The organism is Streptomyces sp. NPDC037421, assembly GCF_055602105.1.
The window spans coordinates 1-47,245 of record NZ_JBVJWV010000018.1; the positions used below are offsets into that span (position 1 = coordinate 1).

Here is a 47,245-nt window from a genome sequence, read left to right on the forward strand (position 1 = left end):
CCCCCCCCCCCCCCCCCCCCCCCCCCCCCCCCCCCCCCCCCCCCCCCCCCCCCCCCCCCCCCCCCCCCCCCCCCCCCCCCCCCCCCCCCCCCCCCGCGGCCGTTACCGGGGCGAAGTCTCACCGGGGGCTCCGGGGGTGACTCCGCGCGGTAGCCGGGGGAGGAGCCCCGTCCCGGCGCAGGAAGGCGGCCGTGGCCGCGTAGAGCAGGGCCACGCTGATGAGCAGGGTGACGGACCGGCCGTCGGTGGGGAGCATGAGGGACGCCACGGCGGCCGCCCCGACGAAGGCGATGTTGAAGAGCACGTCGTAGACGGAGAAGACCCGTCCCCTGAACTCGTCGTCCACCCGGGACTGCAGGACCGTGTCGGTGGAGATCTTGGCGCCCTGGGTGGTGAGGCCGAGGACGAACGCGGCGACGAGCATGGGCCCGGGCGCGAAGAAGAGCCCGAGCGCGGGCACCAGCACGGCCGAGGCCGCCGAGCAGACGACGATCCAGCCCAGCGGTCCGAGACGGTTCACCAGCCAGGGGGTGACGAGGGCGGCCGCGAAGAATCCGGCCCCGGACACCCCGACGGCGATCCCCAGCAGGGCCAGCCCGTCGGACTCGTCGTCCGACCAGGAGTAGCGGCAGAGCATCAGCAGCATCACGGTCAGGGCGCCGTAGCAGAACCGCATCAGGGTCATCGCGGCCAGCGCCCGCGCGGCCTCCCGGCGGCCGGCGAGGTGCCTGAGGCCCTCGGCCATGCCCCGGACCGTGAGGGCGATCCCTTCGAGGAACGAGGGATGGTCGGGCCCGCCCCGGTGATCGGGCCCCAGGAGCCCGATGGCCAGGCGGAGCGAGACCAGGGCCGCGCACAGGTAGAGGGCGGCACCGAGCAGGACGACGAGGGCGTTGGACCCCGAGGCCAGCAGCCGGACGAGGAAGGCCAGCCCTCCTCCGGCGACCGCCGCGAGGGTGCCGGCGGTGGGCGAGAGGGCGTTCGCGGTGACCAGCTGGTCGGCACGGACGACATGGGGCAGGGACGCGGCGAGCCCGGCCAGGACGAAGCGGTTGACCGCCGTCACGGACAGGGCCGAGGCGTAGAAGAGCCAGTCGGGGACGTGGACGACGATCAGCACGCCGGTCACACAGGCGAGCAGGGCCCGAAGCAGGTTGCCGTAGAGGAAGACCTGGCGCCGGCGCCACCGGTCCAGCAGCACCCCGGCGAAGGGCCCGATCGCCGAGTAGGGCAGCAGCAGTACCGCCATGGCCGAGGCGATGGCCGCCGGCGAGGTCTGCTTCTCGGGGGAGAAGACCACGTAGGTGGCGAGCGCGACCTGGTAGACGCCGTCGGCTGCCTGGGAGAACAGCCGTACGGCGAGCAGGTTGCGGAAGTCCCTCAGGCGCAGGAGTACGCGCAGATCACCTACGACTGGCATGAGGGCAAGGGTCACACACACCGAGGGTCCCCGGACACATCGTCCGGGGACCCTCGGTGGAAGAACGGTCGAAGACCAGGTGTCCGGAGGACCCTTGGGCCGACTAGCGCTCGACCTCGCCCTTGATGAACTTCTCGACGTTGGCGTAGGCCTCGTCGTCGAAGTACTGGACCGGCGGGGACTTCATGAAGTAGCTGGAGGCCGACAGGATCGGGCCGCCGATGCCGCGGTCCTTGGCGATCTTCGCAGCGCGCACGGCGTCGATGATGACACCGGCGGAGTTCGGGGAGTCCCACACCTCGAGCTTGTACTCGAGGTTCAGCGGGACGTCGCCGAACGCGCGGCCCTCGAGGCGGACGTAGGCCCACTTGCGGTCGTCGAGCCACGCGACGTAGTCGGACGGGCCGATGTGGACGTTCTTGTCGCCGAGCTCACGGTCGGGGATCTGCGAGGTGACGGCCTGCGTCTTCGAGATCTTCTTCGACTCGAGGCGGTCGCGCTCCAGCATGTTCTTGAAGTCCATGTTGCCGCCGACGTTGAGCTGCATGGTGCGCTCGAGACGGACACCGCGGTCTTCGAACAGCTTCGCCATCACGCGGTGCGTGATGGTGGCGCCGACCTGGGACTTGATGTCGTCGCCGACGATCGGGACACCGGCCTCGGTGAACTTGTCGGCCCACTCCTTGGTGCCGGCGATGAAGACCGGGAGGGCGTTGACGAAGGCGACCTTGGCGTCGATGGCGCACTGGGCGTAGAACTTCGCGGCCTCTTCGGAACCGACCGGGAGGTAGCAGACGAGGACGTCGACCTGACGGTCCTTGAGGATCTGGACCACGTCGACCGGGGCCTCGGCGGACTCCTCGATGGTCTGGCGGTAGTACTTGCCCAGACCGTCCAGGGTGTGGCCGCGCTGAACGGTCACGCCCGAGTTCGGGACGTCGCAGATCTTGATGGTGTTGTTCTCGCTGGCGCCGATGGCGTCCGAAAGGTCGAGGCCGACCTTCTTCGCGTCGACGTCGAAAGCGGCGACGAACTCGACGTCACCCACGTGGTAGTCGCCGAACTGGACGTGCATCAGACCGGGGACCTTGGACGCCGGGTCGGCGTCCTTGTAGTACTCGACGCCCTGCACCAGCGAGGCGGCGCAGTTGCCCACGCCGACGATGGCTACGCGAACCGAACCCATTCCGGTTGCTCCCTGTTTGTTCTCGGAAACGAGGCCTGCGAGATACAGGCCTCACTTTGCAGTTTCGTCGGGCGGTCCGGATCGTCTCCGATCACGTCCCGCCCGCTCGCTCTCGATGAGCTCGTTGAGCCAGCGCACTTCACGCTCGACGGATTCCATTCCGTGCCGCTGCAGCTCGAGCGTGTAGTCGTCCAGGCGTTCCCGTGTACGGGCGAGCGAGGCGCGCATCTTCTCCAGGCGCTCCTCCAGCCGGCTGCGGCGGCCCTCCAGTACCCGCATCCGCACATCTCGCTCGGTCTGGCCGAAGAAGGCGAAGCGGGCGGCGAAGGACTCGTCCTCCCATGTGTCGGGGCCGGTGTGGGAGAGGAGCTCTTCGAAGTGCTCCTTACCTGCTGCCGTCAACCGGTAGACGATCTTGGCGCGGCGCCCTGCGAGTGAAGCGGCGAGAGCGTCTTCCGGGGCGTTCCCCGGTTCTTCGATCAACCAGCCGTTTGCGACCAGAGTCTTGAGGCAGGGGTAGAGAGTCCCGTAGCTGAACGCCCTGAACACCCCCAGCGAGGTGTTGAGCCGCTTGCGGAGCTCGTAACCGTGCATGGGGGATTCACGAAGCAGGCCGAGGACGGCGAACTCGAGGATGCCGGAGCGCCTGCTCATCCGCCTCCCTCTCTCTGCTTCGGAGTTTATGTCGAGCTGATGTATCGGCTCGATACATCCAGACGATAGAACGGGCTGCTCGAAGCGACAAGCGGTGACGTGGTGACCGGCGTCACATCACCGATTCGTACGACGCAAGTTGCCTGATTTGGGGTGAACTTCGGCACTGGTTGGGTTTTGGCCGTGCGTAGTCTGTGCGGCAGGACCACCGGGGGGGAACCGGAATCACCTGCCGCTTCCAGGCCACTCGCCTGCCCGAGGAGTAGTCGTTCGATGAGCGAGCACCGCCGTAAACCGCCGCAGCCCCAGGGCGGCGGCCGCGCCGCGTCCCGCAGGGCCGCCCCGCAGCACCCCGGCCGTGGTGCCGGACCCGGCCGTGACGTCCCCGCGGCGCCGCCCGGCGGACCGTATGCGGAACACGGGGCGCACGGGAGCCGCGCCGATGCCCGCCGGGCTGCCCAGCGGAGCCCAGCCGGCCGCGGACGCGCAGGTGGGAAGGGGGGCAGGGGCGGAAAGGGAGGCGGTCGGTTCATCGACTACCCCCGTGCCGGCAAGGTCGGCTGGAAGCGTTTCGTGCCGTCCTGGAAGCTGGTCGGCGGTACCTTCCTGGGCTTCTTCGCAGTGATCTTCGCGGGCGCCGGCATCGGCATCGCCAGCGTGGGCACCCCGGACGTGAACAAGGCCGCCAAGGCGCAGAACAACGTCTTCCAGTGGGCCGACGGAACCCAGATGGTCGCCACCGGCGGCACCACGAACAGGCAGATCGTCCCGATCGACCAGATTCCCCTGTCCATGCGGAATGCGGTGATCGCGGCCGAGAACGAGTCGTTCGAGACGGACAAGGGCGTCGACCCGATGGGCATCGCGCGGGCCGTGGTGAACATGGCCACCGGCGGTTCCACCCAGGGCGGCTCGACCATCACCCAGCAGTACGTCAAGAACAACTACCTCGACTCCGAGCAGACCCTCAAGCGCAAGGTCACCGAGCTCTTCATCGCGATCAAGCTGGGTGTCGGCGAGGAGAAGGACGTCGTCCTCGCCGGCTACCTGAACACCGCCTACTACGGCCGCGACGCCTACGGCATCCAGGCCGCCGCCCGCGCCTACTTCGGCAAGGACGCCAAGGACCTCAACCCGTCCGAGAGCGCCTTCCTCGCCGCCATGCTCAAGGGCCCGAACCTCTACAACCCGGACGGCGGCATCGGTACGGCCGCCACCCCGGAGGCCAACGAGAAGCGCGCCCGGCTCCGCTGGGCGTGGGTACTCGACCGCGAGGTCGCGGTGGGGCGCATGGCCAAGGCGGAGCGGGACAAGTACAGGGAGTTCCCCGCCCGGGTGGACTCCGAGCAGGCCCGCGGGATGTCCGGCCAGACCGGCTACCTCGTCGAGGTGGCCAAGCAGTACGTCATGAAGACCACCGGCATCACCGCCGAGAAGATGGCGCTCGGCGGCTACACGATCACCACCACCTTCGAGAAGCCCAGGGTGGACGCCCTGGTCAAGGCGGTGGAGGACACCCGCAACGACTTCCTCGACGAGAAGAAGCGGCCCCAGTACGACACCTTCGTGCAGTTCGGCGCCGCCTCCGTGGACGTGAAGTCCGGGGCGATCGTGGCCCTGTACGGCGGGCCCGGCTGGGACCACAAGTACTTCGCCAACAACGCCAACACCTCCGGCGTCCCCGTCGGCTCGACCTGGAAGCCGTACGTCCTCGCGGCCGCCATGCAGTACGGCACGCAGAACTCCAAGGGCTCGGGCATCTCGGTCGACAGCAAGTACAACGCCGACGACCTCACCGTGATCAACAACCGTGAGGGCAAGCCGCTGCTCGCCAACGACGGGACGCCGTTCCGGCAGAAGAACGAGAGCGAGTACCCCTACGGCTACGTGACCCTCAACGAGGCGATGGAGAAGTCCATCAACGTCCCGTTCGCCCAGCTCGTCTTCGACGTCGGCCACAGCAAGGTCCGCGAGGTCGCGAAATCGACCGGGATCCTGGAGGAGTCGATGGACAAGAACAACAACGCCTCCTTCGCCCTCGGCACCTCGACGCCCAGCGCCATCCGCATGGCCGACTCCTACGCCACCTTCGCCGCCTCCGGCACCCACCGGGAGCCCTTCTCCGTGAAGAAGGTCGTCAAGGACGGCAAGGAGGTGCCCGGCTTCGCCCCGCCCAAGGAGTCCCGCGCCATGGACGACTCCATCGCGGACAACGTCACCAAGGTCCTGCGCAACGTCGTCGAGAACGGCACCGGAACCAAGGCGAAGAAGCTGGGCCGGCCCGCGGCCGGCAAGACCGGCACCACCGACCAGAACAAGTCGGCCTGGTTCGTCGGCTACACCCCGGAGCTGTCCACCTCGGTCACCCTCTTCCGCAACGACCCGACCTCCAAGAACAAGGAGCTCATGTCCATGAACCACGTGGGCGGGGTCGACTCCATCCACGGTGGTGACATCCCGGCGGCCATCTGGACCGAGTACATGCGCGAGGCGCTCAAGGGCACCCCGGTCAAGCAGTTCCCGGAGGCCGAGGACATCGGCGTCATCGCGGACGCGGCCGGCGCCCCCCAGCCCACCCCCTCGGCCGTACCGTCGCCCTCCGTCCCGGTATCGCCCTCGCCCAGCACCTCGCCCTCGGTGTCCCCGTCGCCGTCCGGCAACGGCAAGCCGACCTGCAAGCCCAGGCCCTGGAACCTGAACTGCGACCCGACGGTCACCGGCGGCGCGAACGCGGGAGCCGACGGCGGCACCGGCTCCGGCGGCTCCCCCGACGGCGGCACCACCACGATGCCCTCCCCGACCACGCGCCCCGGCCGCCCGGGCGGATCGAGCAACTGGGGCAGCATCATGGGCGCCTCCGGCTGACCCGGACCCCGTACCGCGCCTGAGAGGGCCGTCGCACACCGTGCGGCGGTCCTCCCCCGTACACGGCGCGGTACGGCAGGATGGGCGCCATGACCAAGGTGCACGAGGACCGCCCCGTACCGCCCACCCAGCACGACGAGGTCGCCGCCGCCGGCAGCGAGTTCATCGGGGGACCGGTCGGACGCCACGCCCGGCTGGGAGGCCACTGGCTGAGCCCGGTCCGTGTCGTGGTCCTCGTGGCCCTCGGCATGTTCGCCCTGGGCATGGTGCAGAAGCTGCCCTGCTACGACTGGGCCTGGTTCCGGGGAGCGGGCTCGCAGTACACCCACGCCTGCTACTCCGACATCCCGCACCTGTACTCCGCCCGCGGCTTCGCCGACGGCCTCGTGCCCTACCGCGACGAGTTCCCCGACGTCGCGACCGACCCGAAGTACGGCGGCATGCAGTACCTCGAGTACCCGGTGCTCACCGGGGCCTTCATGCAGGTCGCCTCCTGGATGACGCCCACCGCCGGCTCCATCCAGCACCGCGAGCAGATGTACTGGATGGTCAACGCGGGCATGCTGATGGCCTGCGCCGCCGTCATCGCCGTCTGCGTCGCCCGCACCCACCGCCGCAGGCCCTGGGACGCCCTGCTCCTCGCCCTGGCACCGGCCTTCGCGCTCAACGCCACCATCAACTGGGACCTGCCGGCGGTGGCCCTCGCCGCCGTCGCGATGCTGATGTGGTCGCGCGGCCGGCCCCTGCTCGCCGGCGTCTTCATCGGCCTGGCGACCGCGGCCAAGCTCTACCCCGTCCTGCTGCTCGGAGTGCTCTTCGTGCTCTGCTGGCGGGCCGGGAAGTGGCGGGCGTTCGGCGCCGCCGCCCTCGGCGCGGCCGCCTCCTGGCTCCTGGTGAACGGCCCGGTCATGTACTTCGCCTGGGACGGCTGGAAGCGGTTCTACGAGTTCAGCCAGGAGCGGCCCATCGACTTCGGCTCCGTCTGGCTGCTGATCTCCCAGCGCACCGGCAACCCCCTCGAAGGGGCCAACACGTACGCGACCGGGCTCACCCTGCTGCTGTGCCTCGCCATCGGACTGCTCACCCTGACGGCCCCCAGGCGCCCGCGCTTCGCCCAGCTGGCCTTCCTGGTCGTCGCCGCGTTCATCCTGGCCAACAAGGTGTACTCGCCGCAGTACGTGCTGTGGCTCGTCCCGCTCGCCGTGCTGGCCCGCCCCCGCTGGCGGGACTTCCTGATCTGGCAGGCGGGCGAGATCGCGTACTACCTCGGGATCTGGTTCTACCTCGCCTACACCAGCAGCGGGGACAAGCACCAGGGCCTGCCCGTGGAGGGCTACCAGCTGGCCATCGCCGCCCACCTGCTGGCCACGCTGTACCTGTGCGCCGTCGTCGTACGCGACATCCTGCTGCCCGAGCGCGACGTCGTGCGGCGCGACGGCTCGGACGACCCCTCCGGCGGCGTGCTGGACGGGGCCGAGGACGTCTTCACCCTCTCGGAAAGGGCGAAGGCGCCGCGGTACGCGGCGCCTTCGGAGGGACAGCGGGTCGCCTGGGGCGTGGACCCCAGGGACTGACCGGGCCTGCTGGCCCGGGAACCGGGGGCCGGCTCAGGAGTCGAGCACCCGGTCGAACTGCGTCGTGGTGTGGCGCAGGTGGGCCACCAGCTCGTCGCCCACCTTCGGCTCGGTCGCGTCCGAGGGCACGAACAGGATCGACACCTGCATGTGCGGCGGCTCGGCGAACCAGCGCTGCTTGCCCGCCCAGACGAAGGGCGACAGGTTCCGGTTGACCGTGGCCAGACCGGCCCGGGCGACGCCCTTGGCGCGCGGCATCATCCCGTGGAGGGCCTTGGGGGCCTCCAGGCCCACGCCGTGGGAGGTGCCGCCCGCGACCACGACCAGCCAGCCGTCGGAGGCGGCCTTCTGCTGGCGGTAGCCGAAGCGGTCGCCCTTGGCGACCCGGGTGACGTCCAGGACCGAGCCCCGGTACTGGGTCGCGTCGTGGTCGCCCAGCCACAGGCGGGTGCCGATGCGGGCCCGGAAGCGGGTCTGCGGGAACTGCTGCTGGAGCCGCGCCAGCTCCTCGGCCCGCAGGTGGCTGACGAACATGGTGTGCAGCGGCAGCCGGGCCGCGCGCAGCCGGTCCATCCAGCCGATGACCTCCTCGACGGCGTCCGAGCCGTCGGGGCGGTCCAGCGGCAGGTGCAGGGCGAAGCCCTCCAGCCGCACGTCCTCGATCGCCGACTGGAGCAGGCCGAGGTCCTGCTCGGAGATGCCGTGGCGGCGCATCGAGCTCATGCACTCGATGACCACACGGGCTCCGACCAGGCCGCGGACCCCGTCCACCGAGGCCACCGAGCGGATCACCCGGTCGGGCAGCGGCACCGGGTCCTCACCCCGCCGGAAGGGGGTGAGGACGAGCAGGTCGCCGCCGAAGTGGTCCTTGATGCTCGCGGCTTCGTACGTGGTGCCGACGGCCAGGATGTCGGCGCCCATCCGGGTCGCCTCCTCGCACAGCCGCTCGTGGCCGAAGCCGTAGCCGTTGCCCTTGCAGACCGGGATCAGACCGGGGAACTGGTCCGTGATCTGCTTCTGGTGCGCACGCCAGCGCGCGGTGTCGACGTAGAGCGTGAGCGCCATGCCCGTCCGGAACCTCTCTCGAAAAACAGCTGGGTCAGCGGCGCGACATGTAGATGTCGAGCGCCTTGTGCAGCACCTTGTTGAGCGGGAAATCCCACTCGCCGACGTACTCGACGGCCTCGCCGCCCGTACCGACCTTGAACTGGATCAGGCCGAACAGGTGGTCGTTCTCGTCCAGCGTGTCAGAGATGCCGCGCAGGTCGTAGACGCTGGCACCCAGTGCGTACGAATCGCGCAGCATGCGCCACTGCATCGCGTTCGAGGGGCGGACCTCGCGCTTGTGGTTCGCGGATGCGCCGTACGAGTACCAGACGTGCTGGCCGACGGTGATCATCGTGGCGGCGGCCAGCGGCTCACCCTCGTGCTTCGCGATGTACAGGCGCATGCGGTTGGGGTCCTCGGAGTTGAGGGCCGTCCACTGACGCTGGAAGTAACTGAGCGGGCGCGGGCGGAACTTGTCGCGCTCGGCCGTGATCTCGTAGAGGTACTGCCAGGTCGGCAGGTCCTCGTAGCGGCCCTGGACGACCTCGACGCCGGCCTTCTCGGCCTTCTTGATGTTGCGGCGCCACAGCTGGTTGAAGCCCTTGAGGACGTCGTCCAGGGAGCGGTTGGCCAGCGGGACCTGGAACACGTAGCGGGGCTGGACGTCGCCGAAGCCGGCGCCGCCGTCCTCGCCCTGCTGCCAGCCCATGCGGCGCAGCTTGTCGGACACCTCGAAGGCGCGGGGCTCGATGTGCGAGGCCTCCACGTCACGCAGGCGCTTGACCTCGGGGTCCTGGATGCCGGCCTTGATGGCGGCCGAGTTCCAGCGGCGGATGACGACGGGCGGACCCATCTTCACGGTGAAGGCGCCCTGCTGCTTGAGGTGGGCCAGCATCGGCTGGAGCCACTCGTCCAGGTTCGGGGCGTACCAGTTGATGACCGGGCCCTCGGGGAGGTACGCGAGGTACCGCTTCACCTTGGGCAGCTGGCGGTACAACACGAGTGCGACGCCGACGAGTTCGCCGTTCTTGTCGAACCAGCCGAGGTTCTCCGACCGCCACTCGTTCTTGACGTCGGCCCATGCCGGGACCTGGCAGTGGCTAGCCGAAGGCAGGCTCTGGAGGTACGCCAGATGCTGCTCTCGGCTGATGGTGCTCAGGGACAGGCTCATGCGGGGTGTCTCCTCCGGCGGCTTCGCTGCTATGGCGCGAAGCCTACTGCGACGGTGGCGCCACCCATCTGGGGGACAGGCCGGTGCCTGGGCCGGAGGGAGGCCGGCGCCCCGTCGCGGAGGTCCCCCGGTCAGCCCAGCCAGCCGCCGAAGAGGCCGCCGTGCGCCATTCCGAGCATGAAGCCGATGGCAGACGCGCCAAGGCCGATGATCAGCGCGAAGCGCTCGCGGGTGGTGGCGGAGATGAACTGTCCGTACAGCCCGGTCCCGATCCCGATCAGCCCGGCCCAGGAACTGAGCAGGTGCAGATTGTGGAAGAACGCAGTGACGAACGCCACGGCGCCGAGGACCAGGGTGACCACCATCAGGGTGTCCTGGACCGGGTGGGGCTTGCCGTCGGTGGAGAGGAGCGAGATCGGCGGGCGCGAGGACTGGGGATGCATTGCCTGTGCCATCGGAAGGCACCTCCTGGCTGACGCAGAGCGGTGCGCGGCGCTGCCTCCGGCCTGGGGCGGGGGGCACGGCACCGGCACACCCGATGGATACAGATTGTGGCCCTCTCCTGCCGGATTTCAACCGGAAGGACGCGAGCAGGTAGTCTGTACAGCTGCGCGGTGTCTGCTCTCGGACGCCGTGCGCACGCATCACGACCCTCCTGCCACGGAACGACCGTGGCCGCTGAGTCCAAAGGAGGTGGGTTCCACATGCGTCACTACGAAGTGATGGTCATCCTCGACCCCGATCTGGAGGAGCGCGCTGTCGCCCCCCTGATCGAGAACTTCCTCTCCGTCGTCCGTGAGGGCAACGGAAAGGTCGAGAAGGTCGACACCTGGGGCCGTCGTCGTCTCGCTTACGAGATCAAGAAGAAGCCCGAGGGCATCTACTCGGTCCTCGACCTGCAGGCCGAGCCTGCGGTCGTCAAGGAGCTCGACCGCCAGATGAACCTGAACGAGTCGGTTCTCCGGACCAAGGTCCTCCGCCCCGAGACCCACTGAACTTCGGTTCAGCGGTAATCGGGACCGAGTAGCACAGCAGCCCAGCAGCAATCCCCGCCGAGAGGTTCATCCATGGCAGGCGAGACCGTCATCACGGTCGTCGGCAATCTCGTCGACGACCCCGAGCTGCGCTTCACCCCCTCGGGTGCGGCGGTCGCGAAGTTCCGTGTCGCGTCCACCCCCCGCACCTTCGACCGTCAGACCAACGAGTGGAAGGACGGCGAGAGCCTGTTCCTGACCTGCTCGGTGTGGCGGCAGGCGGCTGAGAACGTCGCCGAGTCCCTTCAGCGGGGCATGCGCGTCATCGTGCAGGGCCGGCTGCGGCAGCGGTCCTACGAGGACCGTGAGGGTGTCAAGCGCACGGTCTACGAGCTGGACGTCGAGGAAGTCGGCCCCAGCCTGAAGAACGCCACGGCCAAGGTCGCCAAGACCACCGGTCGCGGTGGCCAGGGTGGATACGGCGGCGGCGGTCAGCAGCAGCAGGGCGGTGGCGGCGGCTGGGGCGGAGCCCCCAGCAACGGGCCCCAGGGCGGCGGAGCTCCCTCCGACGACCCGTGGGCGTCCAGCGCGCCGGCCGGCGGCCAGCAGGGCGGCGGCGGGGGCGGCTGGGGCGGAAGCTCCGGCGGCTCCGGCGGTGGCTACTCGGACGAGCCGCCCTTCTAGGGCAGCTCCTTCCAAACTTCTTGATCACACAGGAGAGACACAATGGCGAAGCCGCCTGTGCGCAAGCCTAAGAAGAAGGTCTGCGCGTTCTGCAAGGACAAGACCGCGTACGTGGACTACAAGGACACGAACATGCTGCGGAAGTTCATTTCCGACCGCGGCAAGATCCGTGCCCGCCGCGTTACCGGCAACTGCACGCAGCACCAGCGTGACGTCGCCACGGCCGTGAAGAACAGCCGTGAGATGGCGCTGCTGCCCTACACGTCCACCGCGCGATAAGGAAAGGGTGACCGACTAATGAAGATCATCCTGACCCACGAGGTCTCTGGCCTCGGCACCGCCGGCGATGTCGTCGACGTCAAGGACGGTTACGCTCGCAACTACCTGGTCCCGCGTGGTTTCGCGATCCGCTGGACCAAGGGTGGCGAGAAGGACGTGGCGCAGATCCGCCGCGCCCGCAAGATCCACGAGATCGCGACCATCGAGCAGGCCAACGAGGTCAAGGCCAAGCTCGAGGGCGTGAAGGTCCGTCTGGCCACCCGCGCGGGTGACGCCGGTCGCCTCTTCGGTTCCGTCACCCCGGCCGACATCGCTTCTGCGGTCGAGGCTTCCGGTGGCCCGAAGGTCGACAAGCGTCGCGTGGAGCTGGGCTCCCCGATCAAGACCCTCGGTTCGTACCAGGTCTCCGTGCGTCTGCACGCCGAGGTCGTCGCGAACGTGGGCATCGAGGTCGTCGCCGCCTAAGGGCAGCGCGTGAAGGGCCGCACCCTCCGGGGTGCGGCCCTTCGTCGTTCCCGGCCCTTCGTCAGGGGCTGGGCGGTGTTCAGGGGGGATGTTTCACGTGAAACATCCCCCGGTCACCGGGTGGCTCCCGCGACCAGCCAGCGGCCGGAGCGGGCGCGGAGCTGGAGGGTGGCCATCCGGACCAGCATCATCAGCGTCATGGCCCACCAGAGCGCCGTCAGCCCGCCGCCCAGGGCGGGGACCAGGAGCGCGGCCGGGGCGAAGACGGCCAGGGTCAGCAGCATCGCCCACGCCAGGTAGCGCCCGTCGCCCGCCCCCATCAGCACTCCGTCCAGGACGAAGACGATCCCGCAGACCGGCTGGCTCAGGGCCACGACCAGCAGGGCGGGCAGCAACGCGTCCTCGACCACGGGGTCGCCGGTGAACAGCGGGATGAACACGGGACGTGCCAGGACGACCAGCAGGCCCAGGACGACGCCCGAGACCACACCCCACATCAGCATCCGCCGGCAGACCGTCCTGGCCTCCTCGGTGTCGCCGGCACCCAGGTAGCGGCCGATGATGGCCTGGCCGGCGATCGCGATCGCGTCCAGGGCGAAGGCGAGCAGGCTCCAGAGGGACAGCAGTATCTGGTGGGCCGCGATGTCCGCGTCCCCCAGCCGGGCCGCCACGGCGGTCGCGATCATCAGGATGGCGCGCAGGGACAGGGTGCGGACCAGCAGCGGCACACCGGCTTGGGCGCAGGCGCGGATGCCGGCCGCGTCGGGCCGCAGGGAGGCGCCGTGGCGCCGGGCGCCGCGGACGACCACGAAGAGGTACGCGCCGGCCATGGCGCACTGGGCGATGACCGTGCCCCAGGCCGATCCCGCGATGCCGAGGCCGGCGCCGTAGACCAGGGCCACGTTGAGGGCGCCGTTGAGGGCGAAGCCGCCGATGGCCACGTAGAGCGGCGTGCGGGTGTCCTGGAGGCCGCGGATGACACCGGTGGCCGCCAGGACCATGAGCATGGCGGGAATGCCGAGCGCGGAGATCCGCAGATACGTTTCTGCGTAAGGGGCGGCCGTCTCCGAGGCTCCGAAGAGGGAGACCAGGCCGGGCGCGGTGAGCAGGACGGCGACGAGGACCGCGGTGCCGAGCAGGAGGGCGAGCCAGATGCCGTCCATGCCCTGCCGGATGGCGGCCTGGAGGTCGCCGGCGCCGACGCGCCGGGCCACGGCCGCGGTGGTCGCGTAGGCGAGGAAGACGAAGACGCTCACGGCGGTGGTCAGGAGCGCCGCCGCTACGCCGAGGCCGGCCAGCTGGGGGGTGCCGAGGTGTCCCACGATGGCGCTGTCGGCCATCACGAAGAGCGGCTCGGCCACGAGGGCGCCGAAAGCCGGCACGGCGAGCGCGAGGATCTCGCGGTCGTGTCGTCTCGCAGTGGACTTCGCCGTGGTGGGGGCCTGTGTCATGTGCTCAATCTAATCTTCCACAGGTAATGGATACAAGGTTATTTGGGTCCTTACCAAGCCTCTGACTTGGGCGTTCTTTCCGGCCCGTTGGGGGCGATCTTGAGACAGTGGCCAAGAATTTTCTCCACCGCCGCTGATGGAGGAGAAAGTCGCAGGTCAGGCGGGGTGCCGGGAGGGGGTGGGTGATTTTGTCCACAGCGTCGTCCCCCGCTCTGTGCACAGCTTCGGGCGACTTACCCACAGCATTGGGTCCGTCGTCCACATCTCATCCACACAGCCTGTGGATAACAAGATTGGCTGACGTCGCTCGCGGCCCTACCGTTGTGCGTTGCCCGACGCGCCCAGAGCCGTTTCGGGTGTCCCAAATGTCAGAGCCGTGTCGTAGAAAGATTGCCACGGCGAGGTCCGCGTTGCGGACGGGAGGAGGTGGCCCGGTGAGCATGCCCGAGCCCATGGACGACCCCTGGGCCGACAGCGGTCCCAGTGACCGTCTGCCCGCCCGCTCGCGCCGGGGCGGCGAAGGCCGCGGCCGCGGGGACGACCAGCAGGACCGGGGCCGCGAGGGCGGCTCCTGGGACGGCGGAGGGGGCGGCTTCGAGCGCGTCCCGCCGCAGGACCTGGACGCCGAGCAGTCGGTGCTCGGCGGCATGCTGCTGTCCAAGGACGCGATCGCCGACGTGGTCGAGGTCCTCAAGGGCCACGACTTCTACCGGCCCTCGCACGAGACGATCTACCAGGCCATCCTCGACCTGTACGCGAAGGGAGAGCCCGCCGACCCCATCACGGTCGGCGCCGAGCTGACCCGCCGCGGTGAGATCGGCAAGGTCGGCGGCGCCTCGTACCTGCACACCCTGGTGCAGTCCGTGCCGACCGCGGCGAACGCCGAGTACTACGCGGAGATCGTCCACGAGCGGGCCGTCCTGCGCCGCCTCGTCGCGGCCGGTACGAAGATCACACAGATGGGCTACGCGGCGGACGGCGACGTCGACGAGATCGTCAACAGCGCCCAGGCCGAGATCTACGCCGTCACCGAGCAGCGGACCTCCGAGGACTACCTGCCGCTGGGCGACATCATGGAGGGCGCGCTCGACGAGATCGAGGCGATCGGCTCGCGCTCCGGCCAGATGTCCGGCGTGCCGACCGGCTTCACCGATCTCGACTCCCTGACCAACGGCCTGCACCCGGGCCAGATGATCGTCATCGCCGCCCGCCCCGCCATGGGCAAGTCGACGCTCGCGCTGGACTTCGCCCGCGCCTGCTCCATCAAGAGCAACCTGCCGAGCGTCATCTTCTCCCTCGAAATGGGCCGCAACGAGATCGCCATGCGCCTGCTCTCGGCGGAGGCCCGGGTGGCGCTGCACCACATGCGCTCGGGCACCATGACCGACGACGACTGGACCCGGCTCGCCCGCCGGATGCCGGACGTCTCGGCCGCCCCGCTGTACATCGACGACTCCCCCAACCTGTCGATGATGGAGATCCGGGCCAAGTGCCGCCGGCTCAAGCAGCGCAACGACCTCTCCCTCGTCGTCATCGACTACCTCCAGCTGATGCAGTCGGGCGGCTCGCGCCGGCCCGAGAGCCGCCAGCAGGAGGTCTCGGACATGTCCCGAAACCTCAAGCTGCTGGCCAAGGAGCTGGAGGTGCCGGTGATCGCGCTCTCCCAGCTGAACCGTGGCCCCGAGCAGCGCACCGACAAGAAGCCGATGGTCTCCGACCTGCGTGAATCCGGCTCGATCGAGCAGGACGCCGACATGGTGATCCTGCTGCACCGCGAGGACGCGTACGAGAAGGAGTCGCCCCGCGCGGGCGAGGCGGACCTGATCGTCGCCAAGCACCGAAACGGTCCGACGGCCACCATCACCGTGGCCTTCCAGGGCCATTATTCGCGGTTCGTGGACATGGCCAACACGTAGCATCCGATCATGGACGCGCTCTCTGAAGACCTGGAACTTCTCCCCGCCACCCGGCGTGCCCTGAGGCACCGGGTGGCCGTCGCCCAGCGCGAGGGCCGGTCCCCTTCGCTGGTGGCGGCCGTCGTACGCGGTGGCGAGGTGGTCTGGGAGGGCTCCCGGACCTCCGTGGAGGGCCATGGACCGGACGGGAACGTGCAGTACCGGATCGGCTCGATCACCAAGACCTTCACCGCCGTCCTTGTGATGCGGCTGCGCGACGAGGGCCTGCTGGACCTCTCGGACCCGCTGGGCAAGCACCTGCCCGGGAGCGGCGCGGACGAGGTGACCATCGCCCAGCTGCTGGCCCACACCTCGGGTCTCGCGGCGGAGACCCCGGGCGAGTGGTGGGAGCGCTCGTCGGCGGCGCTGCGGCCGGAGCTCGCCGACGTGCTCGGCGAGGAGCCGTTCAAGCACGTGCCGGGGACCCGGTTCCACTACTCCAACCCCGGATACACCCTGCTGGGTTCGCTCGTGGAGGCGCTCCGGGGCAAGCCGTGGGAGGAGGTGCTGCGCGCCGAGGTACTGGAGCCGCTGGGGCTCGGCCGTACGAGCGGTCTGCCGCAGGCTCCGCACGCGGGCGGCTGGGCGGTGCACCCGTGGGCGGACGTGATGATGCCGGAGCCGTCCGAGGACCTGGGGCTGATGGCGGCGGCCGGTCAGCTGTGGTCCACCACCGGAGACCTGGCCCGGTTCGCGCGGCTGCTGATGCGGGGTGACGACCGGGTGCTGAGTGCCGAGAGCGTACGGGAGATGCGTACTTCGGTGGCGCCCCCGGAGCCCGGCTCAGCCGACCTCGGGTACGGGCTGGGACTCCAGGTGGCGGACCAGGGCGGACGTCGGATCGCGGGGCACGGCGGTTCGCTGCCCGGGTTCGTCGCGGGCCTCTGGTTCAGCGAGGCGGACGACGTGGCGGCGGTCGTACTGGCGAATTGCACCTCGGGCCTGCCGGCCTCCACGGTGGCCGCCGACCTCGTCGCGATCGTCGCGGAGGCGGAGCCGCGCATCCCCGAGCCGTGGCGTCCGTTCAAGGAGGACGACCAGGTGCCGCTGGAGCTGTGCGGCCCCTGGTACTGGGGTACTTCGGCGCAGGTCCTGCGGCTGAACCAGGACGGCTCGCTGGAGCTGAGCCCGGTCGGCGCCACCGGCCGGACGGCCCGTTTCCGCGCCGGACCGGACGGCACCTGGACCGGCCTGACGGGCTACTACGCCGGCGAGACGCTGCGGGCGGTCAGGCGTGAGGACGGCTCCGTGAGCCACCTCGACCTCGCGTCGTTCGTCTTCACGCGCGAGCCGTACGACCCGGCGGCCCCGGTGCCCGGCGGGGTGGACCCGCAGGGCTGGCGCGGCATCGGCTGACGCCCGGCGGGCCCTGTGCCCGGCTCAGGCGATGAGCTCGCGCTCCAGCGGGGTGCGGAAGCGGGGCGTGATCCGGGCGTCGCCCACCCAGTCGGCGAGCCGGGCGGCCTCGGCGGCGACCGCCTCCTCGGCGGCCCGGCCGGGGCTGCCCAGCAGCCGCCAGACGATCCTCCCGTCGGAGCGCTGGGCCCAGCCGCCGACGATCTCGCCGTTCCACCACACGGTCGGCCCGATGTTGCCCGCGTAGTCGAACAGGGCGGGACGGTGGGCGGGGTCGAGGTGGAAGCCCCGGTCCGACCAGCCCATGGCACTGGGATCGAGGCCGGGCAGCAGCGCGGCCCAGGGTTCCGGGGCCGGCTCGGGCCCGGTGTCACCGGGGCAGACGAGCGCCGTGCCGCCGCCGTCGAGGCGGACCTCCTCGGGGCCCACGGCGGCCAGGGCCTTGCGTACGTCGGTGAGGCTCCAGCCGGTCCACCACTTGAGGTCGGCCTCGGTGGCCGGACCGTAGGCGTGGAGCCAGCGGCGGGCGAGTTCGGCACGGGCCTCGGCGGCGGGCACGGCGGACCAGGGCTGTGTGTGCACCCACCGGAACTGGCTGGACGTCCACGTCCCGCGCGGCCGGTCCCGCCGGATGCGGCCGTCGGCGGCCAGGAGACGGATGACGCGCGTGGCGACACCGGTCTCGGTCTCGTACTTCTTGCCCCGGCCGATGGTGATCTTCTGCCGCAGGGCGGGCACCGCCGCCGAGAGCTGGCTGCCCGTCGCGGCGCCCAGGGCGTCGAGCGCGTCGAGCGCGGCGGCCTCGGCGTGTTCCAGCCAGTCGGCGTCGAGCCCCTGGCCGTCCTCCGCGAGGTGCTTGAGGAGGGTCCGGCGTTCCTTCACCGCGATGCCCCGGGCGGTGGACGAGTCCACGTACGGGGCGAGTTCGGTGGAGACGGCGAAGAGGGTGTTGCGCATGCTGAGCATGCGGACGACGCTGACGTCCTCGTACAGGGCCTGCTCGACCGCGGCGGGCCCGCCGTCGGCCAGCCGGGCGCGGACGGAGAGGAAGACGGTCGCGGCGTCCGTGGCGTGCAGGGCGACCACGGCGTCCGCGGCCTGGCCGGTGGTGGCGGCGCGGACGGAGGGAGCCAGGCGGTGCCGCCGGCCCAGCCGGTGGCGACGCTCGGCGGTGGTGATGGCGGGGAGACTGGGGCTCATCCTCCCGATCGTAGGCCGGGCCGCCGACAGCGGCCCGGCCCGTGCCGGGACCGCTCAGAGCTGGAGCTTGAACCCCACGTGGGAGGCGGTGAAACCGAGCCGCTCGTAGAACCGGTGGGCGTCGGTGCGGGTCACGTCCGAGGTGAGCTGGACCAGCAGGCAGCCCTCCTGCCGGGACCGTTCGACGGCCCATTCGATGAACCGGGTCCCGAGACCGGTGCCGCGCTCGTCGGCGTGGACCCGGACGCCTTCGATGATGGAGCGGGTGGCGCCCTTGCGGGACAGGCCGGGAACGAACGTGAGCTGGAGGGTGCCCACGACGCGCTCGCCGCGGACCGCGACGACGACGTGCTGGTGGGGGTCGTCGGTCAGCCGCTTGAGTGCCGCGGTGTACGGGGCCAGGTCGTCCGGGGACTCGCGGGTCGCGCCGAGCGGATCGTCGGCGAGCATGGCGACGATGTCGGGCAGATCGGCCTCGGTGGCCGGGCGGATGGTCAGCTCGGGGGCTTCGGTCATGTGGGGTCTCCTCGTTTCAGCCGGCGGCGACGGTGAGCGGCGCCCAGCGGCGGGACCAGTCGCCGGGAAGGCCCGGGATGTCCCGGGTCATGACGGCGTTGAAGGCGACGGACTCCAGTCCGCGCTCCTTGAGCCACGCGAGGAGTTCCTCGTGGCGCACGTCGACGTCGGTGCGCAGGTCGCGTGCGGTGCCGGCGGCCAGCGAGGAAACCAGGGCCTTGGCGGTGGCGGTGTCGCGGGCGATCAGGGGGCCGACGACGTGGGTGTCCATGTTGGGCCAGATCGCGGCGTAGCCGATGAGGGCGCCGGAGCGGTCCTCGGCGACGAGCAGCCTGTCGGTGAAGGCCGGGAGCCGGGTGATGAGGTGGGTCCGGTCGGTGCCGAACACCTCGGTGTCCAGCCGGACGATCCCCTGGAGGTCCTCGGCGGAGGCCGGCCGCACGCGGACAGCGGCGGGGCCCGCGGCGGGGCCGTCCGGCTCGGGGCGGAAGGCGCCCCGGAGCATCTCGGCGCGGCCCGTGGTGTCGAAGCCGATCTCCTCGTAGAGCGGGCGGCCGTACGGGGTGGCGTGCAGGGTGAGCGGGACGCCGGCGAGCACGTCGTCGCACACGTGCCGCATGAGGCGCCGGCCCAGGCCCTTGCGGGCGTACCGGTCGGCGACGAGGACCATCCCGATGGCGGCGAGGTCGGGCTTCGCTGCGATGTCTCCGTACCGGGTGACGACGCAGGCGGCGGCGAGCCCCCGGCCGTCGGGTGCGTCGATGCCGTAGCCGTCGCCGGCGGCGAGGAGCAGCCCCCACTTGTGGTCCTCGCGCGGCCAGCCGCGGTCCTCGGACAGGTCGGCGCAGTGACGGAGGTCTTCCGTGGTCAGTGCGCGGATCGGCAGGTCGGTGAGCGGTGGTGGTGTCACCGGCCCAGAGTGGATCATCAGCTCATGGCGAGTCCAGGGAATTGAGGGATCCGGCCAGCGGATGTTTCACGTGAAACATCCGCTCCGTTCGACGGAGCGGATAGCCTCGGCAGCTATGACTTCGCTGCACCTGTTCGACCTCGACGGCACCCTGATGTACGGCTCGGCCGCGCCCGTGGAGATCTCCCGGCAGCTCGGCGTGGACACCGAGATCGCCGAGCTGGAGCGGGCCTTCAGCGCGCGGGAGATCGGCCCGCACGAGTTCTCGGTCGCGGCCCGCGAGCTGTGGGCGGACCTGACGCCCGCGCACGTCCGGGCGGCCTTCGACGGGTCGCCTTGGCTGGCGGGCATCCAGGAGGTCTGGACGGAGATCCGGGAGCGCGGTGACTACTGCGCGGTGATCTCGCTGTCCCCCTCGTTCTTCGTGGAGCTGCTGCTGGAGTGGGGGGCGCACGCCGCCCACGGCTCGGTCTTCCCGGCGGTGCCCTTCACCGGCCCCGTCGATGTGACCGGGATCCTGACGCCCGAGCGCAAGGTGGAGGTCGCGGACGCGCTGTGCGCGCAGTTCGGAGTGGGCCGGGCCGACTGTGTCGCGTACGGGGACTCCATGACCGACGCGGTGCTCTTCGAGGCGGTGCCGCGCTCGGTCGCGGTGAACGCGCGCCCCCATCTGGCGGAGCGGGCCACGTACGTCTACCAGGGCCGGGACCTCCGGGAGGCATACCAGCTCGTGGGTGCGGCGCGCCCGGGAGTCGAGGCATCTTAAGGGGAAAAGGGGGTTCGAAACCCCGTTTCTTCCATTCCTCCGCCGGGCTCTCGGTCGGCTGGCACGCTGTGAAACCCGGAACCACGGATTCGAGGCCGTGGCGTGTGAGACCCGACCGAGATGCTCGAAGCGAGGCACCGCATGGACGCTCCGCCCACCAGATCGGCCAGACCGACGGGCCGGATACCCACCGGGGGCGGTGCGATCGAGCCCTCCCCGGACGCCGTGCTCATCCGCCGGACCCTCGCGGAGATCGCACCCGTCGCGGACAAAGTGACCTCGTACTTCTACGCCCTGGTCTTCACGGGGCACCCCGAGGTCCGGGAGATGTTCCCAGCGGCCATGGACGTCCAGCGCGACCGGCTGCTGAAGGCCCTGCTGACCGCCGCCGAGCACATCGACGACCCGGCCGTGCTGACCCCGTACCTGCGCCGGCTCGGCGCCGGGCACCGCAAGTACGGCACCGTGTCCGCCCACTACCCGGCGGTCGGAGAGGCGCTGATCGGCGCGCTGGCCCGGTACGCGGAATTCACCTGGGGGCCGGAGACCGAGGCGGCGTGGGTGCGCGCGTACACCGCCATCTCGCAGACGATGATCGACGCGGCCGCGGAGGACGAGGCCAAGGCGCCGGCCTGGTGGCACGCCGAGGTGGTCTCGCACGACCTGCGCACCTCGGACATCGCCGTGCTGACGGTCCGCCCCGACCAGCCGTACCCGTTCCTCGCCGGCCAGTACACGAGTCTGGAGACCCCTTGGTGGCCGCGGGTCTGGCGGCACTACTCCTTCGCCTCGGCGCCCCGCGCGGACGGGCTGCTGTCCTTCCACGTCAAGGCCGTCCCGGCGGGCTGGGTCTCCAACGCCCTGGTACGGCACGCCCGGCCGGGCGACGTCCTGCGGCTGGGACCGCCGGCCGGTTCGATGGTGGTGGACCACAGCACCGACAACGGGATGCTGTGCCTGGGCGGCGGTACCGGCATCGCCCCGATCAAGGCGCTGATCGAGGACGTCGCCGAGCACGGTGAGCGGCGCCCGGTGGAGGTCTTCTTCGGGGCGCGCAGCGATCACGACCTCTACGACAAGGACACCCTGCTCGGGTTGCAGCGCTCCCATCCGTGGCTGTCGGTCCGCCCGGTGATCGGCGAGGGGCTGGCCGGGCAGCTGCCGCAGGCGGTCGGTGAGCACGGGCCCTGGAGCTCGTACGACGCCTTCATCTCGGGACCGCCCGCGATGGTCCGCAGCGGTGTGGACGCGCTCAAGCGGATCGGGATCCCCGGGGAGCGCATCCGCTACGACGCCCTGGAGGAGCTGGCGGGCGTGGCCGGCTGAGCACGGCTCGGCCCGCCGCTCTCCCGGCGTCGTCAGCCCAGGTCGGGGGCGTGCATGGCGCGCACCCCCTCGATGTTGCCGTCGAGGTAGTGGCGCAGTGAGAGCGGGACCAGGTGGACGGCGGCGATGCCCACCCGGCTGAAGGGCACGCGGACGATCTCGTATTCCCCCTGGGGCTCGTCGACTTCGGGGCCGTGGCGTAGGCCGGGGTCCATGGATTCGAGCCGGCAGACGAAGAAGTGCTGCACCTTCACCCCGGTCACTCCCCCGGAGTCGATGTGCTCGACGGTGTCGACGAAACAGGGCACCACATCGGTGACCTTGGCACCGAGCTCTTCGTGGAGCTCCCGGTGGAGGGCGTCGACGACAGTGCTGTCCGAGGCTTCCACACCGCCGCCGGGAGTGAGCCAGTACGGGTCGACGCCGGGCTTGGTGCGCTTGATGAGGATCAGGTCGCCACCGTCGAGCAGGATCGCGCGGGCGGTGCGTTTGACCACGGGACGTTCGGTCATGGGAGAAGAGTGGCCCACGCCCGCCCTTCCGAAACGCGCCATCGTCCGAAACCCGAGGGGCTCACCAGTGCACGGCGGCGCGCAGCAGGCGGTCGTGGGCCCGGGCGAGGTGGGCGAGCGCCAGGCTGCCCGCCCGTACGACGAGGAACCAGGTGCGCAGCGGGGGCACGGCGGGTTCCAGCAGGGAGACGACGTCACCGCGGTCGAGGGCGTCCTGGCACAGGTAGCGGGGCAGGACGGCGAGACCGGAGCCGGCCCTGACGCATTCCAGTACGGCCCGAAGGTCGGGCGCCACGACGGTGGCGGCGGAGTCGGGCACGGAGTCGAAGACGGCGGCCCAGTAGCGGGTGACCAGGGGCAGGCTCTCGTGGACCTCGACGACCGGGATCCCGTCGAGTGCCGCGGGGCCGGAAGCGCTCAGTGCGGAGGGGTCGGCCAGGGCGGCCCAGTAGGGAGCGGCGACCAGCACCTGTTCCTCGTCGCAGAGGACGGTCGTGGTGAAGGGGCCGCCGCGCGGCCGGGCGGTGGTGACGACCAGGTCGTGCTGCCCGGCGGCCAGACCGGCGAGGTTCTCCTCGGCGCCCGGCGCAAGAGCGGTCCGCAGGGTCTGGCCCTGGCCGACCAGGGGTGCGAGGGCGGGCAGGACGCGCAGGCAGAGGAACTCCGGGGGCCCGGCGAGGTGCAGGGTCCGCAGGGCTCCGGCGGCCTCCCGCTCGGTCTCGGCGATCCGGAGCAGCGCGTCGAGGTGCGGGGCGGCCTTGTGGGCCAGTTCGTCGCCGACGGCCGTGGGGGTGACGCCCCGGGCGCGCCGGTGGAACAGGGGCCGGCCGAGCTGTCGTTCCAGGGTGCGGATCTGCGAGGTGACGGCGGGCTGTGACAGCCCGAGGAGCGCGGCGGCCCGGGTGAACGAGCCGGCCCGGTGCACGGCGACGAAGGTGCGCAGCAGGGCCAGGTCCATGGCGGCCCCTCTCGGTGGGGGCCTTCAACTATAAATATGCCGATAGGCCCCTGTCGTTACCGTGATTGGACTCTGACGCTGAGTCAACTAGCCTTGTCGGCGTGGTTCTTCTCTCGGGGAACCCGGGGCGGTCCGAGCCACCAGGGGGGAGGCTCGGACCGCCCTGATGCTCCCTCGGCCGCTCAGGCCCCGGCGGCCGCGGAATCGAGGGCCCGGAGCACGTCGGCGACCAGGTCCTCGGGGTCCTCGGCCCCGGCGGAGAAGCGGATGAAGCCCTCCGGCACGTCGTCGCCGCCCCAGCGGCCGCGCCGCTCGGCGGTGGAGCGGACTCCGCCGAAGCTGGTGGCGTCCTCGACCAGGTGCAGGGCGGTCATGAAGCGTTCCGCGTGCGCGCGGTCCGGGAGGGTGAAGGAGACCACCGAGCCGAAGCCGCGCATCTGCCGGACGGCCGTCTTGTGGGAGGGGTCCGACGGGAGCCCCGGGTAGCGCAGCCCGGTGACCTCGGGCCGGTCGGCCAGCGCCTCGGCCACCATCAGCGCGTTGCCCCACTGGCGCCCGGCCCGCAGCTGGAGGGTGGCCAGGGAGCGGTGGGCCAGCCAGGCCTCCATGGGACCCGGGATGGCCCCGACGATCTTGCGCCAGCGGCGGACGGCCGCGGCCAGGTCCGGGTCGCGGCAGACGACGTAGCCGAGCAGCAGGTCCCCGTGGCCGGTGAGCCCCTTGGTGCCGCTGGCGACGGAGAAGTCCGCGCCCAGCTCCAGGGGCCGCTGACCGAGCGGGGTGGCGAGGGTGTTGTCGACGGCGACGAGGGCCCCCGCGGTGTGTGCGGCCGCCACGAGGCGGCGTACGTCGCAGACGTCGAGGCCCGGGTTGGACGGGGTCTCGATCCACAGCAGCCGGGCCCCGTCGAGGGCGGCCAGCTGCGCGTCCTGGCCGGTCGGCGCGGTGCGCACGTGGACTCCGTACGCTTCGAGCTGCTCGCGGACCAGGGGCAGCGCCTGGTAGCCGTCGGAGGGCAGGACGACGGTGTCGCCGGTGCGGGCCTGGGAGAGCAGGACAGCGGAGACGGCCGCCATGCCGGAGGCGAAGACGATGGTCTCCACCCCCTCCGCGCCGGGTGCCTCCAGTTCCCCGATGGCCCGTTCCAGCAGGGTCCACGTGGGGTTCGTGTCGCGGCCGTAGGTGTACGGGCCGGAGACCTCGCCGGGGAGGTGGAAGTGCGCGGCGAAGACCGGCCCGGGCAGCGGCGGTTCGTTCTTGGCGGGCTCGGGCAGTCCGGCGCGTACGGCGCGCGTGCCGTCGCCGTACCGGTCGGCCGGGGCCGGGGTCCCGGCCGTCTCGCCGGGGGTGTGCTGGTTCACGGGGCGTGCTCCTTCACGGCGGTGCGTACGGAGTCCAGCAGGCCGGTGCTCGCGGCCTCGACCAGGGCCAGGCACTCCTCGAACCCGTCGAACGGGCCGTAGTACGGATCGGGCACGTCCGCCGCGCCCGGTACGCCGGCCGGGGCCGACGGGTCGTACGAGCGCAGCAGCCGGACCTTGGCGGCGGCCTCCCGGGTGGGCGCGAGCTCGCGCAGGTCCCGCAGGTGGCCGGCGTCGAGGGCGATGACGAGGTCGAGGCGGTCGAACCACGAGGCCCGGAACTGCCGGGCCCGGTGGTCCTGCTCGTACCCGGCGGCCTCCAGTACGGCCACGGTGCGCGGGTCGGCGCCGTCGCCCTCGTGCCAGCCGCCGGTGCCGGCGCTGTCCACTTCGACCAGCCCGTCGAGGCCGGCCTCGACGACGCGGGCGCGGAAGACCGACTCGGCCATGGGGGAGCGGCATATGTTGCCGGTGCAGACGAAGCACACGCGGTACATGGGCGGTCCGCTCAGTTCTTGTCGGGCAGGGCCAGGTTCACGGCCCAGGAGACGATGGAGATGATCAGGCCGCCGAGGACGGCGGTCCAGAAGCCGTCCACGTGGAAGCTCAGCTCGAACTTCTCGGCCAGCCAGGAGGTCAGCATCAGCATCAGGGCGTTCACGACGAGGGTGAACAGGCCCAGGGTGAGGATGAACAGCGGGAACGAGAGCAGCTTCACCACCGGCTTGACGATGAGGTTGACCAGCCCGAAGACCAGCGCGACCAGGATCAGAGTCAGCGCGCGGCGGCCCGTGCTGCTGCCGTCGTCGAGCGTGATGCCGGAGACCAGCCAGATGGCGACGGCCAGGGCCGCCGCGTTGGCGAGCGTCTTGACTACGAAATTCGTCATGTGTCTGATCGTGGCAGAAGAGACCCGGGCCGGGCATCGGCAGATCAGCGGATCCCGGGGCACCACCGGGCAAGAACAAGGGGCACAGCGAAAGATGAAGGCCTTCCGGCTGGACGAGCTCGAAGCGGAGCGCGCCGCCAACAACGGCGCCTACCTGCAGTTCCTGCGGGAGCGGAACATGTCGGTCGGGCTCTACGCCCTCGATGCCGGGCAGAGCGACCCGCAGCAGCCGCACCGCCAGGACGAGGTGTACTTCGTGGTGAGCGGGCGTGCCTCCATCACGGTCGGGGAGGAGACGACGGTGGTGGCCAACGGCAGCGTCGTCTACGTGCCGGCGGGGGTGCCGCACAAGTTCCACCACATCACCGAACCCTTGAAGGTGATGGTGGTCTTCTCACCGCCGGAGGGCTGAGCACGGGCCGGGTACGGCCGGGTGGGCCGCCGGTCTGAGGGTCGTGCCCCTGATCCCCCTAGGGGGCGGGTCAGGGGGTTCCGAGGGCTCGCGGCCCCCTGTGCGGTGCCGTCGCCTCCTAGCATCGAGAGCGAGGAAAGAAACGGACCCACGGACTCGCGAAGTCACGAACCCACGGGGTCACTGACGAGGAAGAGGTAGGAAAATGGACGGGATCCGAGCGATGTTCGCGGGCATGCCCTGGTGGGTCAAGTGGGTCGCCGTTCCGCTGCTGGCGCTCTTCGTCTTCGGCGGAGTGGTCACCTCGATCCTCGGCGCGCTGATCTCGTTCGCCTTCAAGGCGCTGCTCTTCGTCGCCCTCGTCGGCGGTCTGATCTTCGTGGTCAAGAAGTTCACCGGCAGCGGCAGCGGAGCGAAGGCCTCCTCCAGCGACTGGTAGGACTGGGTCCGTCACCCTTCCCCCAACGGGTAAGGGGATTGACCCAGGCGGGGGAACGGGACCGGCGGAACCGCCCACGCGGCGGGAACCGGCCGATAGGTTGGCAATCTGCGCCGTTCCCTGGGGGCGGCCCCCGCAGAGCGGGCCACCCCGAGGCCCGCCGCCACGCCTGGGGGTGAGCTTTGCCTTCGGTTCACAATCCCGGTGTCCCGACCCTGATCGGTTCGGTGCAGCGGGCGTTGAGGCTCCTCGAAGCGGCGGGGTCCCATAGCGAGGGAGCCCCGGCGAAACAGCTGGCGCGCGAAGCCGGGCTCCCGCTCCCCACCGCGTACCACCTGCTGCGCACCCTGACGCACGAGGGATATCTGCGTCGCGAGAGCGGCGTGTTCGTACTCGGCGACGCGGCCGGCCGGCTGGCGTGCGGCGGACTTCAGCAGAAACGTCGCAGCATGATCCTCGACTCGCTCGCGCACTTCCGTGACGCGGTCGGGGCCCCCGTCTACTTCGCGGTCTACCGCGAGGGTGAGATCGAGGTCGTGGGTGTCTCGGACACCCCGGCCAACCCCGCCTGCCAGGAATGGGCCGACTTCCGAGCGACCGCCCACGCCCACGCCATCGGCCAGTGCCTGCTGGGCCAGCTCGACGAGAAGACGCGCAAGGACTACTACGACCGGCACCCGGTCGAGAGCATCACGCCCTACACGGTGCGGGACATGCACGCCCTGGAGCAGCGGATCGGCTCCCTGGAACGGATGCAGCCGGTTACGGAGCGTCAGGAGTACGCCCTCGGCACGGTGTGCGCGGCGATCCCGATCACGGCCGGCGATGCCGCCGCGACCATGGCGATTTCCCTTCCCGTGCACCAAGAGGACCGATTGCTCTATGCGGTTGATCGGCTACGGAGTGAAGTAGGCGCGCTGTTGAGCACCCTCTCGTTCTCTATCAGTATCTGAAAACTCACTCCTTGTGATCTGCTGGCGCTTCCACCACCCTTGTCAAGAGGGCCCTGGGGGACCATTCCTGGCCACTTCCACTACAGCGGGGTAGGCAATGCGCGAGTCGGTACAGGCAGAGGTCATGATGAGCTTCCTCGTTTCCGAGGAGCTCGCGTTCCGGATCCCGGTGGAACTCCGGTACGACGCCCGTGACCCCTACGCGGTACGCCTGACCTTCCACCTTCCCGGAGACGCCCCGGTGACCTGGGCGTTCGGCCGGGAGCTGCTTCTCGACGGCATCAACAAGCCGAGCGGTGACGGCGACGTGCACATCTCGCCCACCGATCCGGAGGAGCTGTCCGACGTCCACATCCGTCTTCAGGTCGGTGGCGACCGCGCCCTGTTCCGGGCCGGCGCGGGGCCGCTCGTCGCGTTCCTCGACCGGACGGACCGGCTCGTTCCGCTCGGTCAGGAGCGCAATCTCGGCGACTTCGAGGAGAGCCTCGACCAGGCGCTCGGCAAGATCTTCTCCGAGTCGCAGCACGACGAGCGGAAGGCGGGCTGAGGCCGGGGCCGGGAGACCGGCCGCCGGCCCGCCCTTCAGCGCTTGCGCCGGCGCCGGCCCCGGCCGCCGCGGGCCGGTGCCGCGGCCGGACCGGCGCCCGGGCTCCCGGCCGCTCCGTCCGCGGGACCGGGCCGGTCGGCGGAGACCACCAGCGCCGCCAGCGCCGTGGTCACCGGCACCGAGGCCACGAGCCCGATGGAGCCCACGAGGGTCCGTACGATCTCCTCCGCGACCAGCTCGCTGTTGGCCACCGTACCCATGCTGCTGTTCGCGATCGAGAACAGCAGCAGGAGCGGCAGCGCGGCGCCGGCGTACGCCAGGACGAGGGTGTTCACCACCGACGCGATGTGGTCGCGGCCGATCCGGATGGCGGCCCGGTAGAGGGCGCGCGGGCCCATGCCCGGGTCCGCCTGGTGGAGTTCCCAGACGGCCGAGGTCTGAGTGACGGTCACGTCGTCGAGTACGCCCAGGGATCCGATGATCACGCCTGCGAGCAGCAAACCGCTCATGTCGATGTTCGGGTAGAGCCCGTGGATCAGCCCGGTGTTGTCGTCCGTGTTGCCGCTCAGGAACGCCCAGTCGATGAACAGCGAGCCCAGCAGCCCGATCAGCAGCAGCGAGACCAGCGTGCCGAGGACGGCGACCGAGGTCCTCGCCGTCAGCCCGTGGCACATGTACAGGGCGATCAGCATGATCGCGCTGGCGCCGATGACGGCGACCAGCAGGGGGTTCGAGCCCTGCAGGATCGCCGGGAGGATGAACAGCGTCAGGACCCCGAAGCTGACGACGAGCGCGATGAGGGCGAACAGGCCGCGCATCCGGCCCACGACGATGACCGCGACGGCGAAGATGCCGGCCAGCAGGGCCAGCGGCAACTTCCGGTTCAGGTCGATCACCGAGTACTGGAGGTCCCGGGGCGCGTCCGGCGCGTACGCCACCACCACCTCCTGGCCCTTCTCCAACTGCCGGGGCGCGCCCGGCTGGACGATCTCGAAGAAGGCCCGGCCCTGCTCCGGTCCACTGGTCACCTCGACGGTGGCCTTCTTGCACTCGCCGGTCCGGGCCGCCTGCGCCTCGCGTCCCTCGGGGGTGGACGTGTCACCCGTGGGAGGGACCTGCGAGGCGTTCACCGATTTGCAGTCGACCTTCGCGAGAGCGACGACCTTTCCCTGCTGGGTCTGGCGGTCGAAGCCCACGCCGGTGCGTTCGTGCGAGGGGGCGCCGCCGGGCCAGAGCACGGCCATGCCGATGAAGACGGCGGCGGCGAAGGGGATCAGTACGGCGGCGATCACCTTGCGCAGGTGCTTGGAGACCGGCGCAGCCGGCCCGTGGCCGTGGCTGTGGCCATGTCCGTGTCCGTGTCCATGGCCGTGGGAGGGCCCGTGGGAAGAGGCTGCGGCATGCCCGTGGGACGCATGCTCGTGGCCGGTGTGGCCCAAGGGCTCTGTGGGCTCGTGGGGAGGCTGCGGCGAGGACGTCACCGGCAGATCATCGCAAGAGATGAGGGGGCCCACTGTTCAGCACGCCACACACGACGCTAACGTGGGGGCTACTTTGCACAACGCGGGAGCTCGGAGCACCGGGCTGAGAGGGCGCTGATCACCGTACGCGCATGAGAATGCGTACGGGAGGAGGCTGCGTCGACCGCCGAACCTGTTACCGGGTAATGCCGGCGTAGGGAGATAGGTCTCATGACCATTCAGGACGCACGCACGCCTGCCGTCAGCCAGAACGCCGACGGCCAGACCGAGCGCCAGCCGGGCTGGCACAAGGGCTACGTGGCGGGCTCCCGCCCCGACATCCGGGTGCCGGTCCGCCAGGTCCACCTCACCAACGGCAAGGACGTGACGCTCTACGACACGTCCGGGCCGTACACCGACCCGCAGATCGAGACGGACGTCCGCCGGGGCCTCGCGCCCCTGCGAGAGAACTGGATCATCGGCCGCGGCGACACCGAAGAGTACGCGGGCCGCCCCGTTCGTCCCGAGGACGACGGCATCAAGCACACCTCTCCGCGCGGGGGCCTCAAGAACCTCGACGCGGTCTTCCCGGGCCGCCCGCGCCAGCCCCGCCGGGGCCGTGGCGGCGCCGCCGTCACGCAGCTCGCGTACGCCCGCCGGGGCGAGATCACCCCGGAGATGGAGTACGTCGCGATCCGCGAGAACGTCTCCCCCGAGGTCGTTCGCGAGGAGATCGCCGCAGGTCGTGCCGTGCTTCCGGCCAACGTGAACCACCCGGAGATCGAGCCGATGATCATCGGCAAGAAGTTCCTGGTGAAGGTCAACGCCAACATCGGCAACTCCGCGGTCACCTCCTCGATCGAGGAGGAGGTGGAGAAGATGACCTGGGCGACCCGCTGGGGTGCCGACACGGTCATGGACCTCTCCACCGGCCGCAACATCCACACCACCCGTGAGTGGGTGCTGCGCAACTCCCCGGTCCCGATCGGCACCGTGCCGCTCTACCAGGCCCTGGAGAAGGTCGACGGCAAGGCCGAGGACCTGACCTGGGAGATCTACAAGGACACGGTCATCGAGCAGGCCGAGCAGGGCGTCGACTACATGACGGTCCACGCCGGCGTGCTGCTGCCCTACGTGCCGCTGACCGCCCGTCGCAAGACCGGCATCGTCTCCCGCGGTGGTTCGATCATGGCGGCCTGGTGCCTGGCGCACCACAAGGAGAACTTCCTCTACACGAACTTCGAGGAGCTCTGCGAGATCCTCGCGACGTACGACGTCACGTACTCGCTGGGCGACGGCCTGCGCCCCGGCTCCATCGCGGACGCCAACGACGCGGCGCAGTTCGCGGAGCTGAAGACGCTGGGCGAGCTGAACACCATCGCCAAGAGGCACAACGTCCAGACGATGATCGAGGGCCCGGGCCACGTCCCGATGCACAAGATCAAGGAGAACATCGACCTCCAGCAGGAGATCTGCGAGGAGGCGCCGTTCTACACGCTCGGCCCGCTGACCACGGACGTCGCGCCCGCGTACGACCACATCACCTCGGGCATCGGCGCCGCGATGATCGCCTGGTGGGGCACCGCGATGCTCTGCTACGTGACGCCCAAGGAGCACCTGGGTCTGCCCAACCGGGACGACGTGAAGACCGGCGTCATCACCTACAAGATCTCCGCCCACGCGGCGGACCTGGCCAAGGGCCACCCGGGTGCCCAGGAGTGGGACGACGCCCTGTCGGACGCGCGGTTCGAGTTCCGCTGGGAGGACCAGTTCAACCTGGCCCTCGACCCAGACACGGCCCGTGAGTTCCACGACGAGACGCTCCCGGCCGAGCCGGCCAAGACCGCGCACTTCTGCTCCATGTGCGGTCCGAAGTTCTGCTCCATGAAGATCTCGCAGGACATCCGCCGTGAGCACGGCGGTGACCTGAAGGCCGATGAGATCCAGGCGGGCATGGCGGAGAAGTCCGCCGAGTTCGCGGCCTCGGGCAACAGGGTCTACCTGCCGCTGGCCGACTGATCCGTGCGGTGAGGGCCGACCGACGGCATTCCGGGGGGAGCCGTCGGCCGGCCCTCACCGCTTCGGAAGAGCCCGTGGGCACGGGCGGATGTTTCACGTGAAACAGGCCCGGACGGGCGGAGTGCGGTGCCCGGAGCGCGACAGCCGGGGCTTCACTCCGGGCCTCACTCCGGGCCGTGGTCCGGGCCGCCGAAGTCCGGGCTGGTGAAGTCCGGCGAGGTGTAGCCGGGGCGCGAGCCCTGGGAGGACGGGCCAGGGCCGGTGAAGTCCGGGCGCGTGTATCCCAGGCTGGGGATCCGCCCGGCCCCCGGTGTGCGCGGCACCGGGTAGCCCGATCCCATGGTGGGGTCGGCCAGGGCGTCGCGCAGGAACGGCACGATGCCCCGCTCCAGGAGCGCGTTGCGCCAGGCCTCCCGGGCGCGGGAGAGCTCGTCGGGTATCGGCACGCCCTCCTCCGCCGTGACCTCCGTGGAGCTGTTGCGCAGGGCCGTCACGAGCAGCCCGATCACCGCGAACAGCAGGGCGGCCACGGTGAGCCCGCCGAAGAGCCAGCCCGCCGTCAGCATCGTCTCGGCGAAGGCGGGGGCGGGGTCGACCATCTTGAGGCCGTATCCCACCAGCAGGAAGATCAGCATGGCGGTGCCCGCCAGGACCGGTGCGAGGACGCCGACCACGGCGCTCACGCCGGCCCCGTCGTCCTGGTCCTCGGCGCCGTCTTCGGCGACTGCCCCGGAGGCGGACAGGGCCCCGTCGCGCAGCTCCTCCCGCACCTTCACGTAGTGGTCGTACTCGGCGGCCGCCGCGGCGGTCAGGAGCGTGGTGGCGGCCAGGGCCATGGTGCGCAGCTGTTCGGCGTTCAGCCGTTCGCCGAGGGTGGCGAGTTCGGGCCGTTCGTCCGCGGTGCGCAGCGCCTCGTCGAGGAGCCGGTCGAACTCCGGTCGGTCTTCGGTGAGCAGGTGCGGAGCGCTGGTCATGTGCATCCCCCGATGCTCCGTACATGCCGGTATGCCCGCGTAGATCCGGGGCTCCGGCACAAACGGAGGAGAGCCTGCTACGGATAGAGCGATGGTAGAGCGCCCCTGCCACGCCGTGACAGGGGCTTTGCTGAAATACCCCGCTCCGAGAACGCTCAGTCGCGCAGAGGTAGTTGAACGACGAGCAGCTTGCCCGCCATCGTCACGCCGCCGTCCATCGCGATGGCCAGTCCGTCCGCGTACACGTGCGGCCCGTCCACGGCCTCCGGGCCGTGGGAGTCGTCGCCGTCCTCGGTGCCCACCTCGCCGAGCAGGTACGGGATGGGGCTGTGGCCGTGGACGACGCGGCCGCCGCCGTAGGTGCCCAGGAGCTCCCGTACGGCCTGGGGTCCGGTCTCCTCGTCGCGGAAGGCGAACCGCTTGGTGAACTTGCGGAAGAGGTCCCAGGTGATGTCGGCGTCGTTGCGGTTGAGCAGCTCGTGGATGGTGTCGTTGACGTCCTCGATGGAGTCGCCGTAGTCCAGGTACGCCGTGGTGTCGGAGTGCAGCAGCAAGTGGCCGTCCTGCAGCGTCGCCGCGTCGAGGCGGGACATCCACTGGAGGTGGACGTCCTCCAGGCGCTCCATGTCGGTGCGCTGGCCGCCGTTGAGCAGCCAGGCGGCCTGGAAGGTGGCGGTTCCGGCGCCGGAGGACACGGGGGTGTCGCCGAAGCGCTTGGCGCCGATCAGGAGCAGTTCGTGGTTGCCCATCAGGGCCTTGCAGTAGCCACCGGCGGCGGCGGCCTCGGCGGAGAGCCGCATGACGAGGTCGATGACGCCGATGCCGTCGGGGCCGCGGTCGGTGAAGTCGCCGAGGAACCAGAGCCGGGCGTTGCCGGCGGACCAGCGGCACTCGGCGTCGATCAGGTGCTGGGCCTGGAGCTCCCGGACGAGCTCGTCCAGGTAGCCGTGCACGTCACCCACGACGTAGAGCGGGCCGGGGCCGGAGCCCGGGTTCTCCTGGGGGACGTACTGGACCTGCACGGTGTCCCCGGGGCCACCGGCCGAGCCGCGGACGATGATGGGCAGGTCGCGCTGCGTGGGCGTGTAGCCGTCGTCACCGCCGTCGTCGTACTCGCCGTCGCCCGCGGTGCGCTGCTGCGGGACGGTCTCCGTGCCCGGATGGCCGGGAGGGGCCGCGGCGGGGCGGTCGGGGGCGTACCCGGGCCGCGGGGGCACGGGCGCGCTCTCCTCGTAGTACGCGGGGTACTCGCCGTACACCGGGGGCTCGCCGGGCAGTGCGGCGGGCGGGGTGTACGGCGCGGGTTCGGCGACCGGCACCCGGAAGTCCCGCAGCGTGTCCGTCCGCATCGCGGGTCCCTGACCGGCCCCCTGAGTCATCGACCCCTCCACCACCGTCGCGCTGCCGTACACCTGCGGACCCTCCTCACCTCCAGGGTGGAGGGTCCGTGATGTCGTGCGCCCATCATAGGAATGCGGCTCGCGCTCTGTGACGCACCAGGGGTGGTGAATCCTGGCCGGAACCTCTCCTTCCTGCCCTTTTGTTCCGATTTCGGTGTTGTGGAAATCCTCGGTGGGACCGCCGGCCCCGCCCATGTGACGGGGTGGCGGTCAGTCCTGGGCCGGTGAGCGCGGCGGGCTGACGGTCGTGCGGGGCGTTCTGCGCTGCGAGGAGGTGCGGATGATCAGCTCGGTCGGCACGACCTGTTCGACGGGGCGTCCGGTGTCCACTCCCTCGATCGCGTCGATCAGCAGTTGTACGACTGCGGTGCCGATGCGGCGGGGCTTCAGGGACAGCGTGGTGATGGGCGGTTCGGTGTTGGCGTAGACGGTGGATTCGCTGCAGCAGACGAGGAGCAGGTCCTCGGGGACCCGCAGCCCGTAGCGCCGGGCGGCGGCGAGGAGGTCGGTGCCGTTGGGGTCGAAGAGCCCGTACACGGCGTCCGGCCGGTCAGGGCGGGCGAGGAGCCGGTCGGCGGCGACGGCGCCCGCGCACGGGTCGTGGGCGGGATAGGACTCGTAGACGGGGTCCTGGCCGACGCGCTCGCACCAGTTCAGGTAGGCGGTCGTGGAGAGCCGGGTGTAGGTGTCGGTGGTGGTGCCGGTCAGCAGCCCGATGCGGCGGGCTCCGGCGGCGGCGAGATGGTCGAGGAGGCCCAGTACGGCGGCCTCGTGGTCGTTGTCCACCCAGGCGGTGACGGGAAGGGTGCCCGCCGGCCGGCCGTCGGAGACCACGGGCAGGCCCTGGCGGACCAGTTCGCTGACGACCGGGTCGTGGTCGGAGGGATCGATGACGACGGTGCCGTCGAGGGCCACGTTGGACCAGACGTCGTGTCGTGAGGTGGCGGGCAGGATGACGAGGGCGTAGCCGCGGGCGAGTGCCGCGGAGGTGGCGGCCCGCGCCATCTCGGCGAAGTACGCGAATTCGGTGAAGGTGAAAGGTTCATCCCCGTACGTGGTCACGGTCAGGCCGATGAGGCCCGACTTGCCGGTACGGAGGGTGCGGGCCGCGGCGGAGGGGCGGTACCCCAGCCGGTCGGCGACCTCGCGGACGTGGCGGCGGGTGGCGTCCGGCAGCCTCCCCTTGCCATTGAGCGCGTCGGAGACGGTTGTGATGGACACGCCCGCCGCGGCGGCCACGTCCCTGATGCCGGCCCGGCCCTGTCGGCCGCCGACCCGCCGGGTGGTCTCGGTCCGGCTCACCTGATGCTTCCCTGCTGCTGTCATGGCGAGCCGATAGTAGGGCTCGGAGGGGAGGGTGGTTCGGGTGCATATGCACGCGTTGACAGGCACGATTCTGCATGGTTCGCCACCCCCAATGACCTTGGAATTGAAGGTACTTGCCGCCTCATGCTGAGAGTGGGGCTTGTCGGCGGGTACGAGCATGCCAAAACGGAGCCGTCTCGGGTCGTTCTCAACTCACCTGCACGAGGGACGCGCGCCACGGCGCAGGCCACCGGCGCGCGCATATATGCGTGCGCTCCCCCTGTGTTCCTGGCGCCCGCCATTCTCGGATCGGCGGAATCCTCATAAGGTGAGCAGTATTGAGTCGACGGAGACGTCGACGGGACGGTCGAGGAGGACCTGCGGTGAGCGAGAAGAGCCCGAAGCTGCGCGCCGAGCTGGACGGCATCCCCACCTACAAGCCCGGCAAGCCCGCCGCCGCGGGCGGGGCCGTCGCGTTCAAGCTGTCCTCGAACGAGAACCCGTATCCGCCGCTGCCCGGGGTCCTGGAAACCGCGGTGGCGGCCGCGGGCCGGTTCAACCGCTACCCGGACATGGCGTGCACCGGGCTGGTGAACGAGCTGGCGGAGCGTTTCGGCGTGCCGGTCGAGCACATCGCCACGGGCACCGGCTCGGTGGGCGTGGCCCAGTCGCTGATCCAGTCGACGGCCGGCCCGGGCGACGAGGTCATCTACGCCTGGCGGTCCTTCGAGGCGTACCCGATCATCACCCAGATCTCCGGGGCGAAGTCGGTGCAGGTGCCGCTGACCGACGGGGACGTCCACGACCTGGACGCGATGGCCGCCGCGATCACCGACCGGACCCGCCTGATCTTCGTTTGCAACCCCAACAACCCCACCGGCACCGCTGTGCGCCGCGCCGAGCTGGAGCGGTTCCTGGACCGGGTGCCCTCGGACGTCCTGGTGGTGCTGGACGAGGCCTACCGCGAGTTCGTGCGCGACGCCGACATCCCGGACGGCATCGAGCTCTACCGCAACCGTCCGAACGTGGCCGTGCTGCGCACGTTCTCCAAGGCGTACGGGCTGGCCGGCCTGCGCGTCGGCTTCGCGGTGGCGCACGAGCCGGTGGCCGCGGCACTGCGCAAGACGGCGGTGCCCTTCGGCGTGAGCCAGCTCGCCCAGGACGCGGCGGTCGCCTCGCTGCGGGCCGAGGACGAGCTGATGGGCCGGGTCGGGGCGCTGGTGTGCGAGCGCAACCGGGTGCACGAGACGCTGCTCGCGCAGGGCTGGACGGTTCCGGACACCCAGGCCAACTTCGTGTGGATGCGGCTGGGGGAGCGGACCGCCGACTTCGCGGCGGCCTGCGAGAAGGCCGGTGTGGTGGTCCGGCCCTTCGCGGGCGAGGGCCTGCGGGTCACGATCGGTGAGACCGAGGCGAACGACCTCTTCCTGCACACGGCGGAGGCGTTCTTCAAGGAGCTGTAGTCAAGCAGCCGTGGTCAGGACCGCGGCCGCAGGGCCGCAGTCCGGGAACCGGGGTCGCCGGACGCGGGAAGCCGCGGTCGTCAGACCAGTTCCACGCGGATGGGGTCGCCGTCGCGGACGGTGGACAGGAGGCGGGGGTCGCCGTCGAACGAGCCGAGCACGTTGCAGGGGCTCGCCAGGCGGCTCTCGCCTCCGCGCGAGATGGGCGTGGGGCCGTAGGGCAGGGCGAGTGCGTCGCCCTCGGTCCAGAAGGCGACCGTGCCGGGCTCGACGACCTGCTGGGCGTCGTCTTCCAGGGCCACGGAGACCCCGGTGTCGAAGTAGACCTCCTCGCCCCAGGTGTTCGCGGAGGCGGAGATCGGGAGGGCCGCCGCCAGCGCCTTGCTGGTCGGGGTCTCGTCGAGGGTCGCGGTGAGCAGGCCCGCAGGCCAGGAGATTCGAATCTGCATGGGCCACATTCAACAATCTGTTGAATTCCTTGGCTAGTGGCCGAGGCTAGTGGCCGAGGTCGGCGGTCGAGGTCGGCGGTCAATAAAGGGGACCCCGGCTGATTCGAGTCGCAGGCGGTAGGACATAATGCTTGTGAATGTGAACGCGTTCACAAGCGTGTCCTGCTTCCTCCCGATATGGGGAGGAACCCGCCAGGCAGACTGCCCGCTGTGACCACGGCGACGACAAGGAGAAGACGACGTGGACCTAGCTTTGGCGCCTGAGACATTGGCGCGCTGGCAGTTCGGCATCACCACCGTCTACCACTTCCTCTTCGTGCCGCTCACGATCTCGCTCGCCGCGCTGACCGCCGGCCTGCAGACCGCGTGGGTCCGGACGGAGAAGGAGAAGTACCTCAGGGCCACGAAGTTCTGGGGCAAGCTTTTCTTGATCAATATCGCGATGGGTGTCGTCACCGGCATCGTCCAGGAGTTCCAGTTCGGCATGAACTGGTCCGACTACTCGCGATTCGTGGGCGACATCTTCGGCGCCCCGCTGGCGTTCGAGGCCTTGATCGCCTTCTTCTTCGAGTCGACCTTCATCGGCCTGTGGATCTTCGGCTGGGACAAGCTGCCGAAGAAGATCCACCTGGCCTGCATCTGGATGGTCTCCCTCGGCACCGTCCTGTCCGCCTACTTCATCCTGGCGGCCAACTCCTGGATGCAGCACCCGGTCGGCTACCGCATCAACGAGGAGCGGGGCCGGGCCGAGCTCACCGACTTCTGGGCGGTCCTCACCCAGGACACGGCCCTCACCCAGTTCTTCCACACCATCACGGCCGCGTTCCTCGTCGGCGGCGCGTTCATGGTCGGCATCGCCGCCTTCCACCTCGCGCGCAGGAAGCACGTCCCGGTGATGCGCAGCTCGCTGCGGCTCGGCCTGGTCGTCATGATCATCGCCGGTATGGGCACCGCGATCAGCGGCGACCTGCTCGGCAAGGTGATGTTCAAGCAGCAGCCGATGAAGATGGCCGCCGCTGAGGCCCTCTGGGACGGCGAGGCGCCGGCTCCCTTCTCCGTCTTCGCCTACGGAGACGTGGAGAAGGGCCACAACAAGGTGGCCATCGAGATCCCGGGCCTGCTGTCCTTCCTCGCCAACGACGACTTCAGCTCCTTCGTCCCGGGCATCAACGACGTCAACAAGGCCGAGCAGGAGAAGTTCGGCCCCGGCGACTACCGCCCGAACATCCCCGTCGCGTACTGGGGCTTCCGCTGGATGATCGGCTTCGGCATGGCCTCCCTCGGGATCGGCATGCTCGGGCTGTGGCTGACCCGCAAGCGGTTCCTGCTGCCGCCGGCGCTGCGCACCGCCGAGGACGAGGTCCCCCATCTCGTCCTCTTCAAGAAGGCGCTCAGCCCCCGGTTCGCCCGGCTGTACTGGATCGCCGCGCTCTGGACCATGCTCTTCCCGCTGATCGCCAACTCGTGGGGCTGGATCTTCACCGAGATGGGCCGTCAGCCCTGGGTGGTCTACGGAGTGCTGCGCACCAGGGACGCGGTCTCGCCGAACGTCTCGCAGGGCGAGGTGCTCACCTCGATGATCGGCTTCACGCTGCTCTACGCCGTGCTCGCGGTGATCGAGGTCAGGCTCCTCGTGAAGTACGTCAAGGCCGGCCCGCCCGAGCTCACCGAGGCCGACCTCAACCCGCCCACCAGGATCGGCGGGGACGACAAGAACCCCGACCGGCCGATGGCCTTCTCGTACTGAGGCTGAGGAGACCACACCATGGAACTTCACGACGTCTGGTTCGTACTGATCGCCGTCCTGTGGACCGGCTACTTCTTCCTGGAGGGCTTCGACTTCGGCATCGGTGTCCTGACCAAGCTCCTCGCCCGGGACCGCACGGAGAAGCGGGTCCTGATCAACACGATCGGGCCCGTCTGGGACGGCAACGAGGTCTGGCTGCTCACGGCGGGCGGCGCCACCTTCGCCGCCTTCCCGGAGTGGTACGCGACCCTTTTCTCCGGCTTCTACCTGCCGCTCCTGCTCATCCTGGGCTGTCTCATCGTCCGCGGCGTCGCCTTCGAGTACCGCCACAAGCGGTCCGAGGAGCGGTGGCAGACCAACTGGGAACACGCGATCTTCTGGACCTCGCTGATCCCGGCCTTCCTGTGGGGCGTGGCCTTCGCCAACATCGCGCGCGGCGTGAAGATCGACCAGGACATGGAGTACGTGGGCAACGTCCTCGACCTGCTCAACGTCTACTCGGTCCTCGGCGGCCTGGTCACCCTCACCCTGTTCACCTTCCACGGCGCCGTCTTCGCCGCGCTGAAGACCGTCGGGGACATCCGGGACCGCGCGCGTGCGCTGGCCACCCGGCTGGGGGTGGTGACGGCCGTCCTGGCCCTGGCCTTCCTGATCTGGACCCAGGCATCGCGCGGTGACGTGTGGAGCCTGGCGGCGATGGCCGTTGCCGTACTGGCACTGGTCGCGGCCCTCGGGTTCAACCTGGCGGGCCGGGAGGGCTGGGCGTTCGCCCTGTCCGGGATCACCATCGCGGCGGCCGTCGCGATGCTCTTCCTGACGCTGTTCCCGAACGTCATGCCGTCCTCGCTGGACGCGGCCTGGAGCCTCACGGTCACCAACGCCTCGTCCACCCCGTACACCCTGAAGATCATGACCTGGTGCGCCGCCGTGGCCACTCCCCTGGTCCTGCTCTACCAGGGCTGGACGTACTGGGTCTTCCGCAAGCGGATCGGTACGCAGCACATCGTCGACGCGCATTGAGCCGCGCGCGTCACTCCTGCCCGACCCTGCCGAGGGGATGTTTCACGTGAAACCGATCGACCCGCGCCTGCTGCGGTACGCCCGTTCCACCCGCCTCTTCCTGGGGGCGGTGGTAGCCCTCGGGCTCGCCGGAGCGGGGCTGGTCGTCGGTCAGGCGATGCTCATCGCCGAGATCGTGGTCGGAGCCTTCGAGCGGGGACTCGACGGAGCCGCGCTCCGGACGCCACTGCTGCTGCTCGCGGCGGTGGCCCTGGGGCGCGGTCTCGTCGCCTGGCTCACGGAGCTGGCCGCGCACCGGGCGAGCGCGGCGGTCAAGTCCGAGCTCCGGGGCCGGCTGCTGGACCGGGCCGCCGACCTGGGGCCCGGCTGGCTCAGTGGACAGCGCACCGGATCCCTGGTGTCCCTGGCCACCCGGGGCGTGGACGCCCTGGACGACTACTTCTCCCGCTACCTGCCCCAGCTGGGGCTCGCCGTGGTGGTCCCGGCGGCGGTCCTCGCCCGGATCGTCACCGAGGACTGGGTGTCGGCGGCCATCATCGTGGTCACCCTGCCGCTGATCCCGTTGTTCATGATCCTCATCGGCATGGCCACCCAGAGCCGGATGGACCGCCAGTGGCGGCTGCTCTCCCGGCTGTCGGGGCACTTCCTCGACGTGGTGGTGGGCCTCCCCACGCTGAAGGTGTTCGGGCGGGCCAAGGCGCAGGCCGAGTCCATCCGCAAGATCACCGACGACTACCGCCAGGCCACCATGCGCACCCTGCGCATCGCCTTCCTCTCCTCCTTCGCCCTGGAGCTGCTGGCCACGCTGTCGGTGGCGCTCGTCGCGGTCACCATCGGCATGCGGCTCGTACACGGGGAACTGGACCTGTACACCGGGCTGGTCATCCTGATCCTCGCGCCGGAGGCCTATCTGCCGCTGCGGCAGGTCGGGGCGCAGTACCACGCGGCCGCCGAGGGACTGGCCGCCGCGGAAGAGATCTTCGAGGTCCTGGAGACCCCGGCCCCCGTACCGGGCGGCGGCGCCGACGTGCCGGCCGCGGGACTGCGGATTGCGCTCGACGGGGTCGAGGTGCGGTACGAGGGGCGCGGCGCGAGCTCTCCCGGACCCGTCTCGCTCGTCGTCGGACCGGGCGAGTGCGTGGCCCTCACCGGGCCGAGCGGGGCGGGCAAGTCCACGCTGCTGAACGTGCTGCTGGGCTTCGTCACCCCGACGGCGGGGCGGGTCCGGGTCGGGGACACGGACCTGGCGGAGCTCTCACTCGAACAGTGGCGGGAGCACATCGCGTGGGTTCCTCAGCGGCCGCACCTGTTCGCCGGGACCATCGCCGAGAACGTCCGCCTGGCCCGGCCCGGGGCGGATGACGAAGCCGTGGAGGCGGCCCTGCGCGACGCCGGGGCGTGGGAGTTCGTCTCGGCCCTGCCGCGCGGGGCGCGGACCCTGCTCGGCGAGGGCGGGGCCGGGCTGTCCGCCGGGCAGCGCCAGCGCCTCGCCCTGGCCAGGGCGTTCCTCGCGGACCGGCCGGTGCTGCTGCTGGACGAGCCGACGGCGGCCCTGGACGGGGAGACCGAGGCGGCGGTCGTGGATGCCGTGCGCCGCCTTGCGGTCGGGCGGACCGTGCTGCTCGTGGTGCACCGGCCGGCGCTGCTGGCGGTGGCCGACCGGGTGGTGGCGGTGGGCGAGGGCGCCGGCCCGGTCCGGCCGGTCGCGGCTTCCGGAACCGTCGCGGGTACGGCCCCCGGGGCTGAGGGGGTTGCCGGGGGGACGGCCCCGCACGGGCCGTCGCCCGTCTCCGGCCCCGGGGAGTGGATCCTCGGGGGCGGACCGGAGCGGACCGGACGCGGCTCGGGCCGCGGGAACACCGCCGGTGCCGGCCCGGCGGGCGATCCGCTGCGGCGGGTGCGGGCCGTGGCCGCGGCCTGGCAGGGCCGGTTCCGGCTCGGGCTGCTGCTCGGGGCGCTGGCCGTCGGGAGCAGCGTCGGGCTGATGGCCGTCTCCGGATGGCTCATTTCCAGGGCCTCCGAGCAGCCGCCGGTGCTGTACCTGATGGTGGCCGTCACGGCGACGCGGGCCTTCGGGATCGGCCGGGCCGTCTTCCGCTACGCCGAGCGGCTCGTGTCGCACGACGCCGTCCTGCGGATGCTCGCCGACCTGAGGGTCGCGGTGTACCGCCGGCTGGAGCGGATCGCCCCCGCCGGACTGCGCGAGCAGCGGCGCGGGGACCTGCTCTCCCGGCTGGTGGCCGATGCCGACGCGCTCCAGGACTACTGGCTGCGCTGGCTCCTCCCGGTGGGCACCGCGGTGCTCGTCGGCACCGGGTCGGTGGCGTTCACCGCCTGGATGCTGCCCGGGGCGGGGGCCGTGCTCGCGGTGGGGCTGCTCGCGGCGGGGGTGGGGGTGCCGCTGCTCAGCGGGGCCTGTGCGCGGCGCGCCGAGCGGCGGCTGGCGCCCGCCCGGGGCGAACTCGCCACCCGGGTGGCCGATCTGCTGACGGGTACCGCCGAACTGACGGTGGCCGGTGCGCTGGCCGGCCGGAAGGAGCGGGTGCGGGAGAGCGACGGCGTGCTGACCCGGATCGCCTCGCGCGGGGCCGCGGCCACCGGGCTCGGCGGCGGGCTGTCCGCCCTGGTGTGCGGACTCACGGTGGTGTGCGCCGCGTTCGCGGGTGCGGGGGCCGTCGCGGACGGCCGGCTGTCCGGGGTGGCCATGGCGGTGGTGGTGCTGACCCCGCTCGCCGCCTTCGAGGCCGTCAGCGGGCTTCCGCTGGCCGTCCAGTACCGCCAGCGGGTGCGCCGCAGTGCCGAGCGGGTGTACGAGGTCATCGACGCCCCGGTGCCCGTCTCCGAGCCGGCCGAGCCCCGGCCGCTGCCGGCCTCGCCGTTCCCGCTGCGGCTGAAGGGGATCGCCGCCCGGCACGGCGGGCAGGAGCGGGACGCGCTGCACGGGCTGGACCTGACCCTGGAGGCCGGCCGGCGCATCGCTGTCGTGGGGCCGTCGGGTTCGGGCAAGACCACCCTGGCGCAGGTCCTGCTGCGCTTCCTGGACCCGCGCCAGGGCGCGTACACCCTGGGCGGGACGGACGTCCGCGCCCTCGACGGCGACGACGTACGCCGGATCGTGGGCCTGTGCGCCCAGGACGCGCACCTCTTCGACAGCTCGGTGCGCGAGAACCTGAGGCTGGCCCGGACCGGGGCGAGCGAGGAGCAGCTGCGCGAGGCGCTCGCCGCAGCCCGGCTGCTGGAGTGGGCCGACGGACTTCCGGACGGGCTGGACACCCTGGTCGGGGAGCACGGGGAGCGGATCTCCGGCGGGCAGCGCCAGCGGCTGGCCCTGGCGCGGGCGCTGCTGGCGGACTTCCCCGTCCTCGTCCTGGACGAGCCGGCCGAGCACCTGGACCTGGCGACCGCGGACGCCCTGACGGCGGATCTGCTGGCGGCCACCGAGGGCCGGACCACCGTACTGATCACGCACCGGCTCGCCGGGCTGGCGGCGGTGGACGAGGTGCTCGTACTGGACGGGGGAGCGGTCGTGCAGCGTGGTGCCTATGCCGAGCTGGCAGCGGTCGAGGGACCGCTGCGGAGCCTCTTGGAGCGGGAGCGGGAGGCCGATCGGGCCCTCGTCGGCAACAGGGGCTGACTTTCCCTCCTAAACGGTACTAACTAGGCTCAAGGGCATGTCAGTGCAGGAGTCGCAGGAATCGCCGGAGTCGCCGGAATCCCGTGGGGGCGCACCGGATCCACTGGAGGCCGCCACCCAGGCCACCCGGAGCCTGCACGGGCTGTCCACGGAGCTGACCGCGCGCGTCCCGCAACTGCTGGAGGCCATGCGCTCGGTCGGTACCGGCCTCGAACTGCACTCCACGCTCGACCGCATCTGCGAGACGGCCGCCGAGCTCGCGGACGCCCACTACGCGGCGATCGGGGTCGTGGACACGGACGGCCCGGGGCTGTCGGACTTCGTGACCTTCGGCGTCAGCGGTGAGGTGGCGAGGAGGATCGGGCACCGCCCGGACGGGAAGCGCGGTCTGCTCGGGGCGCTCATCTCCCACCCGGACACCGTCCGGCTCGCCGACCTGACGAAGGACCCGCGCTCGTCGGGCTTCCCCGCGCACCACCCGCCCATGAAGACCTTCCTGGGCGTCCCGATCCGGGTCCAGGGTGAGATCTTCGGGAACCTCTACCTCGCCGAGAAGAACGGCGGCGGCGAGTTCAACGACTACGACGTCCACATGGTCCGGGTGCTGGCCACCGAGGCGGGCATCGCCATCGGCAACGCCCGGCTGTACGAGGCCGCCACCCAGCGCGAGCGCTGGATTGACGGCTCGGTGGCCGTCACCACGGCCCTGCTGTCCGGCGGGGACGCGGACGACGCCCTGTCGGTGGTGGCCGAACAGGCCCGTCGCCTGGCCGACTCCGCCGCCGGCATCGTGATGCTGCCGGCGGAGGAGGGCGGCATGGAGATCGTCGCGGTCTCCGCGGACAACCCGGCCACCTCGCTCGGCGTGGTCATTCCCGCCGAGAGCCCGGTGGTGGACAAGCTGCTGCGGGGCGAGCCGGTGTTCGTGGACGACGCCGCAGCCGACCCCCGCATGATCAGCAGGCTGACCAGCCAGTACGGACCCTGCATGATGCTGCCGCTGCACAGCGGCGGGCGGGTGCTGGGCGCGCTGGTCACCCCGCGCGCCCGGGGCAAGCGGCCCTTCACGGAGGCGGAGCGGACCCTGGCCACGCAGTTCGCCTCCCAGGCAGCCCTCGCGCTGATGATGGCCGAGGCCCAGCGCGACCGGGAGCGGCTCGCGGTCTTCGAGGACCGCGACCGGATCGCCCGGGACCTGCACGACCTGGTCATCCAGCGGCTGTTCGCCACCGGGATGATGCTGGAGGGCGCGCAGCGCAGGTCCATCGTCCCCGAGGTCCGCGACGGCGTGGGCAAGGCCGTGGACGAGCTGGACGTGACCATCCAGGAGATCCGCACCGCGATCTTCGCGCTCCAGCAGGGCCCGGCGGAGGCTCCGTCGGGGCTGCGTACGCGTGTGCTGCGGGAGATCAACATGGCGGCCGTGCCGCTGGGCTTCAAGCCCTCGCACCGCTTCGCCGGCCCGATCGACACGGTCGTCGGCGAGCTGGTCGGCAAGAACCTGATCGCCGCCCTGCGCGAGGCCCTGTCGAACGCCTTCCGGCACGCGGACGCGTCCCGGATCGAAGTGCTGGTCGACTGCACTGTCAGCCTGCCCGACGGCCGGCCCGGGGTGCGGCTGGAGGTCGCCGACGACGGGGTGGGCATGCCGGAGGGCGGTCGGCGCAGCGGCTTGCGGAACCTGCGCCGCAGGGCGGAGTCGCTCGGCGGCTCCAGCTGGTACGGATCCGGCATCGGGGAGGACGGCGGCGGGACCACCCTGGTCTGGGAGGCCCCGCTGTGATCCGTCGCGGCCGGCCCGGTCGGCGGCCCGTCCGGCGGGAGGTACTAGCCGCGCGCGGCGCGTTCGGCCAGGATCTGTTCGATGACCACGGCGACCCCGTCCTCGTTGTTCGCGACCGTACGGCCGGACGCGGCCGCGATCACGTCCGGATGGGCGTTGCCCATCGCGTACGAGGTGCCGGCCCAGCGGAGCATCTCCACGTCGTTGGGCATGTCACCGAAGGCGACGACCTCCGCGGGGGAGATCCCGCGTTCGGCACAGCACAGCTCCAGGGTGCTGGCCTTGGACACGCCGAGCCCGCTGATCTCCAGCAGTGCGGTCGGGCTGGAGCGGGTGATGGAGGCGTAGGCGCCGGCTGCGGACCGGGCCAGGGCGAGGAACTCGTCCGGGGTCATTTCGGCGTGGTGCGCGAGCAGCTTCAGCACCGGCGCCGCATGGTCGTCGTGTTCCTCGTGGAGCAGCTTCTCGGCGGTGGCGACCGTGGCACCCGGGTCCTGGAAGAACGGCGGGTAGGCCGGCTCGTAGTTGATGCCGGTGGTCATCTCGACCGCGAAGGAGGTGCCGGGAGCGGCTGTGCGCAGGGTGTCCACGACGGTGAGGGCCGTGGCCCGGGGCAGTGACCTGACCTGCACGAACTCCCGGTCGGCGTGGAGGTCGACGACGGCGGCGCCGTTCGCGCAGATCGCCAGGCCGTGGCCGTGGACGTGATCGCTGACCACGTCCATCCAGCGCGCCGGGCGGCCGGTGACGAAGAAGACCTCGATCCCGGCCTCCTCGGCAGCGGCGAGCGCGGCGACCGTGCGGAGCGAGACGGACTTGTCGTCGCGCAGCAGGGTGCCGTCGAGGTCGGTGGCGATGAGCCGGGGTGCGGGGGTCGGCCCGTCCGGGCGCTGAGAAGCCGAGGTCACCGCTCCATCTTCGCCCATGGGCCCCTGCCGCCGGACCATGATCGTCCAGACAGTTTCCCGCCCCCGCCGCGAGGCGCCCCCGGGGGACCCTCCAACCAGGCGCATGTTTCACGTGAAACATGCGCCGAACCGGACGAGCCGGGCCGATGGACGAGGCGTGGTTGGTGTACGCGCCACGGACCGCCGTACGCTCGACGGCATGACTCTGCGCCTGAGCACTGTGATCCTGCCGGTACGCCCGTGGCACGAGGGAGGCCGCGACCAGTGGGAGCGGGCCGAGCGCCTCGGGTTCCACACCGCCTACACCTACGACCACCTGAGCTGGCGGGGCTTCCGCGACCGCACCTGGTACGGCGCGGTGCCCACGCTGACCGCCGCGGCCTCCGTCACCGAGCGGATCCGCCTGGGCACCCTGGTCACCTCGCCGAACTTCCGCCACCCGGTGACCCTGGCCAAGGAGCTGATGTCGCTGGACGACATCTCGTGCGGACGCATCACCCTCGGCATCGGCGCGGGCGGCAACGGCTTCGACGCGACCGCGCTGGGTCAGGAGGAGTGGAGCCCGCGCGAGCGGGCGGACCGCTTCGCGGAGTTCGTGCCGCTGCTCGACCGACTGCTCACCGAGCAGGCGCTCACCCACCACGGCACGTTCTACTCCGCCGACGAGGCGCGCAACATCCCCGGGTGCGTCCAGCGCCCGCGCCTGCCGTTCGCCGTCGCGGCGACCGGCCCGCGCGGTGTGAAGCTCGCCGCGAGCCACGGCCAGGCCTGGGTGACCGCGGGCGACCCCAAGCACTCCGAGGGCACGCCCGAGGAGTCGCTGGAGGCCCTGCGCATCCAGCACGGGCGCCTCGAAAAGGCCCTGGCGGAGATCGGCCGGGACTCCGACTCCATCGAGAAGGTGCTGCTGACCGGGTTCACCCCGGAGCGCGGCACCATGCTGGAGTCCGTGGACGCCTTCGTCGACTTCGCGGGCCGCCACCGCGAGCTGGGCTTCACCGAGCTGGTCATCCACGCGCCGATCCCGGACTCCGACTTCGCCGCCGACGAGGCCGTCTTCGAGCGGATCGCCACCGAGGCGCTCGCCCAGCTGGACGGCTGACCCCCCCCAACGGCCCCGGGGGGGGGGGGGGGGGGGGGGGGGGGGGGGGGGGGGGGGGGGGGGGGGGGGGGGGGGGGGGGGGGGGGGGGGGGGGGGGGGGGGGGGGGCGTA

42 protein-coding genes are annotated in these 47,245 nt (G+C 71.0%); 21 read left to right on the forward strand and 21 right to left on the reverse strand.

Going from position 1 to position 47,245, the window contains the following annotated elements; all coding sequences use genetic code 11:
* Nucleotides 1-118 precede the first annotated feature (118 nt).
* The 3 genes from ACZ7IF_RS24000 to ACZ7IF_RS24010 all read right to left on the reverse strand — a co-directional run bounded on the left by ACZ7IF_RS24000 (nt 119) and on the right by ACZ7IF_RS24010 (nt 3,260).
* Complete coding sequence (locus ACZ7IF_RS24000) at nt 119-1,420, reverse strand: MFS transporter (RefSeq protein ID WP_470974696.1); 1,302 nt, start codon at nt 1,418-1,420, stop codon at nt 119-121.
* Nucleotides 1,421-1,523: 103 nt separating this feature from the next.
* Nucleotides 1,524-2,606 carry an inositol-3-phosphate synthase gene (locus tag ACZ7IF_RS24005; RefSeq protein WP_470974699.1) on the reverse strand — a complete coding sequence of 361 codons (1,083 nt, stop codon included), beginning with the start codon at nt 2,604-2,606 and terminating at the stop codon, nt 1,524-1,526.
* A 51-nt stretch (nt 2,607-2,657) separates the two neighbouring features.
* A complete protein-coding gene (locus ACZ7IF_RS24010) occupies nt 2,658-3,260 on the reverse strand; it encodes a PadR family transcriptional regulator (RefSeq protein ID WP_249766869.1) in 603 nt (200 codons plus the stop codon).
* 273 nt (nt 3,261-3,533) lie between these two features.
* Between ACZ7IF_RS24010 and ACZ7IF_RS24015 the strand changes: the two genes are divergently transcribed.
* Both ACZ7IF_RS24015 and ACZ7IF_RS24020 read left to right on the forward strand, forming a co-directional pair.
* The gene (locus ACZ7IF_RS24015; RefSeq protein WP_470974704.1) at nt 3,534-6,125 is read left to right on the forward strand and encodes a transglycosylase domain-containing protein; all 2,592 of its coding nucleotides are present in this window, start codon (nt 3,534-3,536) and stop codon (nt 6,123-6,125) included.
* 89 nt (nt 6,126-6,214) lie between these two features.
* The gene (locus ACZ7IF_RS24020) at nt 6,215-7,699 is read left to right on the forward strand and encodes a glycosyltransferase family 87 protein (RefSeq protein ID WP_470974706.1); all 1,485 of its coding nucleotides are present in this window, start codon (nt 6,215-6,217) and stop codon (nt 7,697-7,699) included.
* Nucleotides 7,700-7,732: 33 nt separating this feature from the next.
* Here ACZ7IF_RS24020 and ACZ7IF_RS24025 read toward each other — a convergent pair whose 3' ends face one another.
* The 3 genes from ACZ7IF_RS24025 to ACZ7IF_RS24035 all read right to left on the reverse strand — a co-directional run bounded on the left by ACZ7IF_RS24025 (nt 7,733) and on the right by ACZ7IF_RS24035 (nt 10,372).
* Nucleotides 7,733-8,764 (reverse strand): alanine racemase, encoded by a 1,032-nt coding sequence (locus tag ACZ7IF_RS24025; protein ID WP_007265251.1) that lies wholly within the window; start codon nt 8,762-8,764, stop codon nt 7,733-7,735.
* Nucleotides 8,765-8,798: 34 nt separating this feature from the next.
* Entirely contained in the window at nt 8,799-9,917 is a 1,119-nt protein-coding gene (locus tag ACZ7IF_RS24030) for a lipid II:glycine glycyltransferase FemX (RefSeq protein WP_470974709.1), read from the reverse strand.
* Between the two features lie 131 nt (nt 9,918-10,048).
* Entirely contained in the window at nt 10,049-10,372 is a 324-nt protein-coding gene (locus tag ACZ7IF_RS24035; RefSeq protein ID WP_470974713.1) for a hypothetical protein, read from the reverse strand.
* Nucleotides 10,373-10,621: 249 nt separating this feature from the next.
* Here ACZ7IF_RS24035 and rpsF point away from each other — a divergent pair, with 249 nt between their 5' ends.
* The 4 genes from rpsF (at nt 10,622) to rplI (ending at nt 12,319) form a co-directional block, all read left to right on the forward strand.
* Complete coding sequence (rpsF, locus tag ACZ7IF_RS24040) at nt 10,622-10,912, forward strand: 30S ribosomal protein S6 (RefSeq protein WP_007265254.1); 291 nt, start codon at nt 10,622-10,624, stop codon at nt 10,910-10,912.
* 72 nt (nt 10,913-10,984) lie between these two features.
* Nucleotides 10,985-11,575 (forward strand): single-stranded DNA-binding protein, encoded by a 591-nt coding sequence (locus ACZ7IF_RS24045; RefSeq protein ID WP_125813384.1) that lies wholly within the window; start codon nt 10,985-10,987, stop codon nt 11,573-11,575.
* Nucleotides 11,576-11,617: 42 nt separating this feature from the next.
* Nucleotides 11,618-11,854, forward strand: a complete 237-nt coding sequence (gene rpsR / locus ACZ7IF_RS24050; RefSeq protein ID WP_005315025.1) for a 30S ribosomal protein S18 — start codon at nt 11,618-11,620, stop codon at nt 11,852-11,854.
* A gap of 18 nt (nt 11,855-11,872) precedes the next feature.
* Nucleotides 11,873-12,319: a 50S ribosomal protein L9 gene (gene rplI / locus ACZ7IF_RS24055; RefSeq protein WP_125594108.1), complete on the forward strand. Its 447-nt coding sequence runs from the start codon at nt 11,873-11,875 to the stop codon at nt 12,317-12,319.
* 113 nt (nt 12,320-12,432) lie between these two features.
* Here rplI and ACZ7IF_RS24060 read toward each other — a convergent pair whose 3' ends face one another.
* Nucleotides 12,433-13,770: an MATE family efflux transporter gene (locus tag ACZ7IF_RS24060; RefSeq protein ID WP_470974715.1), complete on the reverse strand. Its 1,338-nt coding sequence runs from the start codon at nt 13,768-13,770 to the stop codon at nt 12,433-12,435.
* A 452-nt stretch (nt 13,771-14,222) separates the two neighbouring features.
* Here ACZ7IF_RS24060 and dnaB point away from each other — a divergent pair, with 452 nt between their 5' ends.
* Both dnaB and ACZ7IF_RS24070 read left to right on the forward strand, forming a co-directional pair.
* A complete protein-coding gene (dnaB, locus tag ACZ7IF_RS24065; RefSeq protein ID WP_362456874.1) occupies nt 14,223-15,686 on the forward strand; it encodes a replicative DNA helicase in 1,464 nt (487 codons plus the stop codon).
* A 9-nt stretch (nt 15,687-15,695) separates the two neighbouring features.
* Nucleotides 15,696-17,081 carry a serine hydrolase domain-containing protein gene (locus tag ACZ7IF_RS24070; protein WP_470974718.1) on the forward strand — a complete coding sequence of 462 codons (1,386 nt, stop codon included), beginning with the start codon at nt 15,696-15,698 and terminating at the stop codon, nt 17,079-17,081.
* Nucleotides 17,082-17,105: 24 nt separating this feature from the next.
* On the opposite strand, the gene ACZ7IF_RS24075 is transcribed toward ACZ7IF_RS24070, so the two are convergent.
* The 3 genes from ACZ7IF_RS24075 to ACZ7IF_RS24085 are packed head-to-tail and all read right to left on the reverse strand — an operon-like array spanning nt 17,106 to nt 19,707.
* Nucleotides 17,106-18,281 (reverse strand): winged helix DNA-binding domain-containing protein, encoded by a 1,176-nt coding sequence (locus ACZ7IF_RS24075; RefSeq protein WP_470974721.1) that lies wholly within the window; start codon nt 18,279-18,281, stop codon nt 17,106-17,108.
* A gap of 54 nt (nt 18,282-18,335) precedes the next feature.
* A complete protein-coding gene (locus ACZ7IF_RS24080) occupies nt 18,336-18,797 on the reverse strand; it encodes a GNAT family N-acetyltransferase (RefSeq protein ID WP_470974724.1) in 462 nt (153 codons plus the stop codon).
* A 16-nt stretch (nt 18,798-18,813) separates the two neighbouring features.
* The gene (locus ACZ7IF_RS24085) at nt 18,814-19,707 is read right to left on the reverse strand and encodes a GNAT family N-acetyltransferase (protein ID WP_470974727.1); all 894 of its coding nucleotides are present in this window, start codon (nt 19,705-19,707) and stop codon (nt 18,814-18,816) included.
* 115 nt (nt 19,708-19,822) lie between these two features.
* On the opposite strand from ACZ7IF_RS24085, the gene ACZ7IF_RS24090 reads away from it, so the two are divergent.
* The gene (locus ACZ7IF_RS24090) at nt 19,823-20,473 is read left to right on the forward strand and encodes an HAD family hydrolase (RefSeq protein ID WP_470974730.1); all 651 of its coding nucleotides are present in this window, start codon (nt 19,823-19,825) and stop codon (nt 20,471-20,473) included.
* Nucleotides 20,474-20,614: 141 nt separating this feature from the next.
* A complete protein-coding gene (locus ACZ7IF_RS24095) occupies nt 20,615-21,799 on the forward strand; it encodes a globin domain-containing protein (RefSeq protein ID WP_470974732.1) in 1,185 nt (394 codons plus the stop codon).
* Between the two features lie 32 nt (nt 21,800-21,831).
* Here ACZ7IF_RS24095 and ACZ7IF_RS24100 read toward each other — a convergent pair whose 3' ends face one another.
* The 5 genes from ACZ7IF_RS24100 to ACZ7IF_RS24120 form a co-directional block, all read right to left on the reverse strand.
* The gene (locus tag ACZ7IF_RS24100) at nt 21,832-22,311 is read right to left on the reverse strand and encodes an NUDIX domain-containing protein (RefSeq protein WP_470974736.1); all 480 of its coding nucleotides are present in this window, start codon (nt 22,309-22,311) and stop codon (nt 21,832-21,834) included.
* A 61-nt stretch (nt 22,312-22,372) separates the two neighbouring features.
* Nucleotides 22,373-23,269 (reverse strand): LysR family transcriptional regulator, encoded by an 897-nt coding sequence (locus ACZ7IF_RS24105; RefSeq protein ID WP_470974739.1) that lies wholly within the window; start codon nt 23,267-23,269, stop codon nt 22,373-22,375.
* 182 nt (nt 23,270-23,451) lie between these two features.
* The gene (locus ACZ7IF_RS24110) at nt 23,452-24,630 is read right to left on the reverse strand and encodes a cystathionine gamma-lyase (RefSeq protein WP_470974741.1); all 1,179 of its coding nucleotides are present in this window, start codon (nt 24,628-24,630) and stop codon (nt 23,452-23,454) included.
* On the reverse strand, nt 24,627-25,127 hold the full coding sequence (locus ACZ7IF_RS24115) for a low molecular weight protein-tyrosine-phosphatase (RefSeq protein ID WP_470974744.1): 501 nt from the start codon (nt 25,125-25,127) through the stop codon (nt 24,627-24,629). Before ACZ7IF_RS24115 ends, ACZ7IF_RS24110 begins: the two co-directional genes overlap by 4 nt.
* Nucleotides 25,128-25,138: 11 nt before the next feature.
* A complete protein-coding gene (locus tag ACZ7IF_RS24120; protein ID WP_470974747.1) occupies nt 25,139-25,519 on the reverse strand; it encodes a phage holin family protein in 381 nt (126 codons plus the stop codon).
* A 94-nt stretch (nt 25,520-25,613) separates the two neighbouring features.
* Here ACZ7IF_RS24120 and ACZ7IF_RS24125 point away from each other — a divergent pair, with 94 nt between their 5' ends.
* The 4 genes from ACZ7IF_RS24125 to ACZ7IF_RS24140 all read left to right on the forward strand — a co-directional run bounded on the left by ACZ7IF_RS24125 (nt 25,614) and on the right by ACZ7IF_RS24140 (nt 27,870).
* On the forward strand, nt 25,614-25,931 hold the full coding sequence (locus ACZ7IF_RS24125; protein ID WP_125813396.1) for a cupin domain-containing protein: 318 nt from the start codon (nt 25,614-25,616) through the stop codon (nt 25,929-25,931).
* 214 nt (nt 25,932-26,145) lie between these two features.
* The gene (locus tag ACZ7IF_RS24130; RefSeq protein WP_470975037.1) at nt 26,146-26,370 is read left to right on the forward strand and encodes a DUF5326 family protein; all 225 of its coding nucleotides are present in this window, start codon (nt 26,146-26,148) and stop codon (nt 26,368-26,370) included.
* A gap of 182 nt (nt 26,371-26,552) precedes the next feature.
* Nucleotides 26,553-27,323 (forward strand): IclR family transcriptional regulator, encoded by a 771-nt coding sequence (locus ACZ7IF_RS24135; protein ID WP_470974750.1) that lies wholly within the window; start codon nt 26,553-26,555, stop codon nt 27,321-27,323.
* 97 nt (nt 27,324-27,420) lie between these two features.
* Nucleotides 27,421-27,870, forward strand: coding sequence for an SsgA family sporulation/cell division regulator (locus ACZ7IF_RS24140; protein WP_470974753.1), 450 nt, complete (start codon nt 27,421-27,423; stop codon nt 27,868-27,870).
* Nucleotides 27,871-27,905: 35 nt separating this feature from the next.
* On the opposite strand, the gene ACZ7IF_RS24145 is transcribed toward ACZ7IF_RS24140, so the two are convergent.
* Nucleotides 27,906-29,384 carry a YibE/F family protein gene (locus ACZ7IF_RS24145; protein ID WP_470974756.1) on the reverse strand — a complete coding sequence of 493 codons (1,479 nt, stop codon included), beginning with the start codon at nt 29,382-29,384 and terminating at the stop codon, nt 27,906-27,908.
* A 177-nt stretch (nt 29,385-29,561) separates the two neighbouring features.
* Between ACZ7IF_RS24145 and thiC the strand changes: the two genes are divergently transcribed.
* Nucleotides 29,562-31,349, forward strand: coding sequence for a phosphomethylpyrimidine synthase ThiC (gene thiC, locus ACZ7IF_RS24150; RefSeq protein ID WP_470974759.1), 1,788 nt, complete (start codon nt 29,562-29,564; stop codon nt 31,347-31,349).
* 164 nt (nt 31,350-31,513) lie between these two features.
* Here the strand turns inward: thiC and ACZ7IF_RS24155 are convergent, their stop codons facing one another.
* The 3 genes from ACZ7IF_RS24155 to ACZ7IF_RS24165 all read right to left on the reverse strand — a co-directional run bounded on the left by ACZ7IF_RS24155 (nt 31,514) and on the right by ACZ7IF_RS24165 (nt 35,049).
* The gene (locus ACZ7IF_RS24155; protein WP_470974762.1) at nt 31,514-32,329 is read right to left on the reverse strand and encodes a hypothetical protein; all 816 of its coding nucleotides are present in this window, start codon (nt 32,327-32,329) and stop codon (nt 31,514-31,516) included.
* A gap of 149 nt (nt 32,330-32,478) precedes the next feature.
* Nucleotides 32,479-33,717 carry a metallophosphoesterase gene (locus tag ACZ7IF_RS24160; RefSeq protein ID WP_470975040.1) on the reverse strand — a complete coding sequence of 413 codons (1,239 nt, stop codon included), beginning with the start codon at nt 33,715-33,717 and terminating at the stop codon, nt 32,479-32,481.
* A gap of 216 nt (nt 33,718-33,933) precedes the next feature.
* Entirely contained in the window at nt 33,934-35,049 is a 1,116-nt protein-coding gene (locus ACZ7IF_RS24165; protein WP_007265278.1) for a LacI family DNA-binding transcriptional regulator, read from the reverse strand.
* A gap of 362 nt (nt 35,050-35,411) precedes the next feature.
* On the opposite strand from ACZ7IF_RS24165, the gene hisC reads away from it, so the two are divergent.
* A complete protein-coding gene (hisC, locus tag ACZ7IF_RS24170) occupies nt 35,412-36,491 on the forward strand; it encodes a histidinol-phosphate transaminase (RefSeq protein WP_470974764.1) in 1,080 nt (359 codons plus the stop codon).
* Nucleotides 36,492-36,571: 80 nt separating this feature from the next.
* On the opposite strand, the gene ACZ7IF_RS24175 is transcribed toward hisC, so the two are convergent.
* Nucleotides 36,572-36,940 carry a cyclophilin-like fold protein gene (locus tag ACZ7IF_RS24175; protein ID WP_470974767.1) on the reverse strand — a complete coding sequence of 123 codons (369 nt, stop codon included), beginning with the start codon at nt 36,938-36,940 and terminating at the stop codon, nt 36,572-36,574.
* Between the two features lie 241 nt (nt 36,941-37,181).
* Between ACZ7IF_RS24175 and ACZ7IF_RS24180 the strand changes: the two genes are divergently transcribed.
* From ACZ7IF_RS24180 to ACZ7IF_RS24195, 4 genes are read left to right on the forward strand one after another with little or no spacing between them, the layout of a single operon-like run.
* Complete coding sequence (locus ACZ7IF_RS24180) at nt 37,182-38,687, forward strand: cytochrome ubiquinol oxidase subunit I (protein ID WP_470974770.1); 1,506 nt, start codon at nt 37,182-37,184, stop codon at nt 38,685-38,687.
* A gap of 18 nt (nt 38,688-38,705) precedes the next feature.
* Nucleotides 38,706-39,707: a cytochrome d ubiquinol oxidase subunit II gene (cydB, locus tag ACZ7IF_RS24185; protein WP_470974773.1), complete on the forward strand. Its 1,002-nt coding sequence runs from the start codon at nt 38,706-38,708 to the stop codon at nt 39,705-39,707.
* Nucleotides 39,708-39,753: 46 nt separating this feature from the next.
* Nucleotides 39,754-43,341: a thiol reductant ABC exporter subunit CydD gene (gene cydD, locus ACZ7IF_RS24190; protein WP_470974776.1), complete on the forward strand. Its 3,588-nt coding sequence runs from the start codon at nt 39,754-39,756 to the stop codon at nt 43,339-43,341.
* Nucleotides 43,342-43,378: 37 nt separating this feature from the next.
* Nucleotides 43,379-45,124, forward strand: coding sequence for a GAF domain-containing sensor histidine kinase (locus ACZ7IF_RS24195; RefSeq protein WP_470974779.1), 1,746 nt, complete (start codon nt 43,379-43,381; stop codon nt 45,122-45,124).
* A gap of 44 nt (nt 45,125-45,168) precedes the next feature.
* Here the strand turns inward: ACZ7IF_RS24195 and ACZ7IF_RS24200 are convergent, their stop codons facing one another.
* Nucleotides 45,169-46,050, reverse strand: coding sequence for a Cof-type HAD-IIB family hydrolase (locus ACZ7IF_RS24200; protein WP_470974782.1), 882 nt, complete (start codon nt 46,048-46,050; stop codon nt 45,169-45,171).
* A 181-nt stretch (nt 46,051-46,231) separates the two neighbouring features.
* Here ACZ7IF_RS24200 and ACZ7IF_RS24205 point away from each other — a divergent pair, with 181 nt between their 5' ends.
* Nucleotides 46,232-47,134, forward strand: coding sequence for an LLM class flavin-dependent oxidoreductase (locus ACZ7IF_RS24205; protein ID WP_470974785.1), 903 nt, complete (start codon nt 46,232-46,234; stop codon nt 47,132-47,134).
* Nucleotides 47,135-47,245: the final 111 nt, after the last annotated feature.

Excerpts from the sequence above, each read along its gene's own strand:
- ACZ7IF_RS24000 (WP_470974696.1), bottom strand. The coding sequence starts at position 1,420 with ATGCCAGTCGTAGGTGATCTGCGCGTACTCCTGCGCCTGAGGGACTTC.
- ACZ7IF_RS24005 (WP_470974699.1), bottom strand. The coding sequence starts at position 2,606 with ATGGGTTCGGTTCGCGTAGCCATCGTCGGCGTGGGCAACTGCGCCGCC.
- ACZ7IF_RS24010 (WP_249766869.1), bottom strand. The coding sequence starts at position 3,260 with ATGAGCAGGCGCTCCGGCATCCTCGAGTTCGCCGTCCTCGGCCTGCTT.
- ACZ7IF_RS24015 (WP_470974704.1), top strand. The coding sequence starts at position 3,534 with ATGAGCGAGCACCGCCGTAAACCGCCGCAGCCCCAGGGCGGCGGCCGC.
- ACZ7IF_RS24020 (WP_470974706.1), top strand. The coding sequence starts at position 6,215 with ATGACCAAGGTGCACGAGGACCGCCCCGTACCGCCCACCCAGCACGAC.
- ACZ7IF_RS24025 (WP_007265251.1), bottom strand. The coding sequence starts at position 8,764 with ATGGCGCTCACGCTCTACGTCGACACCGCGCGCTGGCGTGCGCACCAG.
- ACZ7IF_RS24030 (WP_470974709.1), bottom strand. The coding sequence starts at position 9,917 with ATGAGCCTGTCCCTGAGCACCATCAGCCGAGAGCAGCATCTGGCGTAC.
- ACZ7IF_RS24035 (WP_470974713.1), bottom strand. The coding sequence starts at position 10,372 with ATGGCACAGGCAATGCATCCCCAGTCCTCGCGCCCGCCGATCTCGCTC.
- rpsF (WP_007265254.1), top strand. The coding sequence starts at position 10,622 with ATGCGTCACTACGAAGTGATGGTCATCCTCGACCCCGATCTGGAGGAG.
- ACZ7IF_RS24045 (WP_125813384.1), top strand. The coding sequence starts at position 10,985 with ATGGCAGGCGAGACCGTCATCACGGTCGTCGGCAATCTCGTCGACGAC.
- rpsR (WP_005315025.1), top strand. The coding sequence starts at position 11,618 with ATGGCGAAGCCGCCTGTGCGCAAGCCTAAGAAGAAGGTCTGCGCGTTC.
- rplI (WP_125594108.1), top strand. The coding sequence starts at position 11,873 with ATGAAGATCATCCTGACCCACGAGGTCTCTGGCCTCGGCACCGCCGGC.
- ACZ7IF_RS24060 (WP_470974715.1), bottom strand. The coding sequence starts at position 13,770 with ATGACACAGGCCCCCACCACGGCGAAGTCCACTGCGAGACGACACGAC.
- dnaB (WP_362456874.1), top strand. The coding sequence starts at position 14,223 with ATGGACGACCCCTGGGCCGACAGCGGTCCCAGTGACCGTCTGCCCGCC.
- ACZ7IF_RS24070 (WP_470974718.1), top strand. The coding sequence starts at position 15,696 with ATGGACGCGCTCTCTGAAGACCTGGAACTTCTCCCCGCCACCCGGCGT.
- ACZ7IF_RS24075 (WP_470974721.1), bottom strand. The coding sequence starts at position 18,281 with ATGAGCCCCAGTCTCCCCGCCATCACCACCGCCGAGCGTCGCCACCGG.
- ACZ7IF_RS24080 (WP_470974724.1), bottom strand. The coding sequence starts at position 18,797 with ATGACCGAAGCCCCCGAGCTGACCATCCGCCCGGCCACCGAGGCCGAT.
- ACZ7IF_RS24090 (WP_470974730.1), top strand. The coding sequence starts at position 19,823 with ATGACTTCGCTGCACCTGTTCGACCTCGACGGCACCCTGATGTACGGC.
- ACZ7IF_RS24095 (WP_470974732.1), top strand. The coding sequence starts at position 20,615 with ATGGACGCTCCGCCCACCAGATCGGCCAGACCGACGGGCCGGATACCC.
- ACZ7IF_RS24100 (WP_470974736.1), bottom strand. The coding sequence starts at position 22,311 with ATGACCGAACGTCCCGTGGTCAAACGCACCGCCCGCGCGATCCTGCTC.
- ACZ7IF_RS24105 (WP_470974739.1), bottom strand. The coding sequence starts at position 23,269 with ATGGACCTGGCCCTGCTGCGCACCTTCGTCGCCGTGCACCGGGCCGGC.
- ACZ7IF_RS24115 (WP_470974744.1), bottom strand. The coding sequence starts at position 25,127 with ATGTACCGCGTGTGCTTCGTCTGCACCGGCAACATATGCCGCTCCCCC.
- ACZ7IF_RS24120 (WP_470974747.1), bottom strand. The coding sequence starts at position 25,519 with ATGACGAATTTCGTAGTCAAGACGCTCGCCAACGCGGCGGCCCTGGCC.
- ACZ7IF_RS24125 (WP_125813396.1), top strand. The coding sequence starts at position 25,614 with ATGAAGGCCTTCCGGCTGGACGAGCTCGAAGCGGAGCGCGCCGCCAAC.
- ACZ7IF_RS24140 (WP_470974753.1), top strand. The coding sequence starts at position 27,421 with ATGCGCGAGTCGGTACAGGCAGAGGTCATGATGAGCTTCCTCGTTTCC.
- thiC (WP_470974759.1), top strand. The coding sequence starts at position 29,562 with ATGACCATTCAGGACGCACGCACGCCTGCCGTCAGCCAGAACGCCGAC.
- ACZ7IF_RS24155 (WP_470974762.1), bottom strand. The coding sequence starts at position 32,329 with ATGCACATGACCAGCGCTCCGCACCTGCTCACCGAAGACCGACCGGAG.
- ACZ7IF_RS24165 (WP_007265278.1), bottom strand. The coding sequence starts at position 35,049 with ATGACAGCAGCAGGGAAGCATCAGGTGAGCCGGACCGAGACCACCCGG.
- ACZ7IF_RS24175 (WP_470974767.1), bottom strand. The coding sequence starts at position 36,940 with ATGCAGATTCGAATCTCCTGGCCTGCGGGCCTGCTCACCGCGACCCTC.
- cydB (WP_470974773.1), top strand. The coding sequence starts at position 38,706 with ATGGAACTTCACGACGTCTGGTTCGTACTGATCGCCGTCCTGTGGACC.
- ACZ7IF_RS24195 (WP_470974779.1), top strand. The coding sequence starts at position 43,379 with ATGTCAGTGCAGGAGTCGCAGGAATCGCCGGAGTCGCCGGAATCCCGT.
- ACZ7IF_RS24200 (WP_470974782.1), bottom strand. The coding sequence starts at position 46,050 with ATGGGCGAAGATGGAGCGGTGACCTCGGCTTCTCAGCGCCCGGACGGG.
- ACZ7IF_RS24205 (WP_470974785.1), top strand. The coding sequence starts at position 46,232 with ATGACTCTGCGCCTGAGCACTGTGATCCTGCCGGTACGCCCGTGGCAC.